Annotated in this window: 54 protein-coding genes (2 of these 54 cut by a window edge); 31 read left to right on the top strand and 23 right to left on the bottom strand. The window is 64.3% G+C overall.

Going from position 1 to position 57671, the window contains the following annotated elements; translation table 11 throughout:
- The 3 genes in view from HYR72_20105 to HYR72_20115 are tightly spaced (at most 14 nt apart) and all read right to left on the bottom strand, a layout consistent with a single transcriptional unit that may run on beyond the window.
- Positions 1–790 carry the 5' portion of a 4Fe-4S dicluster domain-containing protein gene (locus tag HYR72_20105; protein ID MBI1817282.1) on the bottom strand. The gene continues 461 nt to the left of window position 1, outside the view, so only the first 790 of its 1251 coding nucleotides appear in the window; it begins with the start codon at positions 788–790; its stop codon lies off the left edge, out of view.
- Positions 787–2088, bottom strand: coding sequence for an FAD-binding oxidoreductase (locus HYR72_20110; protein ID MBI1817283.1), 1302 nt, complete (start codon positions 2086–2088; stop codon positions 787–789). The genes HYR72_20105 and HYR72_20110 overlap by 4 nt, the downstream gene beginning before the upstream one ends.
- Before the next feature lie 14 nt (positions 2089–2102).
- Positions 2103–3530 carry an FAD-binding protein gene (locus HYR72_20115; protein MBI1817284.1) on the bottom strand — a complete coding sequence of 476 codons (1428 nt, stop codon included), beginning with the start codon at positions 3528–3530 and terminating at the stop codon, positions 2103–2105.
- A gap of 55 nt (positions 3531–3585) precedes the next feature.
- On the opposite strand from HYR72_20115, the gene HYR72_20120 reads away from it, so the two are divergent.
- The gene (locus tag HYR72_20120) at positions 3586–4761 is read left to right on the top strand and encodes an alanine--glyoxylate aminotransferase family protein (GenBank protein ID MBI1817285.1); all 1176 of its coding nucleotides are present in this window, start codon (positions 3586–3588) and stop codon (positions 4759–4761) included.
- A complete protein-coding gene (locus tag HYR72_20125; protein ID MBI1817286.1) occupies positions 4758–5912 on the top strand; it encodes an MltA domain-containing protein in 1155 nt (384 codons plus the stop codon). Before HYR72_20120 ends, HYR72_20125 begins: the two co-directional genes overlap by 4 nt.
- Before the next feature lie 97 nt (positions 5913–6009).
- Here HYR72_20125 and HYR72_20130 read toward each other — a convergent pair whose 3' ends face one another.
- From HYR72_20130 to HYR72_20150, 5 genes are all read right to left on the bottom strand, one after another.
- Positions 6010–6873 (bottom strand): FecR domain-containing protein, encoded by an 864-nt coding sequence (locus HYR72_20130; GenBank protein ID MBI1817287.1) that lies wholly within the window; start codon positions 6871–6873, stop codon positions 6010–6012.
- Between the two features lie 27 nt (positions 6874–6900).
- Entirely contained in the window at positions 6901–8451 is a 1551-nt protein-coding gene (locus HYR72_20135) for a tetratricopeptide repeat protein (protein MBI1817288.1), read from the bottom strand.
- Positions 8452–8456: 5 nt separating this feature from the next.
- Complete coding sequence (locus tag HYR72_20140; protein ID MBI1817289.1) at positions 8457–9875, bottom strand: hypothetical protein; 1419 nt, start codon at positions 9873–9875, stop codon at positions 8457–8459.
- Positions 9876–9921: 46 nt separating this feature from the next.
- Entirely contained in the window at positions 9922–11634 is a 1713-nt protein-coding gene (locus HYR72_20145) for a hypothetical protein (GenBank protein MBI1817290.1), read from the bottom strand.
- A gap of 1201 nt (positions 11635–12835) precedes the next feature.
- Positions 12836–13495 (bottom strand): DUF1028 domain-containing protein, encoded by a 660-nt coding sequence (locus HYR72_20150; GenBank protein MBI1817291.1) that lies wholly within the window; start codon positions 13493–13495, stop codon positions 12836–12838.
- A gap of 151 nt (positions 13496–13646) precedes the next feature.
- Between HYR72_20150 and HYR72_20155 the strand changes: the two genes are divergently transcribed.
- From HYR72_20155 to HYR72_20165, 3 genes are read left to right on the top strand one after another with little or no spacing between them, the layout of a single operon-like run.
- The gene (locus tag HYR72_20155) at positions 13647–14054 is read left to right on the top strand and encodes a nuclear transport factor 2 family protein (GenBank protein MBI1817292.1); all 408 of its coding nucleotides are present in this window, start codon (positions 13647–13649) and stop codon (positions 14052–14054) included.
- Positions 14055–14081: 27 nt separating this feature from the next.
- Complete coding sequence (gene mscL / locus HYR72_20160; GenBank protein MBI1817293.1) at positions 14082–14474, top strand: large-conductance mechanosensitive channel protein MscL; 393 nt, start codon at positions 14082–14084, stop codon at positions 14472–14474.
- Positions 14475–14519: 45 nt separating this feature from the next.
- Positions 14520–15389 carry a YihY/virulence factor BrkB family protein gene (locus HYR72_20165; protein ID MBI1817294.1) on the top strand — a complete coding sequence of 290 codons (870 nt, stop codon included), beginning with the start codon at positions 14520–14522 and terminating at the stop codon, positions 15387–15389.
- 194 nt (positions 15390–15583) lie between these two features.
- Here the strand turns inward: HYR72_20165 and HYR72_20170 are convergent, their stop codons facing one another.
- The 3 genes from HYR72_20170 to HYR72_20180 all read right to left on the bottom strand — a co-directional run bounded on the left by HYR72_20170 (position 15584) and on the right by HYR72_20180 (position 18605).
- Entirely contained in the window at positions 15584–16687 is a 1104-nt protein-coding gene (locus HYR72_20170; protein MBI1817295.1) for a cytochrome P450, read from the bottom strand.
- A gap of 105 nt (positions 16688–16792) precedes the next feature.
- Positions 16793–17515, bottom strand: coding sequence for an acetoacetate decarboxylase family protein (locus tag HYR72_20175; protein MBI1817296.1), 723 nt, complete (start codon positions 17513–17515; stop codon positions 16793–16795).
- Between the two features lie 331 nt (positions 17516–17846).
- The gene (locus HYR72_20180; protein ID MBI1817297.1) at positions 17847–18605 is read right to left on the bottom strand and encodes a hypothetical protein; all 759 of its coding nucleotides are present in this window, start codon (positions 18603–18605) and stop codon (positions 17847–17849) included.
- Positions 18606–18750: 145 nt separating this feature from the next.
- On the opposite strand from HYR72_20180, the gene HYR72_20185 reads away from it, so the two are divergent.
- Entirely contained in the window at positions 18751–19518 is a 768-nt protein-coding gene (locus HYR72_20185) for an arginyltransferase (protein MBI1817298.1), read from the top strand.
- An 82-nt stretch (positions 19519–19600) separates the two neighbouring features.
- Here the strand turns inward: HYR72_20185 and HYR72_20190 are convergent, their stop codons facing one another.
- Positions 19601–20509: a DUF72 domain-containing protein gene (locus tag HYR72_20190; GenBank protein MBI1817299.1), complete on the bottom strand. Its 909-nt coding sequence runs from the start codon at positions 20507–20509 to the stop codon at positions 19601–19603.
- A gap of 231 nt (positions 20510–20740) precedes the next feature.
- Between HYR72_20190 and HYR72_20195 the strand changes: the two genes are divergently transcribed.
- The 3 genes from HYR72_20195 to HYR72_20205 all read left to right on the top strand — a co-directional run bounded on the left by HYR72_20195 (position 20741) and on the right by HYR72_20205 (position 25421).
- A complete protein-coding gene (locus tag HYR72_20195; GenBank protein ID MBI1817300.1) occupies positions 20741–22813 on the top strand; it encodes a thioredoxin domain-containing protein in 2073 nt (690 codons plus the stop codon).
- A 136-nt stretch (positions 22814–22949) separates the two neighbouring features.
- Positions 22950–23522, top strand: coding sequence for a transposase (locus tag HYR72_20200; protein MBI1817301.1), 573 nt, complete (start codon positions 22950–22952; stop codon positions 23520–23522).
- A gap of 903 nt (positions 23523–24425) precedes the next feature.
- Entirely contained in the window at positions 24426–25421 is a 996-nt protein-coding gene (locus tag HYR72_20205; protein MBI1817302.1) for an LOG family protein, read from the top strand.
- A 9-nt stretch (positions 25422–25430) separates the two neighbouring features.
- On the opposite strand, the gene HYR72_20210 is transcribed toward HYR72_20205, so the two are convergent.
- Complete coding sequence (locus tag HYR72_20210; protein MBI1817303.1) at positions 25431–27878, bottom strand: hypothetical protein; 2448 nt, start codon at positions 27876–27878, stop codon at positions 25431–25433.
- Between the two features lie 163 nt (positions 27879–28041).
- Here HYR72_20210 and HYR72_20215 point away from each other — a divergent pair, with 163 nt between their 5' ends.
- Positions 28042–28893, top strand: a complete 852-nt coding sequence (locus tag HYR72_20215) for a hypothetical protein (protein ID MBI1817304.1) — start codon at positions 28042–28044, stop codon at positions 28891–28893.
- Between the two features lie 207 nt (positions 28894–29100).
- On the opposite strand, the gene HYR72_20220 is transcribed toward HYR72_20215, so the two are convergent.
- Together HYR72_20220 and HYR72_20225 are read right to left on the bottom strand one after the other, a co-directional pair.
- The gene (locus HYR72_20220; protein MBI1817305.1) at positions 29101–30555 is read right to left on the bottom strand and encodes an aspartate aminotransferase family protein; all 1455 of its coding nucleotides are present in this window, start codon (positions 30553–30555) and stop codon (positions 29101–29103) included.
- A gap of 5 nt (positions 30556–30560) precedes the next feature.
- On the bottom strand, positions 30561–31574 hold the full coding sequence (locus HYR72_20225; protein MBI1817306.1) for a peptidylprolyl isomerase: 1014 nt from the start codon (positions 31572–31574) through the stop codon (positions 30561–30563).
- Positions 31575–31736: 162 nt separating this feature from the next.
- On the opposite strand from HYR72_20225, the gene HYR72_20230 reads away from it, so the two are divergent.
- The gene (locus HYR72_20230) at positions 31737–33221 is read left to right on the top strand and encodes a hypothetical protein (protein MBI1817307.1); all 1485 of its coding nucleotides are present in this window, start codon (positions 31737–31739) and stop codon (positions 33219–33221) included.
- 11 nt (positions 33222–33232) lie between these two features.
- Here the strand turns inward: HYR72_20230 and HYR72_20235 are convergent, their stop codons facing one another.
- A complete protein-coding gene (locus HYR72_20235; protein ID MBI1817308.1) occupies positions 33233–33970 on the bottom strand; it encodes an SDR family NAD(P)-dependent oxidoreductase in 738 nt (245 codons plus the stop codon).
- Complete coding sequence (locus tag HYR72_20240; GenBank protein MBI1817309.1) at positions 33967–35373, bottom strand: FAD-binding oxidoreductase; 1407 nt, start codon at positions 35371–35373, stop codon at positions 33967–33969. Before HYR72_20240 ends, HYR72_20235 begins: the two co-directional genes overlap by 4 nt.
- 301 nt (positions 35374–35674) lie before the next feature.
- On the opposite strand from HYR72_20240, the gene HYR72_20245 reads away from it, so the two are divergent.
- The 11 genes from HYR72_20245 (at position 35675) to HYR72_20295 (ending at position 44543) form a co-directional block, all read left to right on the top strand.
- Positions 35675–36169 (top strand): OB-fold domain-containing protein, encoded by a 495-nt coding sequence (locus HYR72_20245; protein MBI1817310.1) that lies wholly within the window; start codon positions 35675–35677, stop codon positions 36167–36169.
- 20 nt (positions 36170–36189) lie between these two features.
- Complete coding sequence (locus tag HYR72_20250) at positions 36190–36690, top strand: Zn-ribbon domain-containing OB-fold protein (protein ID MBI1817311.1); 501 nt, start codon at positions 36190–36192, stop codon at positions 36688–36690.
- 7 nt (positions 36691–36697) lie between these two features.
- Positions 36698–37819 (top strand): lipid-transfer protein, encoded by a 1122-nt coding sequence (locus HYR72_20255; protein MBI1817312.1) that lies wholly within the window; start codon positions 36698–36700, stop codon positions 37817–37819.
- Positions 37816–38967: a thiolase domain-containing protein gene (locus HYR72_20260; GenBank protein ID MBI1817313.1), complete on the top strand. Its 1152-nt coding sequence runs from the start codon at positions 37816–37818 to the stop codon at positions 38965–38967. The genes HYR72_20255 and HYR72_20260 overlap by 4 nt, the downstream gene beginning before the upstream one ends.
- A gap of 104 nt (positions 38968–39071) precedes the next feature.
- Complete coding sequence (locus HYR72_20265; protein MBI1817314.1) at positions 39072–39884, top strand: crotonase/enoyl-CoA hydratase family protein; 813 nt, start codon at positions 39072–39074, stop codon at positions 39882–39884.
- A gap of 43 nt (positions 39885–39927) precedes the next feature.
- Positions 39928–41274: a DUF1329 domain-containing protein gene (locus HYR72_20270; protein MBI1817315.1), complete on the top strand. Its 1347-nt coding sequence runs from the start codon at positions 39928–39930 to the stop codon at positions 41272–41274.
- Between the two features lie 52 nt (positions 41275–41326).
- Positions 41327–42046 (top strand): TetR/AcrR family transcriptional regulator, encoded by a 720-nt coding sequence (locus tag HYR72_20275; GenBank protein MBI1817316.1) that lies wholly within the window; start codon positions 41327–41329, stop codon positions 42044–42046.
- Positions 42046–42237, top strand: coding sequence for a ferredoxin (locus HYR72_20280; GenBank protein ID MBI1817317.1), 192 nt, complete (start codon positions 42046–42048; stop codon positions 42235–42237). The genes HYR72_20275 and HYR72_20280 overlap by 1 nt, the downstream gene beginning before the upstream one ends.
- A gap of 35 nt (positions 42238–42272) precedes the next feature.
- Complete coding sequence (locus tag HYR72_20285; protein ID MBI1817318.1) at positions 42273–43190, top strand: cyclase family protein; 918 nt, start codon at positions 42273–42275, stop codon at positions 43188–43190.
- A 227-nt stretch (positions 43191–43417) separates the two neighbouring features.
- The gene (locus HYR72_20290) at positions 43418–43906 is read left to right on the top strand and encodes a hypothetical protein (protein MBI1817319.1); all 489 of its coding nucleotides are present in this window, start codon (positions 43418–43420) and stop codon (positions 43904–43906) included.
- A gap of 436 nt (positions 43907–44342) precedes the next feature.
- Positions 44343–44543, top strand: coding sequence for a hypothetical protein (locus HYR72_20295; protein ID MBI1817320.1), 201 nt, complete (start codon positions 44343–44345; stop codon positions 44541–44543).
- A gap of 29 nt (positions 44544–44572) precedes the next feature.
- On the opposite strand, the gene HYR72_20300 is transcribed toward HYR72_20295, so the two are convergent.
- Positions 44573–45259: a TetR/AcrR family transcriptional regulator gene (locus tag HYR72_20300; protein MBI1817321.1), complete on the bottom strand. Its 687-nt coding sequence runs from the start codon at positions 45257–45259 to the stop codon at positions 44573–44575.
- A 91-nt stretch (positions 45260–45350) separates the two neighbouring features.
- Here HYR72_20300 and HYR72_20305 point away from each other — a divergent pair, with 91 nt between their 5' ends.
- The 7 genes from HYR72_20305 (at position 45351) to HYR72_20335 (ending at position 53585) form a co-directional block, all read left to right on the top strand.
- Positions 45351–46475 (top strand): LLM class flavin-dependent oxidoreductase, encoded by a 1125-nt coding sequence (locus HYR72_20305; GenBank protein MBI1817322.1) that lies wholly within the window; start codon positions 45351–45353, stop codon positions 46473–46475.
- 182 nt (positions 46476–46657) lie between these two features.
- The gene (locus HYR72_20310; GenBank protein MBI1817323.1) at positions 46658–48115 is read left to right on the top strand and encodes an aldehyde dehydrogenase family protein; all 1458 of its coding nucleotides are present in this window, start codon (positions 46658–46660) and stop codon (positions 48113–48115) included.
- A 52-nt stretch (positions 48116–48167) separates the two neighbouring features.
- A complete protein-coding gene (locus HYR72_20315) occupies positions 48168–49250 on the top strand; it encodes a Zn-dependent alcohol dehydrogenase (GenBank protein MBI1817324.1) in 1083 nt (360 codons plus the stop codon).
- A gap of 26 nt (positions 49251–49276) precedes the next feature.
- Positions 49277–50347, top strand: a complete 1071-nt coding sequence (locus HYR72_20320; protein MBI1817325.1) for an amidohydrolase — start codon at positions 49277–49279, stop codon at positions 50345–50347.
- A gap of 110 nt (positions 50348–50457) precedes the next feature.
- Positions 50458–51081, top strand: a complete 624-nt coding sequence (locus tag HYR72_20325) for an isochorismatase family protein (GenBank protein MBI1817326.1) — start codon at positions 50458–50460, stop codon at positions 51079–51081.
- Between the two features lie 201 nt (positions 51082–51282).
- On the top strand, positions 51283–52047 hold the full coding sequence (locus HYR72_20330) for an SDR family oxidoreductase (GenBank protein MBI1817327.1): 765 nt from the start codon (positions 51283–51285) through the stop codon (positions 52045–52047).
- Between the two features lie 17 nt (positions 52048–52064).
- Positions 52065–53585, top strand: a complete 1521-nt coding sequence (locus HYR72_20335; GenBank protein ID MBI1817328.1) for an acyl--CoA ligase — start codon at positions 52065–52067, stop codon at positions 53583–53585.
- Positions 53586–53645: 60 nt separating this feature from the next.
- On the opposite strand, the gene HYR72_20340 is transcribed toward HYR72_20335, so the two are convergent.
- From HYR72_20340 to HYR72_20360, 5 genes are all read right to left on the bottom strand, one after another.
- Positions 53646–53885 carry a hypothetical protein gene (locus tag HYR72_20340; GenBank protein ID MBI1817329.1) on the bottom strand — a complete coding sequence of 80 codons (240 nt, stop codon included), beginning with the start codon at positions 53883–53885 and terminating at the stop codon, positions 53646–53648.
- Positions 53882–54079, bottom strand: coding sequence for a type II toxin-antitoxin system HicA family toxin (locus HYR72_20345; GenBank protein ID MBI1817330.1), 198 nt, complete (start codon positions 54077–54079; stop codon positions 53882–53884). Before HYR72_20345 ends, HYR72_20340 begins: the two co-directional genes overlap by 4 nt.
- A 108-nt stretch (positions 54080–54187) precedes the next feature.
- On the bottom strand, positions 54188–54547 hold the full coding sequence (locus HYR72_20350; GenBank protein ID MBI1817331.1) for a hypothetical protein: 360 nt from the start codon (positions 54545–54547) through the stop codon (positions 54188–54190).
- A 1-nt stretch (position 54548) separates the two neighbouring features.
- Positions 54549–54983: a hypothetical protein gene (locus HYR72_20355; GenBank protein MBI1817332.1), complete on the bottom strand. Its 435-nt coding sequence runs from the start codon at positions 54981–54983 to the stop codon at positions 54549–54551.
- 297 nt (positions 54984–55280) lie between these two features.
- Complete coding sequence (locus tag HYR72_20360) at positions 55281–55457, bottom strand: hypothetical protein (GenBank protein MBI1817333.1); 177 nt, start codon at positions 55455–55457, stop codon at positions 55281–55283.
- Between the two features lie 127 nt (positions 55458–55584).
- Between HYR72_20360 and HYR72_20365 the strand changes: the two genes are divergently transcribed.
- Positions 55585–56907, top strand: coding sequence for a hypothetical protein (locus HYR72_20365; protein ID MBI1817334.1), 1323 nt, complete (start codon positions 55585–55587; stop codon positions 56905–56907).
- Positions 56908–57151: 244 nt separating this feature from the next.
- On the top strand, positions 57152–57671 hold the beginning of the coding sequence (locus HYR72_20370) for an epoxide hydrolase (protein ID MBI1817335.1). Its footprint extends 632 nt past the window's final position; the window shows 520 of its 1152 coding nt (coding positions 1–520); its start codon is at positions 57152–57154; its stop codon lies beyond the right edge, outside the window.

The raw sequence follows: 57671 nt of genomic DNA on the forward strand, positions 1-57671 counted from the left end.
CGTCTCGAAGCAGTTCGCCGTATTGCCGCAGCATGGCGCCGCAACCGGCGGCGTTGACGATGATCGCGTCGAGATCCTCCGCAAACGTGTCGATGGTGCGGCGCGCGAAATCGAGCGCCGCCGCGCGCGAACCGTTGTGCAGTGAGAGCGCGCCGCAGCACCGCTGCGTCGCCGGCGCGATGACCGTGCAGCCGTTGTGGGCGAGCACGCGCGCGCTCGCGTGATTGGTCTCACCGAACAGCACCGACGCTACGCAGCCGGTGAGCAAGCCGACGCGCGCGCGTTCCGTGCCTTGCGCCGGGGTGAGCGGCGATAGCCGTGGCGCGGCCTCAGCGGCGGGCAGCAAGGCAGCGGCCGGCATCAACTGCGTGATCGCCGGCCACAGCCCAAGTCTCCGCGCCCAGCGCACCGGTGCGAGCAGCAGGCGCAGGCGCCGTGCGTGCGGAAAGATCCATTCGATCGCGCGCCGGCGCAGGCGATCGCTCACGCCGCGGCGGTGATGCGCTTCGACGAACGAGCGCGCCCCTTCGATCAGCTCGCCGTAGTGAACGCCCGATGGACACGCGGTCTCGCACGCGCGGCAGCCGAGGCAGAGGTCGAGGTGATGGACGACATCCCGCGTCAGCGCGAGCGTGCCGTCGCTGAGTGCGCGCATCAGATGAATGCGCCCGCGCGGCGAATCCATCTCGGTGCCCAACTCGATGTAGGTTGGGCAGGCGTTGAGACACAACCCGCAATGCACGCAGTCGAGGAAGCGCTCGTAGGGGACGAACGGCTTGGGCTTGCTCATATCCCGCCCACGAACCGTCCCGGGCTCAACGTACCGCGCGGATCGAGTTGCCGCTTGATGCCCTCCATCAGCGTCAGCGCGGCCGTGCGGTAACCGAACGGTTCGACCTGCCCGTGTAAGCCGACCGGCAACGAATCGAACACGACCCAACCCCCACGCGCCCGCACTGCGATGCGCAGCCACTCGATGAACAACAAGGCCTGCCCCTCGTCGCCGCGCAGATGCAGGCGGGCGACGCCGTTGCCGGCGTGCGTCACCACAGCGGCCTCGAGTCCGCGCGCGACCGCTTCCGGTGTCAGGCGCGGCAGCAAGCCGGCCAACTCGGTTGGCAGCAAGCTGATGCGCGCGGTCAGCGTCGCCGCTGCCTGGCGCGGGAACTCGCGCAGCCAGTGCGTAAGCTGCGCCGCCTCGCGATCGTCGCATACGCGTGCGGAGCGCCCGCAGTAGTCGACGATGACCGTTTGCTGCGCGTCCAATTCTTCCGCGATGCCGCCGAGAGCGAGCGCGATCCCCCCACTGGTCTGCCCGCACGCCGCCGCCGCCGTGGTGTTCAAGACTTCGACGAATAGCGGCGCCAGCTTCGCATCGAGCAGCGTCAGCGCCAGCTCGGCGGCGTCTTGATCATCGTACGTGGTGATCCACAGCACGCGAGTCTGCTCGGGACACGGACGAATCTTGAACGTGGCCTCGACGATCACGCCGAGAGTGCCGAACGATCCGGCGAACAGCTTGCCGAGGTCGTAGCCGGCGACGTTCTTGACGACGCGTCCGCCGGCTTTCGCAATCGAGCCGTCGGCGAGCACGACGGTGATGCCGATCAGCAGGTCCCGCACCTTACCTTGCGACAAGCGCAGCGGCCCGTTGAGATCGGCGGCAATGAGTCCACCGATGGTAACCTGCTCGGCCAACGGCGGATCGAGTGGCAACCACTGTCGTGCTTGCGCCAGCGCCGTGTTCAACGCGCCGAGGGTGACGCCGGCCTCGACCGTAACCGTCATGTCGGCGGCTTCATGCGCGACGATGCGCGCCAGACGCTGCAGCGACAACGCGATGTCATATTGCGCCGGCGGCGCGCCGACGCGCAGGTGCGTGGCATTGCCGACCGGTATGACGGCCCAATCGCGCTTGGTGGCGAACGCGAGTAATTCGCCGACCTGCTCGATCTGCAACGGCCGGACCACGCACGCGGGCGCGCCGCCCGCGATCGTGAACGCCGCGGTATCGTCGCTGACCGCATCGGCGCCGAAGCGCGCGCGCAGAGCGGCGATCAGTTCGCGCGCGTGATCGGATGTCGGCACGGGGTCCGGCTCCATCACATCGCGGCGCGACGCATCGGGCGCGTGGTTTCCACGCACACGCCGGGGGTGGGAAAGATCTTGCCTGGGTTGCTGCGCAGGGTGGGATCGAACACTTTTCGAAGCTGCTGCATCACCAGCAAGTCGGTCGGACTGAAGATCAGCGGCATCTGCTGGATCTTCTCAACGCCGATGCCGTGTTCACCGGTGACGCTGCCACCAAGTGCCACACACGCTTCGAGGATCTCGCGGCCGGCGGCGAGCACGCGCTCGACCTCATCGGCGTTACGTTCGTCATAGAGCAGGATCGGATGAATGTTGCCGTCGCCGGCGTGGAAGACGTTGGCGATGCGCAACCGATAGTGCACGCCGATGCGGGTGATCGCTCGCAGGATGTCGGGCAGCTTGGTGCGCGGCACGACGCCGTCTTGCGTGCAGTAACTCGGCGCCAGGCGCCCGACCGCGCCAAAGGCCCGTTTGCGACTCTTCCACAGCGCGGCGCGCTCGGCCTCGTCTTTCGCCACCTTCACTTCGCGGGAGTGATTGGCGCGGCAGATCTCCACGACCTGCTGGGCCTGCCGCTCCAGGCCGGCCGCAAGCCCGTCGAGTTCGATGATGAGCACTGCGCCCGCGTCGGTGGGAAAGCCGAAGTGGTACGCCGCCTCGATGGCTTCGACGATCAGCCGGTCCATCATTTCGAGCGCGGCCGGCACGATGCCGGCGGCGATGATGCCGGAGACCGTTTGCGTTGCGTCGTTCACCGATTCGAACACCGCCAGCAGTGTCTTCCACGACTCCGGTTGGCGCGACAGACGCAACGTGGCCTGGGTGACGATGCCAAACGTGCCCTCGCTGCCGACGGTAAGGCCGACGAGGTCGTAGCCGGGCACGTCTTCGACTGCGCCGCCGAGCTGTACAATTTCACCGCTCGGCAACACCAGTTCGAGCCCGAGCACGTGATTGGTGGTGACGCCGTACTTCAGCGTATGCGGGCCGCCGGAATTTTCGGCGACGTTGCCACCGATGGTGCACGCCTGTTGGCTCGATGGATCGGGGGCGTAGTACAAGCCGCGGCTCTTCACTTCGTTGGTGACCGCGAGATTGGCGACGCCGGCTTCGACGGTGGCGCGACGGTTGGCGAAGTCGATGGCGACGATCCGCTTCATCCGGCTGGTGCAGACCATCACCGGCGCGTCAATCGGCAGGCAGCCGCCGCTCAGACCGGTGCCGGCGCCACGCGGAACAAACGCGATACGCTCGCTGTGCAACACCGTGAGAATGGCGGCGACTTCGGCGGTCGACTTCGGCAACACGACCACCTGCGGCGTGCTCCTTTCCAGCGTGTAGCCGTCGCACTCGTACACGCGCAGCTCACTGTCGCGCGCGATCACCCCGTCGGCGCCGACGATGTCGCGCAACTGTTCGATCACTCCGGCTGACAGCATGCTTTGACACGCTTACCCACCCCCCGATAAAAGCTCAAGCGCAGCTCGGAGGATCATGAAGACTTACGCGTCACCGCCATTGCGGACCTTACTCGGTCCCGGACCCAGCATGGTGCATCCGCGAGTGCTGCGCGCGCTCAGCATGCCGCTGGTCGGCCACCTCGATCCGGCGTTCCTCGACATCATGGAGGAGAGCAAGCGACTGCTGCGTGCCGTGTTTCAAACTCAGAACGAGCTGACGATTCCCATCTCCGGTACCGGCAGCGCCGGAATGGAAGCGTGCCTGGTGAATCTGATCGAGCCAGGCGACGAAGTGATCGTCGGGGTCAACGGCGTTTTCGGCACACGCATGACCGACATCGTCGGACGTTGCGGCGGCACCGTGGTGAAGGTCGAGGCGCCGTGGGGGCGCATCATCGATCCGGCGGACATTGCGGCCGCGCTCAAGCGCAGCAAGGCGCCCAAGCTGGTGGTCGTGGTGCACGCCGAGACCTCGACCGGCGCGTGGCAGCCGCTCGATGACATCAGTACGCTGACCCACGCAGCCGGCGCGTTGTTCGCCGTCGACGCGGTCACTTCGCTCGGCGGCTGCCCGGTGCGTCTCGACGAGTGGAGCGTCGACGCTTGCTACAGCGGCACGCAGAAGTGTTTGAGCTGTCCGCCCGGCCTGTCGCCGATTTCGTTCAGCCCACGCGCGCTCGACGCGCTCAAGCGCCGCAAGACCAAGGTGCAGAGTTGGTACCTCGACCTGACCATGATCGCGCAGTACTGGGGCGAGGAGCGCGTCTACCATCACACCGCACCGATCTCGATGAACTACGCGTTGCTCGAAGCGCTGCGACTGGTCGATGAGGAAGGCCTCGAAGCGCGCTGGCGCCGGCACGAACGCAATCACCGCGCGCTCAAGGCGGGCCTGGCGGCGATTGGCATCGAGTTGGCGTCGCAAGAGGGGCATCAACTGTGGATGCTCAACAGCGTGCGCATCCCTGATGGAGTGGACGACGCGGCGGTGCGGCGCGCGCTGCTCGATGAGTTCAGCATCGAGATCGGCGGCGGGCTGGGCGCGTTGAAAGGCAAGACCTGGCGCATCGGTCTGATGGGCGAATCGAGCACCGCCGCCAACGTCCTCACGGTGCTCAGCGCGCTCGAGCAATTGCTGCCGCGGCACGGCTACCGCGTAACGGCCGGCGCGGCGGTGGCGGCGGCGAGCGGCGTGTACGCGAAGCCGTGACCCACTTCCGCTCGCAGTTAGTCTCCTTCGGACTCTCACTCGGACTGTTGCTGCCGCAGTGCACGTTGGTCGAGCACGTGGCGTCGCAAAAATCGGCGGCGCTGCGCCCGCTGTCGCGCGACGAGTGCCGCACTGAGTTGATTGATCAGGCCGATCTCTCGACCGTGCCGCGAGCGGCCGAACAGAGTCTGGAGTACTACCGGCGGCTGCCGGAAGATCGCGCGCTACCGCTGCTCGATCGCACCGTCAGCGTGCGCGGGCTGCGCAGCGTCATCGAGTCGCTGTTCGCTCAGCCGCTCAAGCCAGGCGACGTCGCGGCACTGTGCGACCGCTTTGTACTGACCAAGGCGACGCCGTCGCAGCCGCTGTTGGTCACCGGTTACTACGAACCCGAGTTGGAAGCGCGGCGGCGGCGCGGCGGACGCTTTCGCTATCCGTTGTACGCATTGCCCGACGATCTGGTGGAGGTCGAGCTATCCACGTTCTGCCCGACGTGTGGAGACAAACGCGGGGTCGGTCGCGTGCGCGACGGGCAGTTGGTGCCGTACTGCAGCCGCGCCGAGATCGACGCCGGTGCCATCGACGGCCACGCGGCAGTGATCGCGTGGCTCGATGATCCGGTCGAAGTTTTCGTTCTACATTTGCAGGGATCGGCGCTGCTGCACTTCGACGACGGAGTCCATGTCCACATCAGCGTCAACGGCTCCAATGGCCGGCCGTACACCAGCATTAGCCGCGCGTTAGTCGACGCTGGCAAGTTGTCGGCCGAGCACGTGTCGCTGGCATCGCTCAAGGACTATCTGCGCGCGCACGCCGACGAGCGCGACGCGCTGGTGCAGCGCAACGAGCGCTACATATTCTTTCGCACCGTGCCGGCGGGGCCGGTCGGCAGCCTGGCGGTGCCGTTGACCGCGGGGCGATCGCTCGCCGCCGATGCGCACATCTATCCGACGGGCGCGCTGGTCCTGTTGAAGACCGCGAGTGAAGGTGGCGCGGCAGGGCTATCGCGGCTCGCCTTCGTGCAAGACACGGGCGCCACCATCACGGGCGATCACCGCCTCGACGTATTCTGGGGCACGGGCGATACCGCCGCCGCAATCGCCAGCGGAATGCGCGCACCGGGGGAGTTGTATTTTCTGCTGCCGCGGTAACACAGTGCCCGGCTGTCTGTCTTACGAAGGATCACCGTTCGGAAGATTTCGTACTTCAGACCGAACGCTGCCGAAGTCGGGTCGGTCGCCAGGGGCCTCAGTGAGGGTTGCCGACGTTGATCCCGAGGCTCCCAGTCATGGCTTTCACGGAGGCTGGAGGCTGGCCGAGGAGGTCGCTGGCGTTGGGGCCTTGCGCGATGCCGCCCGCGCCGTTGTTCGCCAAGCCGATCGGCTCTGGACCAGCGGCAAGGACGGGGCCGCGATCCGGCTGTGGTACACCCGCCCCTGCAACGATTTGATGACCAGTGCTCAAACCGGCCGCACCGATGCTGATGAAATCGGTGCCCTGCAAGTATCGTTTGAAGGTCTTGTCATCCAATTTCTCAGGCTCGCTCGGCAGTCCGCCGGCCGGAACGTTGGTCGCCTCACTTGCCGTGATCAATACGCCGGGCCCGGTAGGGTCCGCCGCGCTGTGGACGGAGACGGCCCCAGTGATCCCGATGACCTCGGTCAAGTCAGTTTCGGGATCGTAAGTCATCAGAAACTCGGTGCCGCGGACCCCGGCTACGGCAGTCGAGGACTTGACTTCGAATCTCGTGCCCAGCCGGCCATAGTAGGAGTTGACCAGCGCGTGCACCTTGCCCTGGAGGAGACCGAACGCCGAATCCGCCTCACCCTCCTTCGAGTTGAAAACCTGTCGGTCGACGGTCAGGTGCGAATCATCGCTCAGGATGATCACACTGTCGTCCTGGAAGACGACTTTGAGGTGGCCTGGCCGGCCGGTGCGAAGCTCGTCCTTCTCCTGGATCGGTGCGCCGACGGTCGCGGGTGTCCATTCCTCATCCCGACCGATCTCGGCGCTGCCTTCCATCGCGGCCACCGTACCGATCTCTGTGGCCGCTGCCGGCAGAGCAATAGCGATGAGTAGCGTGAAGGTCGCGAGAAGTCTGACCCGTCGCATTCTGCGTATTTCAAGATGACCCATGGGCTAATACCTCCCCTCGATGCCGAGTGACACGATCTGGCGATCGTATTCGTAAGACGGATTGTTGGAGCCGTTGAAGTCCGCCAAGAACGCGGCTGTCAAAGCCACGTGCTCCCACAGCTCGCGACGCGCGGCCAGAATGACCACGTGCTCGTTATCGCGGCGCCGGTTACCCGATGGGGTAAACATCCCGCTTTCTTCTGCGTACACCTCGTGACGGAACGAATACGTCAGCACCGTTGTCACGTCAGCCGGCAACGGTAGGCCGACCCCCACGTTCACTTCGTCGCCGTGGTAGCCGAAGCTTTCAGCGGCCGCCTCGGTGAACTCGCCTTCTTGTACCAGGCGTTGGCTGATCACTGGATCGTCCCGATCAAATTGGTATCCGAGCGACAGGTATCGGTTGCTGGATCCAAAGTACATGTACTGTTGCACAGCCACTGCGTAATGAAAAGCATCCAGGACGCTGTAGGCGCGCTGCTTGTAGTCCCGACGGATGACGTCGAACGACAGATCGGTTCGGCCAAAGTTTCCCAATGGGACGGACAGCCAGGGAACAGCCGTCGCCTGCTGCAGAAAGCTCTGGCTGCCGAGGAGATAGTAGTCGTAACGGCCCAGCAGACCGAGCCGTACGCCGGCGATCTCGCCCGCAAGTTGCAAGCTCGGGCCATCGTCCTGCAAGTCGAACTCGTGCAGGTTGAAGTGCACACTCTGAAAGAAGTCGTAGCCCACGGACAGGGTCACGTCGTCGGTCTGCCAGGGCACCGCCGTTCCACCAACGGTGAAGACCGTCAGGCCGTCGTCTTGGTGGCTGACGCCGAGGATATCCTCAGCCGTACCGGAGTTCCCGGACGGCGCGAGGATGACATTGCTATCGTACTGCAATCCGATGCCGCCATAGAGCCCATAGCGACGACGTTCGCGCTGGCCGAGCGCGCTCAAGAATGCCGCCGCCTCATGACCGACTGCGGAATCCCGATCCGTGGCGACGACGTAGGAGAAGCTCTCCCTCGCCGCCGACCAGTTGCCAGTCTGATAGTCGACGACTCCTAGGTAATATGTGGCGGCTAAGTGTTCCTTGGGACTCTCGGCAGCGCGTTGAAAATTTTGTCGGGCCTCCTGCATTTGTCTCAAACGGAGCTGCGCGAGTCCGAGGAAGAGTGAAGCCCGGGTGTTGAGTTCATGGTCGGCTTGCGCCTGCTCGAGCCAGGGAAGCGCGTCGCGATATTGCTGCGTCTCGATTAGGGCGACGCCGAGATCGAGCGCCGCTAGATGAAGGTCGGGCTTGGCCGCCAGAACGACGCGCAGGTCGGCAATGGCGCCTTCGTTGTCGTGCAAGCGCGACCGAGCGACGGCGCGGTAGTAGCGCGCATAGACGTCGGCCTCATCGTCGGCAACCGCCTGGTCGAGGAGCGCCAGTGCTTCGGAGTAGTGTGCCGCATTCAATTCGACCAGACCGCGCGAGGTCAGGAGCTGCGATCGCTCAGTGGCGAGCGCAAGCTGCGATGTCAGGAGCGCTCCCACGAGAGCAATGGCGGTAAACCGGTTCGCCATCGCTCTCACATTCCGGCGGACGGCGGCATGTGCGTCACGCAAATCTGGACACTGTCCACTCGAGCGGTCCGGCTGCTGATCCCGCCAATTTGCTGAGCCGAAAGCGCGGCACCAAAGGTGGCGGCGTTGACATTGACGTCGGTCCAGACCAGCCCCCATAGGTCCGTGGCCGTTCCGTAGGTCTTTGATGTATCGGTCGTTGGCCAAACGGTGGCATCCGCATTGTTATTGCCTTGGACCGTCCCTCCCTTCACGAGGCGCACCGACTCGTCAAAGACGCGGAGACGGCGGAGCGTAATCTCGTTCACGATCCACGTGACCTGGATACCTAAGATCACATCTCCGCTCGGGATGCTGAAGCCGAAATTGGTGCACTTGAGGTATTGCGTGTTTTGCGAAGCGCTGAGCGCCGATGTCCCATAGACGGCGTTCGTGGTCGCGGCGTTGCCAGGATTCGCCCACGCGATGTTGCCCACACCGCCGGGGACCGAGTTGTCATTGACACAGTTCGCAGCGACCGGCGTTCTGCAATCCGCAACCGGGAGCGGGGTGCTCGTCGGCGTCGGTGTCCGCGTCGGGGTGCCCGTCGGCGTCGGCGTGCTGGTCGGCGTCGCCGTCGGGGTATTCGTTGGGGTCCGCGTCGGGGTGTTCGTCGGCGTCCGCGTGGGCGTGCTGGTCGGTGTTGCCGTCGGCGTGTTCGTGTTCGTCGGCGTGCTGGTTGGTGTCGCAGTCGCGGTCCGCGTCGGCGTCGCCGTCGGCGTACTCGTCGGGGTGGCCGTTGGCGTAGCAGTCGGCGTGGCTGTCGCAGTCTGAGTGGGCGTCGCGGTTGCGGTGCTCGTCGGCGTGCTGGTCGGTGTTGCCGTTGGCGTAGCGGTCGGGGTCGCCGTTGGTGTTGCTGTCGGGGTGTGAGTCGGCGTGTGAGTGGGCGTCGCCGTCGGGGTGGCCGTCGGCGTCTGCGTCGCGGTGTTGGTCGGAGTCGATGTTGGTGTGGCCGTTGGGGTCAGCGTCGGCGTGCGAGTTGGAGTCGACGTTGGCGTCAGTGTCGGGGTGTGAGTGGGCGTCGTGGTTGGCGTATCGGTCGGGGTCGCCGTTGGTGTTGCTGTCGGCGTGTGAGTCGGCGTGGCGGTGGGCGTATCCGTTGGCGTGGCGGTCGGCGTCAGCGTCGGCGTGTGAGTTGGTGTGCTCGTCGGGGTCGCCGTCGGTGTGTCAGTGGGCGTCGTTGTTGGCGTATCGGTCGGGGTCGCCGTTGGTGTTGCTGTCGGCGTGTGAGTCGGCGTGGCGGTGGGCGTATCCGTTGGCGTGGCGGTCGGCGTCAGCGTCGGCGTGTGAGTCGGTGTGCTCGTTGGAGTCGCCGTGGGTGTGTCGGTGGGCGTCGCGGTTGGCGTATCGGTCGGGGTCGCTGTTGGTGTTGACGTCGGGGTCAACGTCGGGGTGTGAGTTGGTGTGCTCGTTGGGGTCGCCGTCGGTGTGTCAGTGGGCGTCGCGGTTGGCGTATCGGTCGGGGTCGCCGTTGGTGTTGCTGTCGGCGTGTGAGTCGGCGTTGCGGTGGGTGTATCCGTTGGCGTTGCACTTGGGGTGTCGGTCGGCGTTGAAGTCGGGGTGGCCGTCGGCGTCTGCGTCGCGGTGTTGGTCGGAGTCGATGTTGGTGTGGTCGTTGGGGTCGACGTCGGCGTGCGAGTTGGTGTCGCCGTCGGCGTGTGAGTGGGCGTCGCCGTCGGGGTGTGAGTGGGCGTCGCCGTCGGGGTGGCCGTCGGCGTCAGCGTCGCGGTGTTGGTCGGAGTCGATGTTGGTGTGGCCGTTGGGGTCAGCGTCGGCGTGCGAGTTGGTGTCGCCGTCGGCGTCAGTGTCGGGGTGTGAGTGGCCGTCGATGTTGGTGTGGCCGTTGGGGTCGACGTCGGGGTGCGAGTTGGAGTCGACGTCGGGGTGGCCGTCGGGGTCAGCGTCGGCGTGTGAGTCGGCGTCGACGTCGGTGTGACCGTCGGGGTCAATGTCGGGGTACGAGTCGGCGTCGACGTTGGCGTGGCCGTCAGCGTCAACGTCGGGGTGTTGGTCGGAGTCGAAGTGGGCGTAGCCGTCGGGGTCAATGTCGGAGTGCGAGTCGACGTCGAGGTTGGCGTGGCCGTTGGCGTCAGCGTCGCGGTGTGAGTGGGCGTCGATGTTGGTGTGGCCGTTGGGGTCGCCGTCTGGGTGCGAGTTGGAGTCAACGTTGGTGTGGCCGTCGGCGTCTGCGTCGGGGTGTGAGTGGGGGTCGAGGTTGGCGTGGCGGTCGGGGTCAGTGTCGGCGTGTGAGTTGGGGTCGACGTTGGCGTGTGAGTCGGCGTCGCGGTTGCGGTGGCGGTCGGGGTCAGCGTTGGCGTCGAGGTTGGCGTGGCGGTCGGGGTCAGTGTCGGCGTGTGAGTTGGGGTCGACGTTGGCGTGGTCGTCGGCGTCTGCGTCGGCGTGTGAGTCGGCGTCGCGGTTGCGGTGGCGGTCGGGGTCAGCGTTGGCGTCGAGGTTGGCGTGGCCGTCGGGGTCAGCGTCGCGGTGCGAGTTGGCGTCGAGGTTGGCGTGGCGGTCGGGGTTAGTGTCGGCGTGTGAGTTGGGGTCGACGTTGGCGTCGCCGTTGGCGTCAGCGTCGGCGTGTGAGTCGGCGTCGCGGTTGGTGTGGCTGTCGGGGTCAGCGTCGGGGTGTGAGTTGACGTCGCGGTTGGTGTGGCCGTCGGGGTCAGCGTGGGCGTCTGAGTCGGGGTCGACGTTGGCGTGGCCGTCGGCGTCAGCGTCGGCGTATGAGTTGGCGTCAGTGTCGGCGTGTGAGTCGGCGTCGCGGTTGGCGTCGAGGTGGACGTTGCCGTGTCCGTTGGCGTTAGCGTCGGTGTGTGAGTTGGCGTGGCCGTTGGCGTCGACGTCGGGGTCAGCGTCGCGGTGTGAGTCGGAGTCGAGGTTGGCGTGGCCGTTTGGGTTAGCGTCGCGGTGTGAGTCGGCGTCGACGTTGGCGTATCGGTGGGAGTCGAGCTGGGCACGCCGGCCAGGACGTTGAACGTGTACGTGAGATCGGAGCTCCGAGGTGGAGTGGTCAGGGCTTGTGCCTGAATGTAAGGTTGCGCAGCACCGACGGCGAGATCCAGGGGCGACGCGGTTGCGTGAAATCCCTTCACTTGAAGTGCAGCGCCCGGACTGCAGGGTGTCGAGGTTGAATCGTCGCATGCGGTCAGATTGAGGGATACTGGCAAACCGTCGGGTAGCCCGGCTTGGGTGACGTCCAGCCGGATCGAACTGGGATCGATTTCATCCACCGCGTCGACCACGGTGAAGCTCAACGGCGCGGGATTGGGAATCGATTGATTGGGGGCCGGGCTCAGATTCAAGAAGAACGGGAAAGCGAGTATGTGAACGTCATCACCGCTGGCACCCCCACCCGGTAGAATGGTGACTGCGGTGGCGGCGCTCAGATAAGCCGGAGGCAAGATCGCCGAGGGGCTACAGGGTTCGGCAATGCCCGCTGGTGTCGTCGAACACTGCTCGGTGATCCCGGGCACGGTGGTGGCGTCGGCGGTTGAGAAGCCAGCGATCGTGAGACTTGCCGGGCCCAGAGTGAGATTGGTCAACACGATTTGCTCCCCAGACGGTATACGCGCCAGATTGATGGCGACGCAGCACTTCGGTCCGGCCGCGGATTCAAACGCGATCCGGATGGTCTGTACGGCGGCAGGGATGTCGGGCAGGAGCGCGCCGCCGGGTTGCTCCCAGAGAGCCTGCAGGCCGCTGCCACTTCCTGGTGTGCTTTCAATCGGTGTGGGCGTGGCGCTAGTGGGGGTGGCGCCTTGCGGAGACAAGGTCGCCGTTGGTGGCGGGGACTGCGGGGCTGGCGTCGCGGCGGGGGTAAGTTGCGCGCCATCCGAGCTCCCTCCACTACCACGGCATCCTTCGCTGCAACCTTGAAGAACGAGACTGAACATCGCCGCCATCACCGCCAGCCATTGCAGGATTTGACGGGTGCGATTCCCAGAATAGATTGTTCGTTGCTGATCCACTTGGGCCGTCGGGCGACCTTCGGGAGTCTCGAACCCACTCCGCGACGGCTTCCCGCCGACGAAGCAGTTCGTGATCACGCCCAGTCGTGATCTATCGGGTATTCTGACGCGGCGCGCAAGGCAAACAGCAACTAAGGTGCCACGCACTGCCGCACTTTTTGTCACGTGGTGTGACGCCTGCACGGATCATTCGCTGCCCAGAAATTGCGCGGTGCAAGGAAAGTGGGCAAAGTGGCGGTCCACTATCCTTTGCGAGTACTGCTGAGTTGTGTGCGTCCAGTTCAGCAAAAGCGATGATGGCCGTCCGGTCGTCTTATGGTGCGCCCTCGGTCTGAGTGAGCAACTCCGTTCGGGGGGGCTGCCACTACTACGGATCACGAGTTACCGAAGGTCTCGCGATGGAGCCCGAGCAATCGCTGGAGTTCGGCAATCGGCGTGGAGTGGTCATCGACACGGAGATCGATGGCGCGATCGCTATAGCCGCCAATGCCGCCGTGGGCGCGCACCACTAACAACGCGGCGGATTGCTGGCCGCGGCAGTCGCCGCCCGCTGCTTGTCCGGCGCCGAGCACTGCGATCAGCCGCTCGGCGAAGGGCAAATCGCTGCGATGTTCGATGGCGCGCGCCATCGCGCCAACGACGGCTTCGCCGGCGAGGATGTTGCCTTGGCAGCAAAATCCGTCGCCGATGATGTGACCGGCCCACGGCAAGCACTCGTTGCCGGTAAACGCAGCGGCGCGTCCCGTCCGGTCCACCACGCCGACTTGGCGCAGCTCGCGACCTCCATCGCCGCCGATCAATCCGCTGACGACTTCGTCGGCAGGGATCTCCTGTTCGAGCATGGCCAAGCCGAGCGGCCCGTAGCGCGGATTGGCCAGCGCCTGAGTCGCCACCGCGCCGATGCCCGCGCGCGCCCACGGCACGACACTGCCGGCTGCGAGGAAGCGCGACTGGACCGCAACGCCCCACGACTTGGTCGCGGCGTCGTAAGCGGCGATCAAAAACGTCGCCACGATTGAGCGCCGATTCACCATCGCGCCGGTTATCGCAAGATGTCCGCAGCCAACGCAAGCTACCGCGCCTCGTCCTGGCGTGTTGCCGCCCGTCAATGAAGGGAGCACTTGCCCTCGACGGTCCGGCTCGCTACGAGTTGGCCGCGCGCGTGCGCGCCGGACGGAGAACTCGATGAGCCGAAACGCCGATCGCTTGCGACAGTTGTTTGTGGATCTCGATCGCCTCGACTTCGCGGCCGTCGCCGCTCACTGCACCGCGGACTGCGTGTACGACGACGTGCCCTACGATGCGGCCACCGCGATCGGTCCCGACGCCATTCGCGCCAAACTCGAACTTGGTCTGGGTACGCTCGAACGGATTCCCACCACCATCCACGAGTTGCTCGAAAGCGGCGACACCATCATGGTCGAGCGCACCGAGGTGTGGCACCACCCGACGGGTGAGCGCGCGACGTTGAAAGTCGCCGCCGTGTTCAAGTTCCGCGACAGCAAGATCACGCTGTGGCGCGACTACTGGGACGCCAAGACACTCTTCGACCAGCAGCCTGCGACCTGGTTGCCGGACATCGCGCGTCCGTAGCGAATACATTCAAAAGAGGAGAGGGCGATGAGCATGCTGCAGGAGTTCCGCGAATTCGCGGTGAAGGGCAACATGGTCGACATGGCTGTGGGCGTCGTGATCGGCGGTGCGTTCGGCAAAATCGTCTCGTCCCTGGTGGCCGATGTCTTCATGCCGCCGTTGGGGCTGGTCATCGGCGGGGTCGACTTCACCAACCTGAACGTGACCCTCAAGCAAGCGGTGGACAAGGCGCCGGCGGTGACGCTCAACTACGGCAAGTTCGTGCAGACCTCGTTCGACTTCCTGATCATCGCCTGGGCGATGTTCATGGTGGTGAAGGTGATCAACGCGCTCAAGAAGGAACCGCCACCCGCCGCTGCTCCCTCGAACACTGAAGTGTTGTTGGCGGAGATTCGCGATCTGCTGCGCCGTCAATCGTGACGGGCGATGCGGGTTGAGACCGCAGGGCAACGCAGGCTTGCGATCGTGCTGGAATCGATCGGGAACTTTCTCAACGAGGTCTACAGCGAGTGGCGCCGCGACAACGCGCTGACTCACGGGGCGGCGCTGGCGTACTACACGCTGTTCTCGATGGCGCCGCTGCTGGTGCTCATCATCGCGATTGCCGGTCTGGCGCTCGGCCGTGCGGTGGCGGAGGGCGAACTGGTCGCCAAGATCAAAGATCTCATCGGGCCCGACAGTGCGCGAACCGTTGAAGGGATGATCAGCGAGGTCAGCTCGCCGGCGACGGGGATCATCGCCACCGCGGTGAGCTTGGCCACGATGCTGTTCGGCGCGTCCGGCGTGTTCGGTCAGTTGCAGAGTTCGCTCAATCAGATCTGGGACACGATCGTCGCCGATGGCACACCGCCGCGTGGTGTGGTGCGGCGGCGCTTGGCTTCCTTCGGCCTCATCCTCGGCATCGGGATGTTGCTGTTCTTGTCGTTGATGGTGAGTGCCGCCCTGGCGGCGCTGCACGACCTGCTCGCCCGTCACCTGCCGCAGTTGAGCGGCGCGTTGCCGCTGCTCAACACCGCGCTCTCGTTTGTCCTGACGACCTCGCTGTTCGCGATGATCTACAAGGTGCTGCCCGACGTCGAACTGCATTGGCGCGACGTGTGGGTCGGTGCCGCGGTCACCGCAGTGCTCTTCAGCGTCGGCCGCACGCTGATCGGGGTGTACCTGGGACGTGCCGGCACCGCATCGGTCTACGGCGCGGCCGGATCGTTGGTCGTGCTGTTGCTGTGGATCTACTACTCGGCGCAGATTCTATTCATCGGCGCCGAGTTCACCGAGGTCTACTCGCGCCGCTACGGTTCGCGCCGCGCAGCGGCGGAGCCGGTCCCCCGTATCTGAAATCGTGCTTGCCCAAGGAAGAGCCCCTCGATACGCAACGCTTCGATACGAAGCCTGCGGCTTCTACTCAGCGCCGCTACTCGGGGAACCGGATGTTCTTCTCGCTTCGTCTCAAATCCGTTTGCCCGAGTAGATCGCGAAGCGATCGTATCGAGGGCCTTCGTGTAAAGAACCTTGTGCTCCTGCCTGCGCCGCTAGCCCCGCCACTCGACCGGGAGCGATTCGATGCCGGTGATGAAGTTGGATTCGCGCATCGGCGGCGGAGCATCGGTCGTGAGTTCGAGCGTGGGCATTCGCGCCAGCAACTCTTCGAACAGCACGCGCAGCTCGAGCCGCGCCAGACTCGCGCCCAGACAGTAGTGCGCGCCGAAGCCGAAGGCCACGTGGTCGTTCGGCGTCCGCGCGACGTTGAAAGTGAGCGGCAGGCCGAAGACGGCGGCATCGCGATTGGCCGAAGGGTAGAGCAACAGCAGCTTGTCGCCCTGGCGGATGCGCTGGCCGTGCAGCATGACATCGCGCGTTGCGGTGCGCGCCATGTTCTGGATCGGGCTGACCCAGCGCAGCATCTCTTCGACGGCGGTCGGAATCTTCGTCGGAACCTGCGCCAACGTGCGGCGCTGCTCGGGGTGGTGGAAGAGCTGATACATGCCGCCGCTGATGACGTGGCGCGTGGTCTCGTCGCCGCCGATCAAGATCAATAGCGACTCCATCACCAGGGCGTCATCGTCGAGCTTCGCGCCGTCGATCTCGGCGTGCACGAGGACGCTGACGAGATCATCTTGCGGCGGCCGCGCGCGGCGATCGGCGATCACGCGCATCTGATACTCGCGATACTCGAGGAAGGCCTGCTGCGCGCGATCGAGTCGTTCGGGGATCATCACCCCCGAGGAGCTGAGCATGTCGTCGGACCAGCGCAGGAGATCGGCGTAGGCGTCAGGCTGCACGCCGAGCATGTCGCCGATCACGATCAGCGGTAGCCAGGCGGCGAGGTCGCGCACGAAATCGAAGCAGCCACGCGCTTTGGCGCGCTCGATGAGGTCGACGCAAATCTCGCGCAAGCGCGGCTCGCGTTCGGCGACGCGACGCACGGTGAAGCCCTTGTTGACCAGCGCGCGGCGCTGGCGGTGCAGCGGATCATCGAGGTTGACCATGTAGGGCATCGACGGTGTATCGGGCCGCATCCCTTGGCTGCTGCAAAACGTGGGTGGGTCTTTTGAGACCGTCATCACATCGGCGTACGACGCGATGCCCCAGACTTGTCCAGCCTCGTCCCAGTATACCGGCGCGTGCTCACGCATCCAGTGGAAGTGCGTGTGTGCGTCGCCCGCGTAGAAGGCGCCATCAATGAGTCGGATGTTTGGATTCTGCGGATGTGTGATCACGATGCCTGCAACTCTCTTCGCTCACAGCTTGCGCGGCGCACCGAACGAGCCGTGCATGTGTTCCATCCACGTGCTCATCATCGGTGCGGTTGGTAGACCGAGGCTGCGCAGTTCGTCGGCGATCGGATGCGAACCGAGCGTGAGCGCCACGCCGTCGGCACCCGACGATACCGCCGCCGCGCCGCCGGTGATGAACTGCAGCGCGGTGGGTCCATCGAGATACGTGTAGGTGGTCATCTCCATGTCCGGCGCTCCGGCATCGGCGGCGATCGTGCGTGGTACCGTCAGTGTGAAGACGTGTTGGCCGCCCATCACCAGCGTGCAGGTCGCGCGATCGCTGTGGTACTCGATATCGATCTGCTCGACGCTCTTTGGAAAACCCCAGATCGTGCAGCCGGCTTCGCAGGTGAACGACTGATTCACCGGCAGTTTGTAGATGAACGTTCCGGCAGTTTCGGGCGGCGCGCCTCTCGGACGCACCATGAAGATGATCATTACTTCGTTGTAGTCGCCGAGATCGTTGTCGCGGTAGTCGACGAATCCAAGGATGAGTTGGGTCAGGCCCGGAGCCATCTCGACCACTTCGAAGCCCTCGCCGACTAGGCCCTGTGCGGCCGACGCAGGCACCATGAAGATCGCGTTGCCGGTGCTGGCATCACGCACGATGGCGGGCAGCGTGATCGTGCGGCCTTGGATCACGTAGCGCCGTGAGGACGCGGGGGTTGTGTCGATAGCAGCCTGCATAGCCAGTCTCCCTCGGGACGCGGGAGACTGGCTATGCCAAAACTAACGTTCGTTAGTCAAGGACGCGCCGATCGAATCGAGACGGCGCGGCTGGCTTTGCACAGGGAGTTCATACGAGCGCTTCGACGTGACCGCGCAGCGGTTGAAACCGCGCCCTACAAAATGCGCCAAGCCTGCCTTCGCAGGCTCCCCAACCACCGCGGCTGCTGTTCGGGTGGGGTGGGGAGTCGCCGAAGGGCGACTTGGTGTTCCTTGTAGCGCGCAAATTCATTTGCCGCGCCCGCCGCCGGTCGAGCCTTGCGACTCTGGGTACAAAGCCGCACGCGGACCGTCAGCCGGGCGGCGACAGGCGTCGGAGCGCAACGAACCCGACGCTGCTCAAGAACACGACGAGCGCCAGCAACGCCAACGGCGACGCGGCCGGCGTCGCCGCGTTGAGGCCGACCGTAATCCGATCCGTGCAGGCGACGGCGTCGGCAAATCCGCTCGACTTCACGTCCGGATCGCTGCACATGGTTTTATCGACCGCTCTCGCAACGGGCATGATGATGCCGCGGAATACACCGTTGTGTTGCGGGGCCAGCGCCACGGTCCCTTGCGCCATCTGCCCGTTGCTCCACGTGCTGCCGGGCAGTTGCAACAGGCAGAAGAAGAATTGGACATCGGACATCGTGACGGGAACGCATCCGGTCACGTCGCTCGCGGCTTGCTGGATGAGGTTGGGCAGTTGCTGCTGCGATGACTGCATGAACGAATCCAACATCGCTTGTCCCTGCGCAATCTGGCCAGGGGTGAAGTTGCCGTTGCACGCCCGGTTCAAGTCGTCAGTGATCGGCACAAAGGGAATGAAGAGAAAGAACAACTGGTCCGGGGGAATTAAAATCGGAAACGGACTGAGATCGCTGGTCAGGTCACAACCGGCGGTGTTCGTAACCTTGATGTTGAAAGTGTGGTTCTGGCCGACCGCACCCACGGGACCGGCGGTCAGCGTGGCGGAGATACCGGTGAGGTTGCCGCAGCCACTTGCCATCATCAACAGGCCGATGGCGGCAACCAGCGCGCGAGCGGATCTACACGTCGTTCGTGTCATATTACCCTCCCCCAAGGCCGGCTCCGAAACGGTCTCAGTCTTTGCCAGTAACACAGGGGGGCTCAGCCGCACAATTGCGAGCGCCGAGGAGCCAGCCGTCGGCGCGCTTGCACCGACCGACCGATCGGGCAATGAGACTTCCATGATGGATCCGCGTGCCGGCGTCTCGCCAACATCGGGTGGCCAGCGATTGGGCCTGGTCACGCCGCGCGAGCAGGTCGTGCACGACGGACCGTTGCGATGTCCGTACCTCCCAAACGAGATCGCGCGCTTGCCGCTGCGGCTGCCGGCGCGCGCGCTTTCGCACGAAGAGTTCGCGCAACGTTTGCGCTCGGGCGATCGCCGCCAGGGGGTGTTGCTGTATCGGCCGACGTGCCCCACCTGCCGGGCGTGCGAGCCGATCCGCATCGATGTGCCGGCGTTCACGCCGAGCAAGACTCAGCGGCGCATCCTTCGCCGCGGCCAGACGCAACTGCAGACCGCGATCGGAACGCCGACGCTGACGCGCGAGAAGCTGACGCTCTACAACCGCCACAAGATCGAGCGCGGCTTGCGCCGCGGCGAGGAGCTGCTCGACGCGGACGGGTACGAACAGTTCCTCGTCGACACCTGCACCGACACGATCGAGTTGACCTACCGCTATCAGGGCGCGCTGGTCGGCGTGGCGATCGCCGATCGTGCCGCCGACGCGCTGTCGGCCGTGTACTGTTTCTTCGATCCGGCGTACGAGCGCTTGAGCCCCGGTGCGTACTCGATTCTCGAACAGGTCGAGCTGTGTAAAGAGTGGGGCCTGGGCTACCTCTACCTCGGCCTCTACGTCGGCGCCTGTGCGTCGATGTCGTACAAAGCGAACTACTTGCCGCACGAGCGGCTGATCGCCGGCGAGTGGAGGCGGTTTATTCGTGAACCGTGAATCGTGAGTCGTGAAGGGTGACACGGGAGTCGTGAGTGCGGTTGACTACTGGTGTCGACACTTCGGTTTCACGATTCCCGACTCACGACTCACGATTCACCAGCATCTGCTTCATCGTGGTCGCGTTCATCACGCCGAAATTGGCGTAGCAGTTGTTGAAGACGGCGTGGACGGCGCGCGCGCCTTTGAGGTCGCGCAAACGCCCGGTCCATTCGGCCAACTCACGCTCGGCGTAGAGGTACTTGTAGCGCTCGGCGGCGGAAATGCCCTTCTGTTGCCACGCCTCCTTGTTGCGCCCGTGGAAACGCACGTAGCCGACATCGCTGGTGAGCGCGCACACCGGCGGCACAGAGTTGGCGACCTGCGGTTCGTCGACGATGACGTACGTGAGCCCGTGGTCGCGCAAGAAATCGAGCGTGCGTTCTTGCCGGGTCGGCGCGAGCCAACTGGCGTGGCGGAACTCGATCGCCAGCGCATCATCGGGCAGGCGGGCGCGGCAGTGCTCGATGTAGTCGGCGTTCTTGCGCGTCGCGGTGAACCACGGCGGAAATTGAAACACCATCTGCCCGAGCTTGCCGGCGGCGCGCAACGGTTCGAGCGCCCGCGTGAACATGTCGAAGGCCAAGTCGCGCACCTCGTCGCGCGGCCGCGTCAGGCGCGGCTGGGCGAGTTCCGCCGGCGACAGCAATGCTTTGATCGCGCGCGGTAGCCGCTTGGTGTCGGCGGCGTGCGTGGTCAGTAACGCGAATGCTTTGACATGAAACGTGAAGTCACTCGGCGTCCGTTCGGCCCACAGCGTCGCGTTGCGTTCCGCTAGCAGCGCGTAATACGTCGCGTCGACTTCCACAGTGTCGAACTGCGCGGCGTAGAATCGCAGCCGATCCTCCGCACTCGTCACGTCGGGCGGATAGAAAGCAGCGGACGCGATCAGACTCGGATCCGTCCACGACGCGGTCCCGACGTGAAAGGTTGCGCTGTGTGGTGCGGTCAAGTGCGGCTACCTTGCTTCAGAAAAACCTTCACCACGAAGAGCACGAAGCACACGAAGAGGGCAGCCGAAGGAAAGATTTGTGAACCCTCAGCGTTAGAGCATTTTCGACATCCGCCCTTCGTACTTCGTGCCTTCGTGGTGAACTCCCGTGTGCGGCCTCGGGAATCCACTACCTGAGAACCGATGCGCGCTTCAAGGCACGCGACCTTGACCCGTGCGGATGCAAAGCGGATGGTGGCGTTTCGCGAAGGAGCACCTGTGCCGCAACACACCAATCGTCTCATCCACGAATCCAGTCCGTACTTGCGCCAGCACGCGCACAACCCGGTCGACTGGTATGCGTGGGGGGCGGAGGCGTTCGACACGGCGCGCCGCGACCGCAAACCGATCCTGCTCAGCGTCGGCTACTCCGCGTGTCACTGGTGTCACGTGATGGAGCACGAGTCGTTTGAAGACGAGGCGACCGCGGCGCTGATGAATCAACACTTCGTGAACATCAAAGTCGATCGCGAAGAGCGGCCCGACGTCGATCACATCTACATGAACGCGGTGCAACTGCTCACCGGCCGCGGCGGTTGGCCGATGACCGTGTTCCTCACGCCCGACGGCAAGCCGTTCTACGGCGGCACCTACTTTCCGCCCGACGATCGTCACGGTCTGCCGGGGTTCAAGCGCTTGCTGCTCGCGCTCGCCGATGCTTACCGCAACAAGCCCGAGGATGTGCAGAAGAACGTCGGGCAGCTCATGGACGCGATGAAGGCGACCGAGGTGAGCCAATCGACGAATCAGTTGCCCGACGCGGCGTTGTTGCCGCAAGCCGCGGCGGCGTTGGCGCGCGCCTACGACGAGACCCACGGCGGCATCGGCCAAGCGCCGAAGTTTCCCAACGAAGCGGTGTTCGAATTATTCTTGCGCGTCCACCGCACCAGCGGCGACGTGCGGTACCTCGAGATGGTCCTGCACACGCTGCGCGCGATGGCGCGCGGCGGCATCTACGATCAGCTCGGCGGCGGCTTCCATCGCTACTCGGTCGACCAGCGCTGGCTGGTGCCGCACTTCGAAAAGATGCTGTACGACAACGCCCAGCTCGTGCCGCTCTACCTCGCCGCGTTTCAACTGACCGGCGACGCGTTCTTCGCCACCATCGCCCGCGAGACGCTCGACTATGTGATCCGCGAGATGCGCGATCCGGCCGGCGGCTTCTACTCGACGCAAGATGCCGACAGCGAAGGGGTCGAAGGCAAGTTCTTCGTCTGGGATGTCGCCGAGGTGAGCCGTCTGGTCGGCGAGGAGAACGCCGAGATCGTCTGCCGCTACTGGGACGTCACCGACGCGGGCAACTTCGAGGATCGCAACATCCTGCACGTCACGCTGGAGATCGAGCAGCTAGCTAAATTGTTCCGGCGCGATGCCGGCGAGGTCCGACAACTGCTCGCCGATAGCCGTGACAAATTGTTCGCGGCGCGCGAGCAGCGGATCAAGCCCGCGCGTGACGAGAAAGTGCTCACGGCCTGGAACGCGCTGATGATCAGCGCGTTCGCCAAGGCCGCCGAGGTGTTCGACGACTCGAACTATCGCCGCGTCGCAGTGGACGCCGTCGCGTTCATCGAGTCGGCGCTGGCGCGTGGCGATCGCCTGCTCAGCACGTACAAGGACGGCGTTGCCAAACTCAACGGCTACCTCGATGACTACGCGTTCTTCGTCGCCGCGTTACTCGACGTGTTCGAAGCGACCCAAAATCGGCGCTACCTTGATCGCGCCGCCGCGCTCACCGCGTCGATGCTCGCGCACTTCTGGGACGACGCGGCCGGTGGGTTCTTCTTCACCAGCGACGATCACGAAGCGCTGATCGTGCGTAGCAAGCCGGTGTTCGACGGCTCGATTCCGTCGGGCAACTCGGTCGCGGTGCGCAACCTGCTGCGCCTCTATCACTACACCGAGCAGCGCGAGTATCTCGACCGCGCCGAAGCGATGCTGCAAATTTTCGGTGCGCAAATGCGCGAGCAACCGTTCGGCTTCGCGAACATGCTCGGCGCGCTCGATTTCTACACCCAGCAACCCCACGAGATCGTCGTCGTTACGCCAGCCGACGCAGGTGACGAACTGCTACGAAAAATCCGAGGCACGTATCTGCCGAACCGCACGCTGACGGTTGTCGATCCCACGCACAGCGCGTCGTTGCCGACACAGTTTGCCGGCAAGACGCAACGCGACGGCAAGTCGACGGTGTACGTCTGCCGCCGTATGACCTGTTCCGCGCCGGCGACCGAATGGAGCGAAGTGGAAGCTCTGCTCGACGCGTAGGCCACGTTTACTCCCGACAAGGACGCGTCCGCGCAGCGGACTCTACGGGAGAGACGTGCAGACGTAGGGTCCGCTGCGCGGACCATCCCCCCATCGCTGTGCGGACCGTGCGCATCGCTTGTGCTACGCTCCGGCCATGCCCAGGTATCGCCGCGCCGTTGTGCCTGGTGGAACCTTCTTCTTCACGTTGGTGACGGAGCACCGCGCCGGCTTCCTGTGTGACCAGGTGTCGCGTCGATGTTTGCGCGAAGCCCTTCACGGGTGCCAGCAGCGCTGGCCGTTTCACATCGAGGCGTTCGTACTTCTGCCCGACCATCTGCACGCGATCTGGTCGCTGCCGCACGGCGACTCGGACTTCTCCAAACGATGGGCACTGGTGAAGAAGCGTTTCACTCAGGCATGGCTCGCCGCGGGTGGCGTCGAACAGCAGCAGAGTGCGTCGCATCAACGAGATCGCCGACGCGGGGTTTGGCAACGGCGGTTTTGGGAGCACGCGATCCGCGACGACACGGACCTGGCGCGGCACTTCGACTACATCCACTACAATCCCGTGAAGCACGGACTGGTGCGCTGTCCGCATGCCTGGCCGCACTCGTCGTTTCATCGCAAGGTGCGTCTACAAGTGTATCGCGCCAACTGGGCTTGCGCCTGCGAGCGACCGGCAACACCGCTGCGATTCGACGATCTTGATGAGACCGCGATGGAGTAAGAGTGAATCGCGTCCGCGCAGCGGACCCTACGAAGAGGCGTTCCATTGAGGGTCTGCTGTGCGGACCGTATACACGCAGCACACTCGCAACCGGGCGCTCCGCCGCCGCTTCCGACCAAGTCGCTATCAAGCCAGCAACCCGCATCTGTTTGTCGTCGAAACCGTGGCGATGCTAGGCTGACCGCCGCTGGATGAAGACAACTAGGCCGACCGGCCGAATCGTTGTTAGAGGAATTGCATGCGCGTCCAACTCACATTCACTACACTTTTCGTCGTCGCGGTTTCAGGTTGTGCCCTCTGGTCTCCGCGCCTGCGCAGCTCCGTCGTTGACGGAAATTGCATGCGCGCATGGCGCATCTCGTTTCCCGAAGTGCGATTAGATGTGAACGAGCGCATCTTGGCACTGCAGCTCACCATCACGAGGGGGCGAGTCGCTGCAATCAATCACATACCCACGGATTGGTCGATGACTGTGGACGCCGGGTACGCCGATCGACCGTCGGTTTCCGGCAGCGCTGCGCATGGTGCAGGTTCCTTGCTCTCGACAGAGGAACTCCGCTGGTTTGTGACTGTGTGCGAGGTAGGCTCGATGCCGGTAGTAGGGGATCTGCCGTTCACTGTTGAGGGCACGCTCGCCACGAGCACCGATTTCGAGACAACACGTGACCGGACGTTCACAATGCGCGAACTGATCCTCCAAGAGAGCGCTTCTAACAACGCCCCTGCAGACCCACGGTGGGGACGAACCATTGTCGCGAGGTCGAGGCTGGGCTATCCGGCTGAGCCACCTCCGGTGATCTCGACCAATTTCTCTCTGCTTGAAGCAGGCCGTGAGCGGATTTGGTAGTCGCAGACGAGATTGCGCCGTGTCCTGCCGGGTGCCGATTCTGCTAGAGTTCGCTTATGCGTGCCCAACCTCCACTCACTCCGCGTGTCGACTCTGCGCAACGTTACGTCGATGAGCTGATCGCTACCGCGCAGCGTTTGCTCGCTGACGGTGCGAGTATCGGTGATCTCAAGATCGCCAGCGCCGCGCTGAGCGAGATGCGCGAGGCGTTTCGTGTGTTCGCGCCGTATCGTGGCGTGCGCAAGGTCAGCACCTTCGGTTCGGCGCGCACGCAGGCCGGCGATCCTACGTTTCGCCTCGCCGAAGAATTCGCGCGCCGCATCGCGGATGCCGGCTTCATGGTCATCACCGGCGCCGGCGGCGGCATTATGGAAGCGTGTCAGCGCGGCGCCGGGCGCGAGCGCAGCTTCGGCATCAACATCCAGCTCCCGTTCGAGCAGCACGCCAACCCACACATCGAAGGCGATCCCAAGCTGATCCAGTTCCGCTACTTCTTCACCCGCAAACTCTTCTTCCTCAAGGAAGCACATGCGGTCGTGCTCTTCGCCGGCGGTTTTGGAACCCACGACGAAGGGTTCGAAACGCTCACATTGATGCAAACAGGGAAAACCGTGCCCATCCCGCTGGTGCTGCTCGACCGCAAACGTGGCACGTACTGGAAGACGTGGCAGCGCTACGTCGAAGAACACATCTTGCAACGCGGCATGATCGCGAAGGAGGATCTCGCGCTCTACAAAGTCACCGACAGTGTCGATGCCGCGGTCGCGGAGATCACGAACTTCTATCGTGTGTATCACTCCTCGCGCTACGTGCGCGATCGCCTGGTGCTCCGCCTCAATGCCCCGCTGCCGGCGGATTCCCTCGCGGCTCTTGCGGCCGAGTTCGGCGACATCATCGTCGACGGCGGCATCGAACAGCGCCGCGCCTTATCGGTGGAACGCAACGAGCCGGAGATCCTGCACCTGCCGCGGCTGGTGTTTCGCTTCGATCGGATGCACTACGGCCGCCTGCGCATGCTGATCGATCGCGTCAATCAGGCGCCGGTGGAATGATCTTCACGTTCAATTCGCCGGGCACAGCGCCGCCAGCAATTCGACACAGCTCTGGAACATGTGATCGATCGTCGCGTCGTCGCCCAGATCGATGTTGACTCCGCCGGTGCCGGTGTAGATGACGGCATCGGTCGCGTCGCCGAAAGACACATTCACCGTGCCGCCGGTCGGGCACGCGGCGGTGCTGGCGAGCACCAGTGCCATCGGCGTGCTGAACGTGATTGTTCCGCCGAAGCACGCCGAGGTCATGCCGCCGGAGATCTCGATCATGTTAGTCCCGGATGACGCGTCGTCGTGCAGTGCGTACGAGTCGAACGTGGCGTCGAAACTGGTGCCCCCACTGCTGAACATGACGCCGCCATTGACTGTCGTCGTGTAACTCGTCGGGACACACTGCGCGCCGTAGGTATCAACGGCGATCTCGATGCTGCTACCGCTCTCGAATATGGCGGTGCTCGACGTGATCGGCTCGCCCAGCGAGTCTTTCGTGATCACACCGATGGAGCCGGTGAGTTCCAGGATGAGATCGTCGTATCGACAGTCATTGTCGAAGCCCGACAGCGACAGGGTGCCGCTGACGTCCGTGAACGTCGCCACCGTGCTGCCGGTCTGGCTCTGTGTGGTGATCGTCAAGCTGTGAATGGTGACGCTCGCATCGGTGGGGATGTCGATGCCGCAGAAGTCGCCCTGTTGACCCATTGCCGTCACACTCCCGTTGATCGTAATCGTAGAGCCGCCGGTGCCGGTCACGGCGCAATTGGTCAGCGTGATGGCATAACTCGGCGGCCCGAAGTTTGCCGGTGGGCTGAAGCTTTGGCTGCAACCGATCTGGCCGCCATTGCCACCCGGGCAAGTGAATGGGATCGGTCCTAGTGAAATGGCGGCGGCACCCGCACCCGCCATCGGCAAATGACCGAGCAACGCGGACAGCACGTTCGGCAGCACCAGCAGCGCGCTCGAGGTGCTGTCGATGGCTGCGCCCGCGCGGCGTGCGACGCTTCCGACGCCCATAGTTGTTGCAGTCGGCGTGGTGGTGCGCGTCGGCGTTCGGCTCGGTGTCGCGGTCACGCCAAAGAGAAGCGTGGGTGTGGACGACGGAACCGGAGACGCTGACCGCGTTGCGGTGACGGTTGGAGTGGAATGCGTGGCTGTGGGCGGAACAGTCGCGGCGGTGCCGACGCACTGTCCGGATTGGCAGTGATCGTTGCTGGTGCAGGCGTTGCCATCGTCGCACACGGTGGTGCCGGGCTTGTTCTGGGGGTTGATGCACTCGCCGGTGCTCGGATCACACTGTGCGGTCGAACAGTCGCTGTCGCAGTCGGTCGGAAACTGCGTGCACTGCCCGCTCAGCGGGTTGCAGAGGTTGGGCGCACATTTGTTGCCGCTGTCGGGACACGGCTTGAGCTGCGGCAAGCAAAAACCAAACTGGCATTGCGCGCTCAGGATGCACAGATCGAGTCCGGGAAGCGTACACGCCGTGCCGTCTTGGGCCGTCGTGCCGCCAACGCAGTGACCAGCTTGGCAGTGATCGCTGAGCGTGCACGGATCGTGATCGTCGCACACCGTGCCGTTGTCTTTCGGCGTGCCCTTGCACGTCCCGTCGGCTTGGCAAGTATCCATCACCGTACATTCGTCGAAGTCGTCGCACGAACCGATGACAGTCGGCGCGACACTAGGCGAACCGGTGGGTGTGCGAGTAGCCGTTGCAGCGCCCGCGGGCGTGAGCGTGATTGTCGGTGTGTTGGTACGCGTCACCGTGCGCGTCGATGTCGGGGTTCCTGTGGCAGTAATTGTCGTCATGAACGTCAACGTCGGGGTCATCGTGGCAGTGCTCGTCGGGGCGGTGGCCGTTGGTGTTCGCGTCGGCGTGGACGTTACCCCCGAGCCCGTCACGGTCGGGGTTGGTGTCGCCGTCACTGGCTGGCACGAACAGCACGAGCCAATTGACTGACACACTCGCGTCTCGCCTTCCGGACACGTACTCGGATTCGGAATACACGCACCGCACGCGTTGGCGTAGCAACCCGCGCGAATGGTGGGGCACGGCTGGCATTGGTCGGCACAGTACGGCGTGCCTGTGGGTGCGCAGGTTGCCGTCAGTGTCGGACTCTCGGTTGGCGTAGGGGTGAATACACCCGAATGTTCCGTCGCGGTGGGAGTCGGTTCGTCAACGCAGCTGTTGAGCGCGGCGTTTACGCCTTTGATCAACTCTTCGACGGTCACCGAGTGACTGTCGTCGGTGTCGAAGGGCTCGCACGCCTCGATCTGCGCTATGCCGAGGGCGATGTTGACACCAACAATCAACTCCTCGACCGTCACCGCGCCGTCGTGACTGCAATCCCCGACGCATGGCAGTGCGGCCGCGCTGTTTGCACAGACGGCCAGCAGGAGCAGGGCACACGCACTCGCGCGCAGCGAGCATGACAAGGCAGCAAGGACCGCATGGTGGCGTAGCATAGACAATCTCCCCGCGCGCGAACTTTCGTGCGGTCTCTAACAGACGCGGGCGGAAGGTCAACGTCTCCCCCCGACGCTAGCGCGCCGACGCCGCGCTCTGCTATGCAGCAAACCCATCTGTTGTCGTTCACCCGCGCAACGGCGCAGTTGAAAGGAGAGCACCATGGCCTTTCCCATCATTCTGGCTCACGGTATCTGTCGCTTCGACATCCTACTCGGCGGCGGCGAGACTGAAGACAATCGCGACGACGACTCGCGGCACTACTTCAAGAACATTCGCAGCACGCTGCGCAACGAAGGCGGCTTCACCGTGTATCACACGCGCGTGAACTGGGCCGGCAGCGCCGACGAACGCGCCGCCGACTTGAAGCCACAGGTCGAACGCGTGCTGCGCGAAACCGGGGCCGCCAAGGTGAACATCATCGCCCACAGCATGGGCGGGCTCGACGTGCGTCACCTGCTCTTCAATTGTCGTAACGAGCGGCTGCACGAGCGGGTCGCGTCGGTGACCACCATCGGCACGCCGCACCGCGGCACGCGCTTCGCCGACTGGGGCATCGAGCACTTCGGCGAGTTGCAGAAGTTTCTCGACGCGGCGCGGGTCGATGTGAAGGGGTTCCGCGATCTGACCACCGTCGAATGCGCGAAGTTCAATCATCGCCGTGAAGTGATCGCGTTCGAAGCGATCTACAAGTTCGAGGCCCACAATCCCGGTGACGTGCAGTTCCGAACCTACGCCGGGGCGCAGCCGCTGGCGCGCGTCTTTGCTCCGTTGAAGGCTCCCTTCGAGTACATCTTAGTGAACGATGGCGACAACGACGGGCTGGTCTCGGTCGCCTCAGCGACGTGGGACCACCAGTATTTCGTGCCGCCGGTCCTCAACGCCGATCATCTCAACGAGATCGGCTGGTGGGATGAGGATGAGGAATTTCTGCTGGTCTTCGGCGAGAAGCGCGCGCACCTGGAGCGGCGCGTGCAAGATTTCTATCTCACCATCGCGCGCAGCTTGCCTTAGCCCTGATGTGACAGAACATGCGCGGCGGGGTTGCGGTTTGCCCGCACCAGTTGCGCGGCTGGGCAAGGTTTCCCCTGCCATTCTTAACGTCATTGAAGATGAGGTCTTGGGAGGGCGAGGCTCCCGCCGAGCCGCCGCACGATCGCCACACCGGCGGCTCGCCGGAAGGCTCGCCCTCCCAGATTCGCCCACCGATCTATTGTCACATCAGGATTGGGTAGGCGCGGGCTCGCGGAGTTCGGCGCTCACCTCTTCGATTGCCTCGCGCAACGTAGTCGCGATCACGTCGATCTGTTGCGGGGTAATGATCAGCGGCGGACACACCACGACGGTGTCGACACTGGCGCGCACGATCACGCCGCGGCGCAAGGCCGCGCTGCGGATGCGCCACGGAACCTTCAACGGCTCGGGGAACGGCGTCTTGCTCACCTTGTCCTGTACCAACTCGACGGCCGCCATCAATCCGGCGCAGCGCACCTCGCCGACGATCGCCAGTGTGGCGAGTGATTGGAGCCGCTTCTTGAAGGATGGCGCCTTGCGGCGCGCGGCCGGAATCAAGCGCTCGCGCTCGATGATGTCGAGGTTGGCCAGCGCCGCCGCACACGCCGCCGGATGCCCGGAGTAAGTGAACCCTTGATGGAGTGTGAAACTCGGCCCCGCTTGCAGCAGGGTTTGGTACAGCGGCTCGCGCACGATCACACCGCCGAGCGGCAGATAGCCACTGGTCACCGCTTTGGCGAACACCAACATGTCGGGGATCGCCTTCCAGCGTTGAATCCCGAATGGCGTGCCGAGTCGTCCGAAGCCGGTGATCACCTCATCGACGATCATCAGAATGTTGTAGCGATCGCAGATAGCGCGAATGCGTTCGAAGTAACCAGGCGGCGGCTCGACCACGCCACCGACGCCTTGCACCGGCTCGGCGATGAACGCGCCGATGGTGTCGGCGCCTTCGCGCTCGATGATGCGCTCGAGTTCATCGGCACAGGCCAAACCGCATTGCGGGTACGTGAGCCCGAGTTCGCAGCGATAGCAAAACGGGCGCGCCATCCGCACGACGCCGGGCATCATCGGCTCGTAGTATTGATGGAACGCGGGCAACCCCGTGAGGCTCGCCGCCCCGGTCGAGGAGCCATGATAGGCGCGATTGAGCGCGACGAACTTGATCTTGTCCGGTTGCTGGCGCAGCCGCCAGTAGAGCCGCACCAAGCGGATGACGGTCTCGTTCGACTCCGAGCCGCCGGAGGTGAACACGACACGCGTCAGCCCCTTCGGCGCCATGCGGGCGAGGCGCGCGGCGAGCCGGATCGCCGGCTCCGAGGAGAAGCCGAGCAACGTCGGCACGTACTCGATCGCGCGCATCTGTTTGGCAACCGCGCGGGCGATTTCGCTGCGGCCGTGTCCGACCGCCACGTTCCACAGCGACGCCAACCCATCGATGTAGCGCCGCCCCTTACTGTCCCACACGTACACACCGCGGCCCTTGACCAAGCGTACGGTGCCTTCGCTCTCGATGGTCGCCGGCGATCCGAAGCCGTGGATCAAGTGGGCGCGATCCGCGCGCGCAAGTTGAGCGTCAGTGCGATCGACGACGACGCGAGCGCGCCGTGATGATGCGCTCTTCGTGCCCTTCGTGTCTTCGTGGTGCAGTCTTTGTCTCATCAAGGTCAGTGTTTCGCCTTCTTCGGCGCCGGCGTGGGTTGCAGCAGCGGTAGAATAGACACCTGTGCTTGCTTCTTCAGCGTCGCGACGAACTCGTCTTGCTTTTGGCGCTTCTCTTCGTCGCGCAGCAGCGCGGTAATGCTGTCCTGCACATCGGCAAGCGGCGCGTAGCCGGCGGCGCGCTGATCGGTCTGCTTGATGATGTGAAACCCGTAGCGGGTGTGTACCACGCCGCTGACACCACCAGACTTGAGCGCGAACGCCGCCTGTTCGAAGGCGGGCTCCATGGTCCCACGCGCGAAGAAACCGAGGTCGCCACCCTTGCTCGCCGTGACGGGGTCTTGTGAATGTTGCCGCGCCAACTCCGCGAAGTCGCCCCCCGCTTGAATCTGACCGAGCAGCACCTCCGCCTGCTGCTGCGCTTGGGCACGTTGTGGCGCCGTTGCGTCGGGGCCCGCGCGCAGCAGGATGTGGCTGCAGCGGATCTCGGCGTCCCGTTTGAATTGCTGGCGGTTGTCTTCGTAGAAGCGTTTGACGCGATCGGGCGCGACTTGGATGTTCTGCCACGCGGTCTGTTCGAGCAGGTGATTGACGGCCAGCGTTTTGCGGGTGTCGCGACGCACGTCGTCGAGGGTCATGCCGCGCTGCGCCAGCGCCGCGGCGTAGGCGTCGGGATCACCGAAGCGCGCCTTGGTGCGGGCGATGTCGCCATCGATCTCGGCATCGCTCACGACTACGTTGCGTCGTTGGCTTTCTTGGTAGAGCAACTCGAACGCGATCAGCGAGTCGAGCGCGTCGCGGGTGATTTGCTCGACCTGCTTGGCATCCGGCGGCGTGTCCTGCTCGGCGGCGAGGGCTTGCACGATCGCGCGCACCGCCTGCCGATTGATCACCGTGCCGTTGACGCGCGCAGCCACTTCGTCGGCGGCGAGATCGGCCGCCTGCGCCCGGCATGCGACGAGCATCAGGGCCATCGCCACGACGATCCCACCCTCGCCGACGCGCAGAGACGACTTCATGCGGTTTCCGTACCCCAGCGGTCGGGGCCGATCAAGGAACGCGAGTGACCGCTCCGCTGTGTCGTCAGCGCGTGCCGCTTCCGCTTGCCGCAGGGACAGATCTGCGGGTACAAGGGGCGCAGACCGCCCGCGATCAATGCGCGAAGCGAGAGGTAGGAGCGGATGGAACCTATCGTCTTGATTCACGGATACAGCGCCGAAAGCAAGGAGTCGACGCCGGCCGCTATAGCGAAGATCTACGGCACGCTGCCGGAGGCGTTGCGTGCGGCCTACGGCAGCGAGGCGGTTGTCGAGATCGACCTGAGCCGCTACGTGTCGCTTGAAGACGGCGTCACGCTCGACGACATCTCGCGCGCACTCGACCGAGCACTGACCACGGACTTTGCACACCTCGTGCCCGGTCCGTTTCACGTCATCACGCACAGCACGGGAGCACTCGTGATTCGCAACTGGATTCGCATGGCAGGCCGTAAGCCGTCGCCGATCCGCAACTTGATTCACTTGGCCGGTGCGCACCTCGGCAGCGGCTGGGCGCATATTGGAAAGGGGCAGCTCGCAAAGTGGGCGCGGATGGTGTTTCAGGCGGGTGCCGAGCGCGGGGTCCAGGTACTCGACGCGCTCGAATTTGGATCGGATCGCACACTCGATCTCCATCTCCACTTCTTGCACTCCGAAACGGCCATGGCGTCCGTCTATGGCGTCCGCGAATACAGCATCGTCGGCTCGCAACCCGCCGTCGAGTGGTACCCGATCCCGATTCGATATGCGAAGGAGGATGGTTCCGATGGCGTGGTGCGCGTCGCGGCCAGCAATCTCAATATGCACTACTTGCGGTTCGGGCCGACCGCCGCCGCGCTAGCCCTTGCCTGGAAGGATGCGTCGGGAGAACTCGGCAAGCACCTGCGCCGGCGCGGCGCGCGGCAGAGTCTCTACGAGCTCAAGGACAGCTCCCTGCCCGGCGAAGGCGAGCGACCGGAGATTCCGTTCGCAATCCCCTACGAGTGTGCACACACCGGCAAGGATCTGGGTATTGTGGTGGGGACGCACCCGCGCGACCAAGTGCTCCGCCTCGTCCGCCAAGCGCTCGAAACCCCGGCCGCTGAGTGGAGCAGCCGTGTCGCGGACTTCCGCACTGAACTCGATGCGACCTATCAGAAGGTTCTCACACAGCAGGCGCCGTCATGGTGGAAGAAGTGGATCGAGGAGCCGCGCGCTCAGTACGACCGGCACGCACAATTGATTTTTCGCATCCGCGATCAGGATGGACGACCGGTGTTGCACCACGACATCTTTCTCGATTCGGTGCAGGGCAAGGGCGATCCGTCGCTTCCAGTGGGCAGTCTGTTCGAAGATAAACACGTGAACGAAACGTCGCCCCACATCATCGCGTTCTATCTGCGCGCCGACGCCTTCTCCGCTTCCGACGAGACGTGGGTGCCGCGGATCCCTCAAGTCAACGGTTGCTTCTTTGAAGTGACCGCCACCGAGCCCGAGACGGACGAGGTGCTCTATCTGCCGATGCGATTTGAATTCAGCAAGGATGACTTGATCGGGTGGGTGCGGGGGCATCGCACGACTATTGTCGACGTGGAACTGTTGCGCCTGCCCTCGCCGAATGTCTACCGTATGGTCCGCTTCGCGGGATAGCGCCGCCCACTTTAGAACCCAATGCGCCGCATCACGGCACGCGGGAGAAACCGAATTACCAGCATTACCCAGCGCCACATCGCCGGGGCGAAGACCACCGGCGTGCCGCGATCGATGGCTTTGAGAACCGTCCGCGCGACCGCTTCGGGTTCACCGGCGAACGGGGGCGGGGGCAGACCGGCGGTCATGGCAGTTTTGACGAAGCCGGGTTTCACCAAGACGACGCGCAAGCCGTGCGCATGGAACTTGTGATCGAGTCCGTTCAGATAGTGTGACAGCCCCGCCTTGGCGGCACCATAGAGGATCACCGGCTTGCGCGCGCGTTCGCCGGCGACCGAGCTGAACACGCACAACGTGCCGCCACCGGCGGCGAGCAATCGCGTGCGGGCCGCCTCGCAGAAGTGAATCGTGTTGGTGAAGTCGGCGGTGAGCACTCGATCGCGCAGCGCAGTGTCGCGCTCCAACTCGTCTTCGCCGGCGAACAGGCCGGCGGTGACGACGACCGTGTCGAAGCCGCCGAGCGTGGTGCTCGCTTGATCGAGCGCGGGTGCAAAGGTCTCGGGCTTGAGCAAATCGCAGTACGCCGTGCCGACCTCGCCGCGCGCACCGTGAATCTGCAAGTCGGCGGCACTGCGCGCGAGATCATCAATGTTGCGGCCAAGCAGGAACAGATCGTCGCCGCGTTGAGCCATCAGGCGGGCGAGCGCGCGGCCCATCCCCTGGGTCGCGCCGAAGCAAACAATTTTCACGGAGTGTCACCGAACACGCGCACCGACTGCGCGCTGCGCAGCGTGCCGTGCGGATCCCACTGACGGCGGACGCGTTGCCACGCTTCGAGGCGCGGCTCCATGCGGCGAAAATCCTCCGCGCGGGTGAAGGCGTCCTTGGCGAGGTACACGCGTCCGCCTCCGGCGATCACCACTTCGTTGAGCGCGTCGACCAACGCTTGGGTCTGCGCACTCACGGGCATATCGATGGCATACGAAATACCCGGCTTCGGAAACGACAGCATGCCTTTGCCCTCGGCGCCGCAGTCCTTGATGACCACCACGAACGACGGCGCGCGCCAACGGCGCAGGACGTCGAGCAGACGATGGTGCGCCGCGTAGCCGTCAGTCGTTGGAAGCAGGCACTGGTACTGAGTAAACCCGCGTCGACCGTAGAGGCGGTTCCAATCGCGGACGATGTCGAGCGGGTAGAAGAAGCTCTCCGGATGCACGATGCCGTGCGGCGGGCGCGCCGACATTGCGGCGTACACGAAGCGGTTGAACAGTCGACCCATCCACGGTTGCAGAAACCAATCTGGGAACACGGGTGGAACCGGCACCGGCTCGCGGAAGCGCGGCAGCCGCGGCGGCGCCTCACTCGGCTCGGCCCAGCGGCCTTTGTTGAGCAAGCCGCGGCCCATGCGCGGGCCGAAGTCGAGAAAGTCGGCCCAACTCACTGTCAGTGGCCACTTGGTGCTCGCGGCGCGCACGGCGTCGAGCAACGCGTCGAACGTCGGACAAACTTCAGTCTCCTGCCAGATCCACGGCGACGGGATGCGTCGCATGCGGAACTCGACCTCGAGAATGTGACCGGTCAGCCCCATGCCGCCCAGGGTTGCGCGGAACAGCTCGGGCTCTTGGGTGTCGGAGCATTCGACTACGCGTCCGTCGGCAACCCGCAAGAGCAGACGGGTCACGTGCTCGCCGAAGCAGCCGTCGACGTGATGCATCTTGCCGTGCACGTCCGCCGCCACCATGCCGCCGAGCGTGACGAATTGCGTACCCGGTGTGACCGGGGTGAACCACCCGCGCGGCATCGACCATTGCTTCAGCGCCCGCAGCGACAGCCCCGCTTCGGCGCGAAGGATGCCGGTGGCGGGATCGAAGTGAAGCAGGCGATCCGCTAACACCGAGCCGGCCAGCACATCGCGTTCGACGGCGGGCAAGGACGCGTCGCCATACGATCGGCCGAGTCCGCGGCTGAGCGCGGCGCCGTCGGTGATCGCGGCAAGATCCGCGGAACGCCGCTCGCGCCCGCGTGCCACGGGATAGCGTCCCCAGCCGCTCAGTTCGGAGAGTGGAACCTCGGCAGTCGCTGGTGCCGTCGCTGGCTCGCGCTGGGTCTCGGCTTGGCGGTCGCGGATCGAAGTGACGCGCGCGGTCATGCCTGCACTAGATACCGAATCACTGCGTTGAGTGCCACTGGTTTGCAGCGTGTCCCCTCCGACCTGTAGGGGCGACGCATGCGTCGCCCGCGGATGACACGCGCTAGCACGAACAGCGGAGGACGATGCATGCATCGCCCCTACATCGGAGAACGCCCAAGGGAGACAGGTCGGCCCCCTTCTTGACTAACAAACGTTCATTGGGATACAGGCTCGCGAGTTTCATGAAGCTGCGAAGAGTCATCGGTCCCGCCGCCGGCGTGTTGTTGGGCGGAGCGAGGGACGAATCATTGGAGAGCGCATGAGCACTGCAACCCGCGAATCGTCCCACGAATCATCCCACGAATCGTCCATCGCGCCGCTGAGCCAGAAGCAAGTGATGGAGTTTCCCTACAAGCACTCGACCGGCGAAACCGTAGGCCGTTTTCTCGCCGGCCTGAAGTCGCAGAAAAAGATTTGGGGTCAGCGAGTGAGCGGCCAGGGTGTCGTCGTCCCGCCGACCGGATACTCAGAAATCGACGCGTCAGCCGGCGGCGAGTGGGTCGAGGTCAAAGAGACGGGGACAGTCACCGCCGTTGCCAAGGTGCACAAACCAGTTGACGCCTTGCACCCGTCGACGACGCCGTTTGCGTTCGTGCTGGTGAAGCTCGACGGCGCGGACACAGCGCTCGCGCACATTGTGCGGGACGACCTCGCCAAGCTCCGCGTCGGTACGCGCGTGCAAGCGGTGTGGCAAGCGGACGATCAACGTTGCGGTTCGATCCGCGACATCGACTGTTTTCGCGTGATCGCCTGACGGATCAAGAGGGACCAATCATGAACGAACCGCCGCAGGAACCCGTCAAGTACGTCGAATCCAAAGTCTACCTGCCGTACGACTACATCGCCGGCGACTACAAGGCGCGTTACCTGGCCGCGCTCAAGGACAAGCGCATCCTCGGCTCGAAGTGCTCGCAGACCGGCAAGGTGTTCGTTCCGCCGCTGATTTGTTCGCCGGAGAGCTTCGCGCCGTGCACCGAGTTCGTCGACGTTCCGGACCGCGGCGTCATTACCACCTTCTGCACGGTCAACATCCCGGTGATCGGTCGCGACATCGAGCTGCCGTACGTCGCCGCGTCGGTGGCGCTCGACGGCGCGGCAATTTCGATCTTCGCGCTGATCCAAGAGTGCAAACCCGCCGACGTGCGCATGGGCATGCGGGTCGAGGCGGTGTGGAGACCCGATGGCGAGCGCCACGGCGATCACCAGGACATTCTCTACTTCCGACCCACGGGCGAGCCGGACGAGCGGCCCGAGTCGTACATCAATCGACTGTGAGACCAGCATGAGTACCCTGCGCAACGTTGCCATCGTCGGCTTCGCGCAATTGCCGGTGGTCGCGCGCGACGAGCACCGCATCTCGACCGAGATGCTGTACCCGGTCGTGCGCCAAGCCCTGGCCGATTGCGGTGTCGAGCGCGACGCCATCGACTACCAGATCGCCGGCTCCGTCGATTACATGGATGGGCGGCCGTTCGGCTTCGTCAGTGCCCTCGACGTGATGGGCTCGTGGCCGCCGCGCCAAGATCTCCATCTCGAAATGGACGCCGCGTTCTGCGCCTACTACGCGTGGCTGCGGATGCAAACGGGCGACTGCGACTCCGCACTCGTCGTCGGCCATGGCAAGACGTCCGAAGGCGAGCCGGATCGCGTGCTGAATCTACAGCTCGATCCGTACTACCAAGCGCCGATTGGTCTCGACCCCACGTCGAGCTGTGCACTGCAGGCGAGCGCGTACATGGCGCGCACGGGCGCGACCGACACCGACCTCGCTGCCATCGCCGCGCGCAACCGTGCCGCCGGCGCGCGCAATTCGGACAACCAAGTGCGCAGCGCGGCCTCCGCGACCGAGTTGCAGAAAACGCCGTGGGCGGTCGAGCCGTTGCGCAAAGGCTATCTCCCGCCGGTGGGCGAAAGTGCGACGTGCATGATCCTCGCGGCCGAAGGCAAAGCGGAGAAGCTGTGCGATCGCCCGGTGTGGATTCACGGCACGGATCATCGAACGGAGATGCAAACCCTCGGCGCCCGCGACCTCTCGCGCAGCGCCAGCGCGAAGTTGGCGGGTGAGAAGGCGCTGGCGATGGCCGGCTTGTCGCGGGCGAGCGACGCCGACGTGGTCGAACTCTACGCCACCACGCCGGTCGAAGAACTGATCGTGTGCGAAGCTCTCGGGCTGGATGCGAAGGCGGCGCGCCCGGTGATCAATCCATCCGGTGGTCCGTTATGCGCTCACCCGATCATGAGTACTGGCCTTGTCCGCATGGGAGAAATTTTCCGTCAGCTCTCCGGACGCGCCGGCGACCGGGCGGTAGCCAACGCGCGGCGCGGCATCGCGCACGCAATGCAAGGGCATTGCTTGCAACAGAATTTGGTCTGGGTTCTCGGGACCGAGCGGAGGTGGTCATGAAGCGCCCGGTCGCAGTGGTCGGGGTCGGGCAGACCCATCACACGACGCGCCGCTCCGATGTGAACATCGCGGGCTTGGTGCGCGAGGCCGTCGATCTGGCGTTGCGCGATGCCGGGCTCGAACACAAGGACATCGACGCGATCGTCATCGGCAAGGCGCCGGACATGCTCGAAGGCGTGGCGCAGCCGGAGCAGTTTCTCGCCAGCGCCGTTGGCGCGCACATGAAGCCGATGCTGCGCGTGCACACAGCCGGATCAGTCGGCGCATCGACCGCGCTCACCGCGGTGACGCACGTGGCATCCGGACTGTACGATCGCGTGCTCACCATCGCCTTCGAAAAGCAGTCGGAAGGCAACGCGATGTGGGCGCTGTCGCCGAACATGCCGTTCGTCGCGCCGCTGGTCGCCGGCGCCGGCGGGTTCTTCGCGCCGTATTGTCGCGCGTACATCGCCAAGACGAACTGCCCGCCGCACATTGGCCCGATGGTGGCCGCCAACGCGCGCGACAACGCCACGCGCAACGAGTACGCGCACCTTCGCGAGCCGATGACGGTCGACGACGTGCTGAATTCGCCGATGCTGTGGGACCCCATCCGCTTCGGCGAAACCTGTCCGTCGTCGGACGGCGCGATCGCGATGGTGGTGGCGTCGGAGGCGACTGCGAAGAAGGGCCCGCGCAAGCCGGCGTGGATCAAGTCGGGGTACTCGTACGCGGAGGCGATGTGGGTGCCGGGGCGCGATCAAGTCAGTCCGCGCGCCGGCCGGGTGTGTTCGCAGGCGGTCTACGACAAGGCCGGCATCACCGATCCGTGGAATCAGATCGACGTGGCCGAGATCTACGTACCGTTCGCCTGGTTCGAACCGATGTGGCTCGAGAACCTCGGATTCTGTGCGGTCGGCGAAGGCTGGAAGATCGTCGATCGTGGCGAGCAGAAGTTCGGGGCGCACTTGCCGATCAATCCCTCCGGCGGGGTGTTGTGTTCGAATCCGATCGGCGCGTCGGGGATGATTCGATTGGGCGAAGCCGCGCTACAGGTGATGGGCCGCGCCGGCGCGCATCAAGTCGAGGGCGCCAAGACCGCGCTCGGTCACGCCTACGGCGGCGGCGCGCAATACTTCGCGATGTGGATCGTCAGCAGCGAGCTGTAGAAAGCAGTAGGCGGTCGGCAGGGGGCGGTAGGCAGCAACCCCGCCTTCCCCAAAAAACAATCGTAGGGTGGGCATCGCCCACCAATTGATTGATGAGGAGTGAAATGTCTGAGCCAGCAATCTTGTACGAGAAGCGCGACGGCATTGCTGTCGTGACGATGAATCGTCCGGAATTTCGCAACGCGATCAATCCCGAGATGTTGTGCCGCCTCGCCGATGCGTGGCAGGACATCAACGACGATCCGACCGTGCGCGTCGCCATTCTCACCGGCGCTGGCGACAAGGCCTTCTGCGCCGGCGCCGATCTCGATCGCCTCGTGCGCATGATGCAGGGCTTGCGTCCGCCCGAGAGCGAGTACGACGAACGTCTCAAGAACGACGTCAGCATCATCTACAAGGGGTTGTTGCGAAACTACCGCGTCACCAAGCCGCTGATCGCCGCGGTGCGCGGCTTCTGCGTTGCCGGGGGCACCGAGCTGCTCACCACCACCGACATTCGGATCGCCGGCGACGATGCTCGCTTCGGTCTCGCCGAGGTGAAGTGGAGCCTGTTCCCGATGGGTGGCTCGACCGTGCGCTTACCGCGGCAGATCTCGTACTGCAACGCGATGGAGATCCTGCTCACCGGCGAGCAACTCTCCGCCGAGCGCGCGCTGCAGATGGGATTGATCAATAAGGTCGTCGCACCCGAGCAAGTCATGCCGGAAGCGCTGCGCTACGCCCGCATCATGAATGAGGCGGGCCCGCTCGCCGTCCAAGCCGTGAAGCGCTCGGTGGTGGAAGGGATCGGCCTCTCGCCGGAACAGGCTTTGGAGAAGGAACTCGAGATCGGCATCCCGGTCTCGATGTCGGAAGATTGTCGCGAAGGCACCAAGGCCTTCAAGGAAAAACGCAAGCCGATTTTCAAGGGACGGTGAAACGTCCACACCCAAATCGACTCGCCACGAACTGAGGTACCGCATGAGAAGCCACATCTTGACCCCTGTCGCGCTTGCGCTCTTGCTTGGCGCGTTCACCCCAAGTCGATCCGCGCAGGCGGCGGGCGAAGAAATCGCTCCCGGGTTGCACGTCGGCGACACGTTGGATCAAAGCAATGCCGACCTCGCCAAGGATCTGCTGCCGCCGGAGATTTTGAAGCACTACAAGAATGGCGACTACCGCAACAAGATCGTGGCGTACCCAACCGGCAACGCGCATTGGGAGAAAGCGTTCACGGAAGCGACCGAGAAGAACGCGGCCCAGCTCGACGTCGACGTGCGCGGAACGATCGTCGAGAAGGGCACCGGCAAGCAGCCGGCGTACTACTACGGTCTGCCGTTCCCCATCATCGACGAGAAGGATCCCAAGGCCGCGGTCAAGATCGTCTGGAATCAGTTTCTGGCCTACTGGGCGGGTGGTAACTCGTACAACAAAACGCTGGTGGTCATGCTCAATCCGAAGAGTACCGACCGGACCCTCGGCGCCAACGGCTGGTTCAATTTCCTCGATGGGCAGAGCGTCAAATACCGCCAACCGAATCCGATGAACTTGCAGAGCCAGTTTCTCGGCGTGACGACGATGCCGGCCGATCTGCAAGGCACCGCGTCGCTCTCGTGGCGCTATCGCGACGCCGACAAGCGCGATTCGGTGTGGGCCTTCATCCCCGCGTTGCGCCGCGTGCGCGCGGTCAGTCCCGCCAATCGTTCCGATGGCTATCTGGGGTCGGACATCAGCGGCGACGACGGCTTCTTCTTCGACGGCAAACCGGAGGACTTCGAGTGGAAGCTGGTCGGCAAACGCGACGGGCTCCGCTTGGTCGATCCCAACGCGATCGCGGGTCCGTTGAATATTCCGCCGGCACCGGGTGGTGGCTGGAGCACGCTCAGCGCGATCAACCCGCCGACGCTGGGATACGTCACGCCAGGCTGGACGGGCATCACCTGGGCGCCGGTCGATTTGATGTTGGCTAAGCGACAGTTTTGGATCATCGAGGCCATCCCGCACGACAAGTACTACCTCTACGGCCGCCTGCAGTTGTGGATCGATGCCGAGACCTGGGACGGCGCATGGAATAGCAAGTTCAACTGGACCGGCGAGCAAGTCCATACCTACCAACTCACCGCACGCGTGAATCACAAGGCGGGAGATGGCGCTGACCCCGAGTGGCTCCCGGCTGGCACCATGGTGTACGCCTGTGCCGAGAATACGAAGATGAACCGCGCCACGTGCAGCGGGATGCGCGCCGATGCCCAGTCGCCGTTCTATCGCCGCGTGCCGTTGGAACCCGAACTATTCGACTCGACCGCGCTGACGCGCTTCGGAAAATAGTCGCGGACGAAACTTCCACGATGACGCGCGAGACGCGGCGGCGCGGTAGTCAATGAGCCGGCGCACCGCAACCGCGGGCAACGGCGGAAATGGCGCCGGGGAAGGTCGCGCGACCCGCGACCTTATTCTCGATGCCGCCGAGCAGCACTTCGCTGCGCGCGGCTTCGCCGGCGTGTCGCTGCGTGCGATCGCCACCGACGCTGGTCTGAAGAATCCGGCCAGCCTCTATACGCACTTCCGCAACAAGCGCGCGCTCTACGAGTCGGTCTTGGCGCGTGGCCTCGATCCGATCAGCCGCGTCATCGCCCTGAGCGGGCGCGGCGGGCAGGCACCGAGCCTGTTTCTCGATCGCGTGTTCGACTGTTTGATTGCGCATCCGCACTTGCCCCGCTTGATTCAACGCGCGGCGCTCGATGACGGCGCGCACTTGCGCACGGCCCTGACCGCGCAACTGCGCCCGCTATACGGCACGGGCATGCGCGTGCTGGCGGGCACGACGCGTGGCTGGCCACGCGCGGACTTGCCGCATGTCGCCGCCGGTCTGTATCAGCTCATCTTCGGCTACTTCGCCAACGCGACGCTACTGGCCGCGGTTGCCCACGGCGATCCGCTCAGCCCGGCGGCCCTCGCGCGGCAACGCCGCTTTCTCAAGCGCGCGGTCGCGCAGTTGCTGGGCGCGAACGGTGCGGGTAAACGTGGCGCGAATGACTTGACAGCCGACGCGGCCGCAGCGCAAGGTGCCGCAGACATCCGAACTCGTGCGAGGGAATGATGAAAGTTCTGGTCAACTACGATCTCTGCGAAGGCAACGCCGTGTGCGTGAAGGTATGCCCCGAAGTGTTCACCCTCGGCGATGACGATCGCGCCTATCTGGTGAACAAGAGCCCAGGCGACGACGTTCGCGCCAAGGTCGAAGCGGCCGTGCGCCGCTGCCCGCGGCAAGCGCTGTCGATCGAAGGCTGACTCCGTCGCTTCATCGACGGGTCGGAAACCAATCGATGGAGAAAATCCACGCGCTGGCGAAGCAGGTCTCCAACTGGGGGCGCTGGGGTGCCGACGACGAACGCGGCACGGTCAACTTCATTACACCCGACGTCGTGATGCGTGCCGCCGCGTGCGTGCGGCGCGGCCAGGTGTTCAGTCTCGCTTTGCCGTTCAACGCCGACGGGCCGCAGATCGGCCAGGGCGGGCGCGTCAATCCCATCCATGTGATGAGCGCGGTCAACAGCGGTTACGGACCCGAGGGCGGTTTTCGTTTCGCCGACGACTTGGTGGTCATGCCGCTGCAATGCGCGACGCAGTGGGACAGCCTGGCGCACGTCCACTATGGCGGCCAGCTCTACAATGGATTTCCCGCGTCGACGACGACCTCGGCGGGCGCTGCGCGCAACTCGATCGACAAGCAAGCCGCCGGCATCGTCTCGCGTGGGGTGCTGCTCGATCTCGCGCGATTGCACCAGGTGGATCGGTTGCCGGTCGGCCGCGCCATCACGCCCGACGACCTCGAAGCCGCCGAGCGCGCCCAACACGTGCGCGTCAGCAGCGGCGACGTGTTGCTGCTGCGCACGGGCCACATCACTGTCTTTACCAAAGACGGCGACAAGACCGCGTACATGAAACAGATGCCCGGCCTCGGCATGGCGTCGGTCGAATGGCTGCACGCGCGCGAAGTGGCAGCGGTCGCCACCGACACCAGCGCGGTCGAAGTGATCCCGTTCGAAGATCCGACGACGCCACTGCCGGTCCACATGCTGTGCATCCGCGACATGGGCCTGACGCTCGGCGAGATGTTCAACCTCGAAGCCCTCGCCGCCGATTGCGCGCAGGATGGAGTGTACGAGTTCCTCTTCACCGCGCCGCCGTTAACCGTCACCGGCGCAGTCGGCTCGCCGCTCAATCCGTTGGCGGTGAAGTGAAGCGGTCGATTGCCGCGCACGATTCAGCTACGCTCTCGTTCGCATGTCGCTCACCGATCGCCAGCGCCGGGTACGCACTGCGACGACGCGAGTCGTTCGACCTGACACCGCGGCGGCGCGGGATCTCTCTGCCGCCGATGATGCGTATTGGGAGCACATTCCGTTGGACCAGCGATTCGCTTTCGCGTTCGAATTGAGTATGCAGCAATGGCGGCTGCACGGGTGGGATGGCGATTCGGCTAGCCAAAGACTTTCGCGATCTGTTACGCGAGTTCGTCGACCAGCGGGTGCGCTTCCTCGTCGTCGGCGCCTACGCCCTGGCGGTGTTGGGAAGACCGCGGGCGACCGGTGATCTCGATGTCTGGGTTGAGCCAACGGTCAGCAACGCTCGCCGGGTCCGCAAGGCGCTCGTAAACTTCGGCGCCCCGCTGCATGACTTAACAGCGAAGGATCTCGCGACTCCAGGCGTGGTGTTCCAGATCGGGCTGCCACCGCTCCGAATCGACATTCTGACGCAACTCACCGGACTCGACTTTCTCGCGGCCTGGGGGCGTCGCATGGAGGCCGACTTTGATGGCGTTCGAGTCGATATCATCGGTCGCGACGACTTCCTGCTCAACAAACGCACGATAGGACGGACGAAGGATCTAGCAGACGTTGAGCAGTTGGAACCGCGGAAACGTCCTCGACGTGTAAAGCCGGCGCGCCCCACTTGACCGACTGTCGGCTCACTCCGGAATGGGCACGCAGGTACCGAGCTCGCTGTAACACTCTCCCTTGACGCACGAACCACCGAGACACGGCGCGTCAGTCGTACAACCAGTTCGCTCGCAGCTCTTTGGAGTCGAGCCCGTAAAGCTGAAGCAGGCAAAGTACTGCGGGCAATCGGAATCAAGTGAGCACGGACGGCGAACGCAGTGATGCGATGAGGCACATGCTTCCCCCGGGGGACATTCCTTGTCGCGCATGCATCCGCGAAGACAAAGTCGCGAGAGGCTGCCGTAGCACTCATGGGGATCGGGATATTCGCAGACGAAGAGATCGCCGTAGCTGGCACAATCCGAATCTGAGTTGCATCCCCCTGTTGTCGGCGTCGCCCTGATGATTCCGCAACCCGCGAAGCCACCAGGCTCCAAACACCTTTCAAAGCCGATGCTGCAATCACCAGAGCCCCGGCAGCGACCCGGCGGCAACGTCGGTGTGGGGGTCGGAGTCGGGCTCGTTGTTGGCGCCGGGATTGTAAGGGTTGCAGTCGGTCCGACGGATCGGTTGTCGCTGTTGCCGCAGGCGCTGACCGCCAATGTCGCCAGTGCGACGATCGCGGCCCCGAATCCACGCATGCCGCGACGATAGACCACCATCGCGCGCGGAGTCCAGCGTCGCTACTTCTTCGAAGCCCTCGCTCCTCGCGCTCTCGGTAGCTTCGTCGTGGTTACGCAGAACGTGCGATCGACCAGCTGCTGCAAGCGTTCGACGAGCGCCGTACGATCGGCCTTCATGCCGCCGGCGACCCAATCAGCCAAGAGAACCTGATCCATCGCGCTGAATAGCTTGGCGAGATAGCCTGGATCTTCGTCGACGAACACGCCGGCTTTGATGCCACGCTTGAACACTCCGGCTTGCAGCGCATGAATCTCGCGCCACAGTTGCATGCGCGTGTCCTCGCTCGGCGTGGGTCCGAGCACCCAGGACGAGCCGTGGCGCAGATGCATGCGCAAGAAATCCGGGTGCGCGAGAAAGTAGCCGATGTACGCGTCGGCCAGGTTGCGCAGCGCCGCGCGTGGCGCCGCGTCACGCCCCAGTACATCGCGGACGAGCTCCAGCAGCTCTTCGCCGCGGGCTTCGAGGATAGCGCGGAACAGATCGTCCTTGCTCGGGAAGATCGCGTAGATCGTGCCCATCGACAGCCCGGCCAGTGCGGAGATCTCCTGCACCTTGGCGGTCTCGAAGCCGCGATCGGCGAATACCTTCTCGGCCATGTCGAAGATGTGCTGGCGATAGAGATCGGTGCGGGCTCTGCGTGCCTCCAGGCGTGGCTGGCGCGCCTCCCCGCGGGGCTTGCGACGCATGCCCAGCTCATAGCACTCGAAAAAAGGATTGACAACTCGTATTTCCGAATGCTAATTCGATAAACCGAATCACGTCACACACGGAGGCCTTATGGAGTTTGGGATCTTCTCGCAGATGCACGTGCCGCCTTGGGACGACGAACACTCGCGCTACTTGCGCGAGCTGGAAGTCTCGCAGGCGGTGGACGCCGTCGGGTTCAAGTACGATTGGGCACCCGAGCATCACTTCCTGCAGCACTACTCGCACCAACCGGCCCCTGAAGTCTTCCTGAGTTGGGTGGCGGCGCGCACCACGCGCATTCACGTCGGCACCGCGATCACCAACATCACCGCGGCGGTGAATCATCCAGCGCGTGTCGCCGAACGCATCGCGACGATGGATCATCTGTCCGAAGGCCGCGTCGAGTTCGGCACCGGCCGCGGTTCGTCGTCGGCCGAGTGGGGCGGCTTTGCGATCCCGTCAGCAGCCGAGACCAAGCCGATGTGGCGCGAGTCGCTCGAACAAATTCCGCTCATGTGGCGCGACGAGCCGTACGCGTTCGAGGGCAAGTACTTCCGCATGCCCGAGCGCAACGTCCTTCCCAAACCGTACACCCGGCCGCATCCGCCGATGTGGCTGGCGTGCTCGAGCCCCAACACGTTCGCCGAATGCGGCGAACTTGGCCTGGGTTGCCTGTGCTTCACCTTTGGCACGCCGACGGAAATTGCCGCGCACGTGCGCGCGTACAAGGACGGCATCAAGCGCTGCAAGCAGCCGGTCGGCGCATACATCAACGACAACATCGCGGTGACGACGAACATGTTCTGCCTCGAAGACGGCGACGAAGCGCGCCGGCTGTACGCCGACGCCAAGGTGGAACGTTTCACCGAATACTTCCTTCAGTGGCTCGACTCGATCCCGCGTCCGAAGGGACTGCCGCCGACCGGGCCGGTCGGTCCCTTGCCGCAGTCGACCCCCGAGCAACTCAAGGCCGGCCTCGCCGCCGGCGGTCGCCAGATCGGTTCGCCGGAAGAGATCGCCAAGGTGGTCAAGATGTACGACGACATCGGCGTCGATCAGCTCATCTACGCGCCGCTGACGTTGACCCTCGATCAGAAGCACGTGCTGCGCTCGATCGAAGCCTTCGGCAAGCACGTCTTGCCGAAGTTTGATAAGGATCCGGTGCATAGCACGCGCCGGCAACGCGAGGCGCAGTTGGCAGCGAAGGCGGCGTGAACGCGCGGAGGTCAGAGCAAAGTGATGAGCGACAAGACCTTCCGTCATACCGGCGAAAGCCGGTATCCAGGAGGGGTGTGGGGCTCGATCCTGGATTCCGGCTTTCGCCGGAATGACGAGTGGCGAGATCGCTCCAGATGCGGGCAAATCCTCTGCGAGCGGGGGCGAACTGAGTCGACACGATGAGCGCACCGGTCTTCGATAAAGTCCTCATCGGCGGCGAATGGGTCGCCGCGGCCAACGGGACCTATCAAATCACTAACCCGGCGACGGAAGCGCCGGCGGGCTTTGCCCCCGAGTGCTCGGTCGCTCAAGTGCAGGCGGCCGCGCACGCTGCGCGTGACGCGTTCGAGCGCGGGCCGTGGCGCACGATGAGCGGCGCCGAACGCGGCGCGTTGCTCTTCAAGGCGGCGGAGAAGTTCAAGGCCGAGATGGCGGGACTCGTCGATCTGACCATCGCCGAGACCGGCGCGCTCAAACCGGTTGCGGTGTCGCAGCAAGTCGGCGCGGTCCCCCTGCGTTTGGCGAAGAATGCCGAACTCGCCACGGCGCCGATCGAGGAAGCGCTGGCGCCGCGCGATCTCGCGGGGCGCGGCATCGCTGCCGGCCTCGTCGTGCGCGAGCCGATCGGCGTGGTCGCCTGCATCACTCCGTTCAATTTTCCGATGACCAATTGCGCCGGTAAAATCGGACCGGCGCTCGCTTGCGGCAACACCGTGGTGGTGAAGCCGTCGCCGGTCGATCCGCTCGGCGTCGCCGAGCTGTGTCGCATAGTCGATTCGGTGCTACCGCCGGGCGTCGTCAACTTCGTTTCGGGTTCCGGGGCGGACATCGGCGAAGCGCTGACCACCTCACCGGATGTCGACATGATCTCGTTCACCGGCAGCACAGTGGTCGGCCGGATGATTCAGGCCAGCGCGGCGGCGCGCTTCAAGCGCACGTTGATGGAACTCGGCGGCAAATCCGCCAACATCATCTTCGCCGACGCGGATCAAGCCAAGGCGCTCGCCAGCGCGATGCAAGTGTGGACGTTTCACAGCGGCCAGATCTGCATTGCCGGCACGCGCGTGCTGATTGAGCAATCGATCTACGACGAGTTCACCAAGAAGCTGGCCGCCGCGGGAACGACGCTGAAGATCGGCGATCCCAACGAGCCAGGCGTCGTTGTCGGACCGCTGGTGTCGGCGACGCAGCGCGAACGAGTTGAGCGCTGCATCGCCACCGGAATCGCCGAAGGAGCAACGCTCGCTTGCGGCGGTAAGCGGCCCGTACATTTGCCGCGCGGCTACTACGTCGAGCCGACGCTGTTCACGCAGGTCCGCAACATCATGACCATCGCGCGCGAAGAGATCTTCGGCCCGGTGATCACCGCGATCCCATTTCGCGACGAAGCCGACGCCATCGCCATCGCCAACGATTCCGAATACGGTCTCTACGGCTACGTCTGGACCGGCGACAGCGCGCGCGGCTTACGCGTGGCGCGCCAACTGCGCACCGGCACCGTGCAAATCAACGGCAGCGGCATGAACCCCGACGCGCCGTTCGGCGGCTACAAACAAAGCGGCATCGGCCGCGACGGCGGACGCTACGCGCTCAACACTTACAGCGAACTGAAATACATCGGGTACACGGCGGCGTGATCCGACTGGTGATTCGTGACTGGTGACTCGTGAACGGTAACTGGGGAAGATGATGAAAGCTGCAGTGTTCTACGGCGTCAATCGGCCGGTGGTTGTCGAAGAGGTGAGCGTGCGCGATCCGGGGCCCGGCGAAGTCCGCGTCGCGCTCAAAGCCGCCGGCCTTTGTCACTCCGACCTCAGTGTGATCGACGGCACCATCCCGTACCCGACGCCGGTGGTGTTGGGGCACGAGGGCGCAGGAGTGATCGACGCGGTCGGCACTGGCGTAGTGTCGGTGAAGGAAGGCGATGCGGTGATCGTCTCGACGCTGTCGCATTGCGGGCGCTGCCGCGCTTGCGAAGTCGGCCGGCCGACCGAGTGCCGCAACGCACCAAGTCCGAAGGATGCCAAGCCGTTCACCGTCGACGGCCAACCAGCCTATCAGTTCGCCAACGGCTCGGTGTTCGCCGAGTACACGGTAGTGCGTGAGCAGGGTGCGATTCCGATCGATCCGCGCGTGCCGTTCGACCGCGCGTGCCTCATTGGTTGCGGGATCATGACCGGCTTCGGCGCGGTGGTGAACCGCGCGCGGGTGGAAACCGGCGCGACGATGGCGGTGTTCGGCGTCGGCGGCATCGGCCTGAATTGCGTGCAAGGCGGCGTGATGTCAGGCGCTGCGAAGATCATCGCAGTCGATGTGATGCCGCAGAAGCTCGAATGGGCGAAGCGCTTCGGCGCGACGCACGTGATCGACAGCTCGAAGGACGATCCGGTCGCCGCGATCAAAGCGCTCACCGACGGTGGCGCCGACTACACCTTCGAGGCGGTCGGCAACATCGCCGTCATCAAGCAAGCGCTCGAAGCGCTCGGCCCCGGCGGCGCGCTTACAATCGTCGGCGTGCCGAAGCTCGGCACCAGTTTGGATTTCGTCGTCCACGCGCTCTATCAGAACAAGGCGATTCTCGGCTGCCGCTACGGCACCGCGCGGCCACGGGTCGATTTTCCGATGCTGGCCGAACTCTATCTCAGCGGCCGGCTGAAGATCGATGAATTGATTACGCATCATTACGCACTCGATGATTTCCATCATGCGCTCGATGATCTGCGGCAAGGACAGCTCGCGCGCGGCGTGTTCGATTTGGATGCGCGCGCGTAACGGCAAATTGGCAAGGAGGACATCTCATGGGTAAGTTCGGGCACTATGTCATCGATGCGGATGGGCACGGCGGCGATCAGCCGAATTGGCAGGCGCGCATCCCGGCCCAGTTCCAACCCAAGTGGGAAGAGCGTCGCGAGAAGATCAAGAAGCAGTTCGCCAATCTTCCCGGTGTCGGCGTCAAAACCACGCAGGGCAAGGCCAAGCTCGACAGCCTCGAACGTCCGGGGATGACCGACCCCAAGGCACGCCTCGAAGACATGGACCTCGAAGGCATTGATCAAACGATCATGTTCCCCGGCGGCGCCGGCGAGGAGTGGGCCGGCCTCGATCGCGATTTCGCCATGGCGCTGTGTCGCACGCTCAACGATTGCCGCGCCGAGTACACCGCTCACAATCGCAAGCGGCTCATGACGGTGGCCAAGCTTCCGTTGATCGATCCGGAGGCCGCCGTCGCCGAGTTGCGCCGCGCGGTGACCGAACACGGTATGGTCGGCATGGTGGCGCCGCAGCATGTGCGCGACAAGAACCTCGATCATCCGAGTTTCGACATCGTCTGGCGCGAAGCCGAGCGGCTCGGCGTCGCGGTGTGCATTCATGGTGGCGGGCAGGCGATCGATCAGGTGCCGATCGGTGTCGATCGCTTCTCGACCCGCCTCGAGACGCACGCGTTCACCCATCCGGTCGGTCAGATGCTGGCCGTGATGTCGTTCACCGTCGGCGGCATTCTGCATCGCTTCCCGAAATTGCGCGTGGCCTTCCTCGAAGCCAACGTCGGGTGGCTGCCGTTCTGGCTCGATCGCCTCGACGAGCACTGGGAACTCACGCCGGAACAAGCGCCGCACATCGATCGCAAGCCGAGCGAATATTTTCTCTCGGGTCGCTGCTTCATCGGTTGCGACCCGGACGAGCGACAGATCCCGAACGTGATCAACTCGCTGGGCGAAGGTGTCGTGGTGTACGCCTCCGACTACTGCCACTGGGATTGCAGCTTCCCCGACACGGTGAAGATCATCGAAGAGCGCAGCGATCTGTCCGCGAACAGCAAGGAACACATCTTCCACAAAAACCCGGCGCGACTGTACGGATTGTCGTGAGGAGGGTTTCACCACAGAGGCACAGAGGTCACAGAGGTCGGGCCACAGGGCGGGTTCCTCTCAAGGTCTCCTCGGTGTTCTCGGTGCCTCTGTGGTAGGCCTCTATTCCCATGCCAGTTGACTTGAAGGAGCTGCTCAATCCCGCGCACAGTGCGCTGCTGCTGATGGAATGCCAAGAGGGCGTCATCGGCAGCGGCGGAGCTGGGCGGTTGAATGCGCTCGCCGATGCGGTGGCGCGCCACGGCACGATCGCGCAGATTGCGCGCGTGCTCGCCGCGGCGCGCGCGGCCAAGGTGCCGGTCTTCTATCTCACCATCGCGCGGCGCGCCGACAACGCGGGCGCGACGGCGAATTGTTTGTTGCTGGCGTTGGGCCGCAAGGGTGATCCGCTGCTGCCCGGCTCACCGCGGCAAGCGATCGTGAACGCGCTGGCGCCGATCGATGGCGAGTTCGTGCTCAATCGCTTCCACGGCGTCACGCCCTTTCACGCCGGCGAACTCGATCAGTTGCTGCGCAACTTGGGCGTGAAGACCGTGGTCGCCACCGGCGTATCGATGAACATCGGCATCCCCGGGATGACGATCGAAGCCGTCAACTGCGGCTATCAAGTCGTGATCCCGCGCGGAGCGGTGACCGGTACGCCGGATGAGTACGTCGACGCTGTTTTCGAACACACGTTGCGCTTGCTGGCGACGATCACGACGGTGGATGAGGTCGTGGCGGCGTGGCGATAGGTTGGTTCGAATGAAGGTTCCGTCTGTGGCCCCTCGATACGCCGCCCTTCGATACGAAGCCTTCGGCTTCTACTCAGTGCGGCTACTCGGGGAAGCGGTTTTTTCCTCGGCGAGCCCAATCCCCGTTTGCCCGACTAGATTGCGAAGCAATCGTATCGAGGGCCGGCTTCCTGTTGAGAGAGGGTGAGGGCAAGGCGAAGGATGTCGGCCGATCGCTTTCACAATCGCATCGTCTACATCACCGGCGCCGGCTCCGGCGTTGGCCGCGCGACGGCCGCGCGTTTCGCGAACGAAGGCGCGCAGGTATTCGCGGCCGATGTGAACGAAGACGGCATACGGGAGACGGTCGCGGCGATCCGCCAGTCCGGCGGCGTCGCCGAGGGCGGGTTGTGCGACGTCGCGAAGATGGAATCCGTGCGCGCGTCGATCGCCGCCGCGGTGAAGACATTCGGCGGCCTCAACGTGCTGGTCAATGCCGCCGGCGTCGGCAAGAGCGCGCGCTTGGAAGAGATCGACGAAGCCGAGTGGCAGCGGGTGATCGGCGTGAATCTCAACGGCGTGTTTCACACCACGAAGACCGCCGTCGAGCATCTCTTGAAGCAACCGGGTGGCAGCATCGTGAGCATCTCCTCGATCGCCGGCCTGCGCGGGCAAGCGTACAACTCGCACTACTGCGCCTCGAAGGCCGGGTTGCTGAATTTCACCCGCTCGATCGCGTTGGAGTTCGCCAGCCGTGGGCTGCGAGCGAACTGCGTCTGCCCCGGCGGCGTCAACACGCCGTTGATCCGCAACTTCATCCCGCGCGAAGATTTCGAGCCGCAGCTCATGGCCTACTACGGACCGCCGACGGCGCAGCGGCTCGGCGCGCCGGAAGACATCGCCGCGATCATCACGTTCCTCGCCTCCGACGACGCGCGCATGATCAACGGCGCGGCTGTGGTCGCGGATTTCGGAACCATGGCGTAGGCCAGCGCGGAATCTTGATGGATTCGCCATTGACCATCCTCGATGTGCTCACGCTGCACGCCGCGACGCGCGGCGCGCACCCGTTCATCTTTCACGCCGGGCGGCGGGTGACCTATCGGCAATTCGATCGGTTAACAAACCAAGCCGCGCACGCGCTGCGCTCGCTCGGCGTCAGTAAGGGCGATCGCGTCACGCTGGCGATGGGCAACTCGGTCGACTTTCTCGTCGGCGCGTTCGGAATCATGAAGGCCGGGGCGGTTTACAATCCGGTCAATCCCGCGCTTGGCGCGAAGGAGCTGGCGTACATCCTGTCGCACGCCGCGCCGAAAGTGATCGTCACGGACATCGCGAACGCGCCGCACATCGTGTCGCCGCAGTTGCCGCTGCCGCCGGGAGCCACCGTGGCCGTGTTCGGCGCGTACGAAGGCACCGTCGCATTCGATCAACTGCTGGCGCGGAGTTCGGACGACGCGGTGCCGATCACGCTCGGCGCCAGCGATCCATCGACGTTGCTGTACACCTCGGGCACCACCGGCAATCCGAAGGGCGTGGTGTTTCACCACGGCAGCACCGGCGCGGCGGGCAAACACTTCTTGCAATGCCTTGGCATCAACGGCGACGACACGATCGTCGCCGTCACGCCGCTGTTTCACGGCAACGCGTGGGGCGCCACGGTGACTGCGCTGCAAGCCGGCGGCACGGTGGCCTTTCCCGCTGCTTTTCACGTCTCCGGGTTCTGGCCGCTCGTCCACGCCAGCCACGCCACCGTGCTCTACACCCTCGGCACCGTGCTTGCGATGTTGCTGACCCGCGAACCGAGCGAGCTCGAACGGACAAGTAAGTTGCGCGTCATTCTCGGTTTGGGGAGCGCGCCGATTCGCGACCGCATCATTGAACGCTTCGGCGTGCGGCATGTGGCCGAATGTTTCGGATCGACCGACGCCGGCGTGGTGACCATCGAGCCGATGGGGCACCCGCCGCGCGCCGGCTCCGCCGGGCCGCCGGTGCCCGGCGTGGCGATTCGCATCTGCGACGATGCCGGCCAGCCGCTCAAACCGCGGGAGGTCGGCGAGATCACGATTCACTCGCCGCACCACATGGCCGAGTACCTCCACGATCCCGAACAAACGGCGCTGACGCTGCGCGACGGTTGGTTCTTCACCGGCGATCTCGGCTACCTCGACGAGGACGGTTGGCTCTACTTCGTCGATCGTAAACGCGACGTGATTCGCCGCGGCGGCGAGAACATCTCGTCGGTGCTGATCGAGAAAACCTTGCGCGAACATCCGCGCGTCGTCGAGGCCGCGGTCATCGGCATCCCCGATCCGGTGCTGGGTCAGGAAGTGAAAGCGTTCGTCGTCCTCAACGGCCCGGCGACCGCCGACGAACTACGCGCGTTTGCCGCTGAACGGCTGGCCAAATTCCAAGTGCCGCGGCTGTGGGAATTCCGCGACTCGTTGCCGAAGACCCCATCGCAGCGCGTCGAGAAGTACAAGCTGCGGCAGGAGTCCGGCACCAGCAAGCCGTTGCTCGGCTGAGCGCGTCCGCTTGCGAAACCTGTCGCCATGAGCGCCCCGCCCGTCGCGCTCATCAGCTGGTCAGGCAACGTGTTGCATCTTGTTCGCGAAATCGCGCCCAGATGTCGGAGGAGGCAGCGGCTTCTGGTCGGTCTTGTAGAGCGCGATCGCTTCCTCCACGATTCTGCAGAGCTCGTCGAACACTTCGCGTTCGTTGTCGCCGTGGCATCCCCCGTAGATCAAGCCGGGCGCGCTGCCGACGTAGGCCTGATCTTCGTCCGACCACTCCACGATCTTTGCGTAACGGGCACTCTCTTTCATTTCTTTGACTCCTCAAGCGCAAGCCGCACCGCCCGAACTTGGTAGTGCTTCGCATCATCGCCCAAATTGCCGGATATGACCACAGGTTTGGCGACGTTCGGATGGACGTAGTTTCGATGACTTCCCTTGCCTCCCCGGTCGGCAAAGCCCGCTCGTTGGAGGTCAGCGATGAGTTCTCTCACCTTCGCTGGCACTTGTTTGTCCCCTGTTCGTCGCTCGCATAACGTCCATCCTTCAGCGGCCGCCGAAGGCGTTGGACGGCACCTGACAGCGCACGTGATCGCCCCTACTTCAGGTCTGGATCATGTATCCGAGATGATGTCGTCGAGCACCTCATTCATCCCGTATATTCGCTCCTTTAGGATTCCGTACAGCTCCGCAAAGCTCGCCTGGGCTTCCTTGGTGCCGATATCGGACGTCTTGTAGGTAACAATTGGCGTGTGCCCCCAGTCGGGATCATCATAGGCAGCAAGGTCAGCTAGCTCTGCGTCGCCGGGGTAGTACCAAAGGTAGTATTCGCCCGAATGGTCCACTCGGATCGACCACTTGTGCTTGCCTTTGTAGAGGAAGAATAGCTCTCCCCGATCCTGACCCTGAATCACGCCGGTGATAAGGTCGGCATGGATAATCATCGCATTGACTGCTTGGACAACCTTGCTCATTTCACGCTCCACTCTCGGAGTTCATGTTTCGGACCTGAAGATTGCGTACAACCTCTCTGATCTCGGCGACCATAGAACGCTTGCTTGGTTCCGCGAGTCGTTTGCCGGAGGCGAAAGCTTCGACCCTTTCGGGCATTGTCGGGGCTGCGCTCAGCAGCCGGGTGTTACCACGAATCTGCCCAGCAATCTCGTGAAGGATGTTCTTGATCTCGGGAATGTCGGTTGGCTCGTTCGCGTTGTACTCGCTCAATCTATCCAGCTTTCCGACAATGTCTGAAAGCGTCGTCTGGTAGGACCAGTTGAGCAGCAGCGAAAGGGCTGTCGAGAGCTCCTTACGCTTTGCGAAGAACACCACGATCGCAATCGCGGACGCAACGATGGTGAACAGGTTTGAGATGAGCGAAACCGAATCAATGATCATTCGAAATGTGTCCATGAGTGCGGTGTAGGGGATGACGTTGGTTTGGTGCCATCTAACTACAATTCGCCCCCTCCGAACAAACTCCGCAACCCCAGCGAGCCCCGCAGCATAGCGTCCCACCGCGGCGACCCTTCATGCATCACGAGTTGTTTGGAAGTCAAATCGCTACAAGACGGAAGGTCGTCCTCCCTTATCTGGTGGCGAATAGGATGCACCTCTTGCGGGCTCACGCCCCTTCGACTCATCCGGCAGCAGCCATGCGGACATCGAGCCATCACGGCCACGCGTGCCTGTCGAGCAGTGGCGCTACCGTCACCGCAACGCCCGAATCTCCAAGTCGCTGACGACCGGCTCGATCACGTTGCCCATGCGCGAGACACTGCAACGCAGTCGGCGCCACGGCGCGGTCTGCTCCTCGGGAGGTGGCACGAGCTGTGCGATTGCGCGTCCGCGTTTGGTGATCAGCACCGGCTTCCTGGTTTTTCGCATCGTTCCATTTGGCACTCGGGGTGCGCTGACAGCGCACAACGAGACCGCTTGAGATTTTTCGATCGACCAGCCTACATTCCCGACGCAACTCAACCGAGACGAGCCAGACGAACGAGGTGTGCGATTGATGAGCGAGCCTGTTGCGATGACTGACTACCGCGGCCGTTTCGATCCGGAGTTTCACCTCGGGATGCTCTCGCGCCAGGCGCTGGCGGTGCTCGGGCGCGAGTATCAGCTCGCCGCGCACTTGCAGGACCGCGCCGGCATCCCGCAGGTGCTCGCGCGCTACGGCGCCACCGCGATGCGCGAAGTCGCCATCGCCGAGTGGATGGGCGCGAGCCCGGTCTACACGCAGCGCATGCAGCAGGCGCTGCGCTTTCACGGCGACGACGTCGCGACGATCTTCAAGGGCATGCAGTTCGACGTCGGCGCCCCGCACGGCTTTCTCGATTTTCGCTTCCGCATCAACGACGACGGCAGCGGGGAGTTTTGGCTGCCCTACTGCGGCGCGTTGATGGACGTCGAGCCGATGGGCGAGGAGTTCGTCGTCGGCATGTGTCATCACATCGAGGACCCCACCTTCGACGCCACCGCAGTGGCGACCAATCCGCGCGCGCAGGTGCGGCCGATTCATCGGCCGCCGCGCGTGCCGGCGGATCGCGCGCCGCACTGCCATTGGCGCGTGCGCATCGAGCCGCAGGCGACTCCTGTGGTGGAGATCGCGTTGACCGCGAAGGTGCGTCAGTCGCGCCTCGCCCGCCTCGCGCTCGCGCCGCCGCCGCCCAAGCTCGGTGAGTCTGGTGGCGAGCAAGGTGGCAATCAAGGCGGATGGACTGACTACTCGGGTCCGTTCGACCCCGACTTTCAACTCGAAGATCTCGCGCATCCCGCGCTCGTCACGGTCAACCAAGAATTCTGCGTGCAGGGACACCTGCTGGTGCGCGCGTTCATGACAACGCTCGCCGAGCGCTGGGGCGACGACGTCGCGCGTGAGATCGCATCGCAGCAGTGGGTCGGCATCGCCGGCCTGGCCGCGGAGCGAGTCGCCGCCGCGATGAGTATCGAGGGCGACGACTTGGACGCGATCGCTAAACTCCTTCAACTCCATCCCGCGTTCCATCCGCGTGCGTACGTCGACTTCCGCGTGCAGCGCGTTGGCGATGCCGTGCACTGTTGGATCGGCGAATGCGCCGCGCTGTCCGAGGGCGATGCCTACTCGTGGTTTGCGCTGCTCGGATCGCAGCCGCACCGCGCGCTCGACGCGATTGTGCGGACCGTGAACCCACGCGCGCGCTGCCGGCCGCTGCACGTCACCGGCGCGCGTGTTGCGTGGTCGATCGTGATCGATCCGAATGCCGAGCCCGCAGCCGAGCCACCCGAGGTCACGCTCACCAAGTTCAGCAAAGGGGCGCGCTTCCAATTCGTCCAGCGCCGTGCGCTGCGCCCGTAACAACCTATTGAAAGGTGCGGCGCCCTTCGAGACGGCGCTGCACGCCTCCTCAGGACGAGCGGAAGAGCGTTGTGGCAGAAGGGGAGAACCGTTCATGCTGAGGAGCGCCGCGACAGGCGCGTCTAGAAGCATGCGGGGTCTTTCAACGGGCTGTTGACCCGTCACACCACGCACGGGGCGACAACGGGTGCATCGAAACCCGTTGCCGTGTATAGTTCCGCGCCGTCATCACTTGGAGGACTCCATGGCCATCGAACCGTTTCGTATCAACGTGCCCGACCACGTCCTCGACGATCTCAAGCAGCGGTTGGCGCGCACGCGTTTCCCCGACGAGGTGAACGACGCCGACTGGAGCTACGGGACCGACCTGGCGTACTTGAAGGAACTCGTCGAGTACTGGCGCACGCGCTACGACTGGCGCGCCGCCGAGCGCGCGCTCAACCAGCTCCATCACTTCCGCAGCGACATCGAGGGACTCGGTGTCCATTTCATTCACGAGCGCGGGGTGGGGCCGAAGCCGCTGCCGCTGCTGATTAGCCACGGCTGGCCGGGATCGGTGGTTGAGTTCCTGAAGATCATCGGCCCGCTGACTGATCCCGCGCGACACGGGGGTGATGCGGCGGACGCCTTCGATGTGGTCGCGCCATCGCTGCCGGGCTACGGGTTCTCCGATCATCCTCGCTCGCCCGGCATGCATCCCGGGAAAATGGCCGACGTGTTCGCCGCGCTGATGGCGCAACTCGGCTACACGCGCTACGGCGCAC

The sequence above is a fragment of the Deltaproteobacteria bacterium genome, assembly GCA_016178705.1.
Taxonomy (GTDB): domain Bacteria; phylum Desulfobacterota; class Binatia; order HRBIN30; family JACQVA1; genus JACOST01.

Coding starts and splice junctions, on each gene's coding strand:
- HYR72_20115 (MBI1817284.1), bottom strand. CDS start 3,530: ATGCTGTCAGCCGGAGTGATCGAACAGTTGCGCGACATCGTCGGCGCC.
- HYR72_20120 (MBI1817285.1), top strand. CDS start 3,586: ATGAAGACTTACGCGTCACCGCCATTGCGGACCTTACTCGGTCCCGGA.
- HYR72_20130 (MBI1817287.1), bottom strand. CDS start 6,873: ATGCGACGGGTCAGACTTCTCGCGACCTTCACGCTACTCATCGCTATT.
- HYR72_20135 (MBI1817288.1), bottom strand. CDS start 8,451: ATGGCGAACCGGTTTACCGCCATTGCTCTCGTGGGAGCGCTCCTGACA.
- HYR72_20145 (MBI1817290.1), bottom strand. CDS start 11,634: ATGCGACGATTCAACCTCGACACCCTGCAGTCCGGGCGCTGCACTTCA.
- HYR72_20150 (MBI1817291.1), bottom strand. CDS start 13,495: ATGGTGAATCGGCGCTCAATCGTGGCGACGTTTTTGATCGCCGCTTAC.
- HYR72_20155 (MBI1817292.1), top strand. CDS start 13,647: ATGAGCCGAAACGCCGATCGCTTGCGACAGTTGTTTGTGGATCTCGAT.
- mscL (MBI1817293.1), top strand. CDS start 14,082: ATGAGCATGCTGCAGGAGTTCCGCGAATTCGCGGTGAAGGGCAACATG.
- HYR72_20170 (MBI1817295.1), bottom strand. CDS start 16,687: ATGCGTGAGCACGCGCCGGTATACTGGGACGAGGCTGGACAAGTCTGG.
- HYR72_20175 (MBI1817296.1), bottom strand. CDS start 17,515: ATGCAGGCTGCTATCGACACAACCCCCGCGTCCTCACGGCGCTACGTG.
- HYR72_20180 (MBI1817297.1), bottom strand. CDS start 18,605: ATGACACGAACGACGTGTAGATCCGCTCGCGCGCTGGTTGCCGCCATC.
- HYR72_20185 (MBI1817298.1), top strand. CDS start 18,751: ATGGATCCGCGTGCCGGCGTCTCGCCAACATCGGGTGGCCAGCGATTG.
- HYR72_20195 (MBI1817300.1), top strand. CDS start 20,741: ATGGTGGCGTTTCGCGAAGGAGCACCTGTGCCGCAACACACCAATCGT.
- HYR72_20200 (MBI1817301.1), top strand. CDS start 22,950: ATGCCCAGGTATCGCCGCGCCGTTGTGCCTGGTGGAACCTTCTTCTTC.
- HYR72_20205 (MBI1817302.1), top strand. CDS start 24,426: ATGCGTGCCCAACCTCCACTCACTCCGCGTGTCGACTCTGCGCAACGT.
- HYR72_20210 (MBI1817303.1), bottom strand. CDS start 27,878: ATGCTACGCCACCATGCGGTCCTTGCTGCCTTGTCATGCTCGCTGCGC.
- HYR72_20215 (MBI1817304.1), top strand. CDS start 28,042: ATGGCCTTTCCCATCATTCTGGCTCACGGTATCTGTCGCTTCGACATC.
- HYR72_20220 (MBI1817305.1), bottom strand. CDS start 30,555: ATGAGACAAAGACTGCACCACGAAGACACGAAGGGCACGAAGAGCGCA.
- HYR72_20225 (MBI1817306.1), bottom strand. CDS start 31,574: ATGAAGTCGTCTCTGCGCGTCGGCGAGGGTGGGATCGTCGTGGCGATG.
- HYR72_20230 (MBI1817307.1), top strand. CDS start 31,737: ATGGAACCTATCGTCTTGATTCACGGATACAGCGCCGAAAGCAAGGAG.
- HYR72_20240 (MBI1817309.1), bottom strand. CDS start 35,373: ATGACCGCGCGCGTCACTTCGATCCGCGACCGCCAAGCCGAGACCCAG.
- HYR72_20245 (MBI1817310.1), top strand. CDS start 35,675: ATGAGCACTGCAACCCGCGAATCGTCCCACGAATCATCCCACGAATCG.
- HYR72_20250 (MBI1817311.1), top strand. CDS start 36,190: ATGAACGAACCGCCGCAGGAACCCGTCAAGTACGTCGAATCCAAAGTC.
- HYR72_20255 (MBI1817312.1), top strand. CDS start 36,698: ATGAGTACCCTGCGCAACGTTGCCATCGTCGGCTTCGCGCAATTGCCG.
- HYR72_20260 (MBI1817313.1), top strand. CDS start 37,816: ATGAAGCGCCCGGTCGCAGTGGTCGGGGTCGGGCAGACCCATCACACG.
- HYR72_20265 (MBI1817314.1), top strand. CDS start 39,072: ATGTCTGAGCCAGCAATCTTGTACGAGAAGCGCGACGGCATTGCTGTC.
- HYR72_20270 (MBI1817315.1), top strand. CDS start 39,928: ATGAGAAGCCACATCTTGACCCCTGTCGCGCTTGCGCTCTTGCTTGGC.
- HYR72_20275 (MBI1817316.1), top strand. CDS start 41,327: ATGAGCCGGCGCACCGCAACCGCGGGCAACGGCGGAAATGGCGCCGGG.
- HYR72_20280 (MBI1817317.1), top strand. CDS start 42,046: ATGAAAGTTCTGGTCAACTACGATCTCTGCGAAGGCAACGCCGTGTGC.
- HYR72_20285 (MBI1817318.1), top strand. CDS start 42,273: ATGGAGAAAATCCACGCGCTGGCGAAGCAGGTCTCCAACTGGGGGCGC.
- HYR72_20290 (MBI1817319.1), top strand. CDS start 43,418: ATGGCGATTCGGCTAGCCAAAGACTTTCGCGATCTGTTACGCGAGTTC.
- HYR72_20295 (MBI1817320.1), top strand. CDS start 44,343: ATGCTGCAATCACCAGAGCCCCGGCAGCGACCCGGCGGCAACGTCGGT.
- HYR72_20300 (MBI1817321.1), bottom strand. CDS start 45,259: ATGCGTCGCAAGCCCCGCGGGGAGGCGCGCCAGCCACGCCTGGAGGCA.
- HYR72_20305 (MBI1817322.1), top strand. CDS start 45,351: ATGGAGTTTGGGATCTTCTCGCAGATGCACGTGCCGCCTTGGGACGAC.
- HYR72_20310 (MBI1817323.1), top strand. CDS start 46,658: ATGAGCGCACCGGTCTTCGATAAAGTCCTCATCGGCGGCGAATGGGTC.
- HYR72_20315 (MBI1817324.1), top strand. CDS start 48,168: ATGAAAGCTGCAGTGTTCTACGGCGTCAATCGGCCGGTGGTTGTCGAA.
- HYR72_20320 (MBI1817325.1), top strand. CDS start 49,277: ATGGGTAAGTTCGGGCACTATGTCATCGATGCGGATGGGCACGGCGGC.
- HYR72_20325 (MBI1817326.1), top strand. CDS start 50,458: ATGCCAGTTGACTTGAAGGAGCTGCTCAATCCCGCGCACAGTGCGCTG.
- HYR72_20330 (MBI1817327.1), top strand. CDS start 51,283: ATGTCGGCCGATCGCTTTCACAATCGCATCGTCTACATCACCGGCGCC.
- HYR72_20335 (MBI1817328.1), top strand. CDS start 52,065: ATGGATTCGCCATTGACCATCCTCGATGTGCTCACGCTGCACGCCGCG.
- HYR72_20340 (MBI1817329.1), bottom strand. CDS start 53,885: ATGAAAGAGAGTGCCCGTTACGCAAAGATCGTGGAGTGGTCGGACGAA.
- HYR72_20350 (MBI1817331.1), bottom strand. CDS start 54,547: ATGAGCAAGGTTGTCCAAGCAGTCAATGCGATGATTATCCATGCCGAC.
- HYR72_20355 (MBI1817332.1), bottom strand. CDS start 54,983: ATGGACACATTTCGAATGATCATTGATTCGGTTTCGCTCATCTCAAAC.
- HYR72_20360 (MBI1817333.1), bottom strand. CDS start 55,457: ATGCGAAAAACCAGGAAGCCGGTGCTGATCACCAAACGCGGACGCGCA.
- HYR72_20365 (MBI1817334.1), top strand. CDS start 55,585: ATGAGCGAGCCTGTTGCGATGACTGACTACCGCGGCCGTTTCGATCCG.